The organism is Bacillota bacterium (genome assembly GCA_030019365.1).
Taxonomy (GTDB): Bacteria; Bacillota; Sulfobacillia; order JACIYH01; family JACIYH01; genus JACIYH01.
Genome location: JASEFA010000014.1, coordinates 1 through 57,671, shown reverse-complemented (window position 1 = coordinate 57,671; position 57,671 = coordinate 1). Strand labels below are relative to the sequence as shown.

Below are 57,671 nucleotides of genomic sequence, written 5' to 3'. Positions count from 1 at the left end.
AGGGCAAGGCTGCCAATGGGGGCGAGGACAGCACCGGCAGACACCCGCAATCGCGCATCCAGGGCTGCAGATACCAGGCGAGGCAGAGACCGACGGAATCGCTGGTGGTAAGCACGGCACCGCCAGCGGTAGCGGCGGGCAGGCAGATACCGGCAACCAGCGCCCAACCCACCAGAAACTCGGCCGTGCCGAATATCCACGTGAGCAGAGGCCGTACTTCTGGATTCACAAATGGATACGAGACCCTGAGGACTGCTTGAAACCCGGGCATATCGACCAACTTTCCCGTCCCCGACCACATGACAGCAACCCAGCCGCCGCGAAGAATGTCTAGCACCAGACCCTGAAGGCCCACCGCTGCGTGCCGACGTTCGCTTACCCGTGTCGAGCGCACCATGTCAGCCCACAACCTGGGTGAAGGCGTGGGAGACCGGACGTCGAAAACACAAGACTGGTCGGTTGGCAGCCGACCAGCTTGCATGAAGCGCCTTGCTAATTGTCTGCGTATTTCTGGGAGTACTCTGGCCAAGTCAGTCCCGTCACTCTTCAAGGGTCTTTCCCTGCAAGGAGTACCCCGGAATCCCTGGTGCAAAGCTCCCCTGCTTGTCCGTGTAAGTCAGCCACGCTCCCACGACCTTCCCTTCCTGGTCAAGCAGAGCAACTCCCCAGAGAAGATACTCGCGAATCTCCTTCAGCCGCTCGCCCTGCGAGTCCTCGACCCGGAACCGCACCGTCTTCACCCTGGCCCCCGCAAGCGGGCTGAAGTCGAGTCCGGCATCCTTAGAGAGATCCACATAGACACGCCATGGGAAGCCGGGGCAAACCTTGAACTCGGCGGGTAGTATATCCTCACCCTCCACCGGTTCTCCCAGGACAATCCACCCGAACTGAGCAAAGAGGTCCTTCACCGCATTTGCCTTGGGCGCGCCGCAAGCCTCGACCCCAACGATCACTCCCGCGGCTAACATGAGAATGACCAGCCTTGCCCTCATCCCCTGCCATCTCCCGCCTTCAGAGACGTGCAGTACCTTGTTGAGGTGTCCCGGATGGAACGTCCGGGAAATATAGATTAGTCACTCAACGTGCGTCTTGGCCCGGCTCCGGTAGAAGTAAAGCCCGCAGCCCGCCAAGACCGTCCCCAGGAGGGAAGGCATCACCCACGGGGAAGTTGCCGGCCGCTTCTCCGGGGTCAGCCCCGAATGGCCAGGGCCGCCACCAGGCACGCCGCCATCCTTGAGCATCTCCGTGGCCACTTGCTTGAGCATCTCCAGCGCCTGAGGCCCCGTATGAACTTTGAAATTGGGGATGCCCCCGACAGGCGCAGCGTTTATTGCTACGACCAACTCCTGGTTCGGCAGCTTGACGTACAGGAACTCCGCTGCGCCCAGCACCACCAGCCTGGCGTCCGGACGGGCCGTCTCGGGTAGCGATGCCAGACCACGGGCGAGATTTGATCCCGACCCGCCAAAGCGGTACCTGACATAGCTATCGCCGCTTTTTAAGGTGAGGCGGGTCACAGCCCGTCCGTTGGCCATAACCATATACTCCACCATGTTGGCGTCGTTCATCGCGCTCTCGAGCGTGGGTACGCCATTCGCGAGTTTGCCCACATCGAACACGCACACTGGAAGCGACTCGCCAAGGCTTGCGTCTTGGAGCTCATAGCTGCTCTTGAAATTGAACTTCTCCCCTTGTAGATCTGAAGAGCCTGTTCAGCCACGTTACGAGCACTGTCGGACGCGCCAGCCGCAAATGCCGAGCCGGACATGCAGAACATAACCAACAGAAGCGCAAAAACCAACTGGAAGCAACGGAACGCGATGAGGAAGTGCGGGTGTCCGTGGGGCCGGATCCCGCGCTGGATGCCGCTTCGGGAGTGGATGGAGCGGAAGGTCTTGACCAAGCGGGGGGCGCGAGATTTACAAACGGAGCTGGCGAAGCCGGTGTTCGGGCAAATCAAAGTGGCGCGGGGTTGTGACCGGTTCATGCCGAGGCGCTATCTTGCCTGCCGGAGCGAATGGCGGCTGATCTGCGCCGCGCACAACAACCTGCTCAAGCTCTGGCGGCACCTTGTGGCGCGATGGGCTGGGGCGAAGAGGTTACTCTGCCCCCGCAGAGGCAGACGACCTTGGCTGCGTGACCAGGGTGACGGAGGGAACGGACAATAAAGCCGTCCACGAGAACTCGGCGGTGACCTTGTGGAGCCAGCCCCCCGCTCTCGCCCCGCTGTGGTTGCGTGCTGGCAGGTTCGCACGACAGGCTGTATACATCCCTCCTAATATCTTCCGTATTTCTCCACAGCGTCTATCAGAGCCCTAATGTTCTCCACGGAAGTCTCTCGTGGGGCTATTGCGGTCCCCGACGCCAGAATGAAGCCTCCCCCTGGCTTTACCTCTTCAAGTAGGTTCTTAACATACTCATCTATCTTCTCGGGGGTGCCGCTTATCAGCAGGCCCATCGGTATCCCGCCCATTACACAGGTATGTCCCTTAAGAATCTTCTTTGCCTTTCTCACGTCCGTCTTCTCGAAGTACGCTATACCCCAGCCCGCAGGCAGCTCGAGAATTGTCTCCAGATGCGCGTCATGGTAACCCTCGAAGAACACGAACGACTTCATGCCTTCATTGCCCAGCTCAGCAATAATCCTTTTCAGGTGGGGCCAGTAGAACTCATTGTAGAGATCGGGTGAGAGGTACTCATTAAGGTGCAGTGGGATAAAAGCGAGCTTGGCTCCCGCAGGCTTAAGCGCCAACGCCACTTTGAGAATAGGCTCTACCAGCGCTTCACAGGCTTGCTTAACCTTATCAGGGTATCTGCGAAGGTCAAGCAACACATTTGTAACATCCCTCAGAAAGTCGCCTATAAAGTCTAGCGGCGAGTAGGCAAAAGCCATTACTGCAGGAGGGTATCCTAACTCTGCCAGGTCTGCGGCTAAGGCTTGCCCGAAGGCTGCGAGCTTGCTGAGTTCCATCCCAAGCCTTGCCATGGTTGCCATTGTCTGGCGAGACCCCGGTTTCTCCAGGTTACGACATACCCTTGGAAGTACGGTCTCGGCTACAAATCTTACTGGATCCTCGATTAAGTCCTCATATTCGCCAGGCTGCATCCATTCTCCACCAATGAACTGTGGCGAGCTGTCTTCAGCAAGCTCTCTGCCGGGGAATCTCGCGTATTTATCACCTAAAACGTCGTGGAGTGGACCGGATACGAATGATATACTTGGAGATATGTCGGGATAATCCGAGAAGGCAATGCTGAGTGGAAGCTCTCCAACTCCGGTGATGCCCGCAAACGACATATCGCATGGAAAGTCCTGGAGGAACTTCACAGTAGCCTCACGCGATTTCTCGTAGTCATAACAATATTCGTGTTGTGTAATGCCAGAGTATGCTGGTACCATATCACCCATTACGCCGGCCAGAGGTACCCTATCAGGTTCTTTTAACTCGATGACTCTCTCGATACGTTCAAGGCGTTCTTTGGATAGTTCCGAAGCGGTCTTTATGGTCATAAAACCCTCACCCCTTACTCCTTTATTCCTATTAGTTCCTTGCATAGCCTTACACCTTTCGCTGCATCGTCTGCCCAGGCATCTGCTCCGCTGTACTGCTTGACCGATTCGTCCGCTCTTCCACCGCCGATAATCACTTTAACCCCATGTCTCAGCCCAGCGTCTTTCAGTGCATCAATGGTTTTCTTCATGGATCCGACACTTGCCGTTACCAGGCCGGACATACCGACGATATCGGGATTGCGGGTTCTGACGGCTTCGACAAACCGCTCACAAGGGACATCGATACCAAGGTCGATTAGTTCGAAACCGGACGCCTCAGCGAGCACCTTGAAAATGTTCTTGCCTATGTCGTGGACGTCTCCTTGGACGGTGCCCAGTACAATAGTGCCTACCCGTCTAACCTCCTCTTTCTCCAGCTTGGGTAGGGTCAACTCCATGATCTTCTTAAGTACCTCGGCGGCGAAGACAAGCTCCGACAGGAAGTACTCTCGCTTCTCGAACTTCTCTCCGACAGCAGCCATGGCATCCTTGCATAGCTCCAAGACCTTAAGAGGATCCTTACCACCCTCCAGCATTTCCATCGTTATCCTCAGCGCCTCTTGTTCGTTCATATCCACCATACTCTTAACCAGATCTTCAACCATCTCTAAATCCCCCCTGGTATCTTCCGTGCGGCCTCTCGCAAACTCCTTAGGCTGTCAGAGGCCAACTTGCCGATTTGCCCTGACCGGTTTCACGCCTCCTGCCCGTCCTCAGCCCCCTCTACTCCCACAGCGCCCGACCCGCCCGCTACCGGCCCGAAATCCTCCGCTCCCTCGCACTCATGGCCCACTAGCGCATCTTCAGCATCACCCGGCGGGCCCAGATCCTGCGCACCACCGACATCCCCCTCCTTCTAGGCGACCCCGAGCGGGTACGCCTTTCAGGGCGACCCATTACGGCCCCTCGGTTCCATACTTGTCTAGTCGTATCTATATATACGCCACCCCGCCCGGAAATCCTGCAGACCACCCCGGCGCAACGATCCCCGCGCAGTCTCCCTCATCCACCAGGCGGGCAAAGAGCCCCCAGGAACTCTGCCACCGGCGGCCGGGACGCTGGGGGCAGCGGTACACCCAACCGCCGAGCCGGCGTGTGCACAGCCGGAAAAACCGCCGTCAGGAAAAGCTGAGGCAGGAAAGGAATAACTCCTGGTACCCGGGCAGGGTCATCAGTTCCAGGTAACCGGCGGACTGCGCCACCCGGGAGGCCTCCCGGCGCTCACTCTCGGAGACAAGAGCCAGGTACGCTCCCATGCCCGCCGCATTCCCCACCGGCTCAAACCTCTCCCGGGGCAACCGCGGAAACATGCCCACGGCCATGGCACTCTCGGGATCTATGGCCACCCCGAACGCCCCCGCTAGATAAACCGTCTCTACTTCCTCCACCCGGGTGCCCGTGGTCCGCAACAGGCCCTCGATCCCGGAACGAACCGCCGCCTTGGCCAGCTGAAGCTCCCGGATGTCCCGCTGGGTGAGAGGTGCCCCGCCCAGCCGGAACTGGAGCCCGTCAGGACCCTCCTCCACCCCCGGGGCACCGGCCCGCAGCCGGCCGCCAGCATCCATGACCTCGGCACGCAGGAGCACGGCCAAGAGGTCGATGAGCCCGGCCCCGCAGAACCCGGCCGCATCCCCACCCCCCACCACCGTGTACCTGATCTCCTCCCCCTCCAGCCACACCCGGTCGATAGCACCCGCCAGCGCCCGCATCCCCCGGGAAACATGACCCCCCTCGAACGCAGGACCGGACGCACAGGAGCAACAGGTCACCCCGCCCTCCCTCACCAGCGCAATCTCCGTGTTGGTCCCCACGTCTATGGCCAGCGCCACCCCCCGGTGCTCCAGAAGCCGCGTGGCAAGGATCACCCCCACGTGGTCACCACCCACGTAACCCGCTACGCAGGGCATGAGGTGCACGTACGCCCCCGCCGCAAAACCGAAACCCAGCTCCCTCGCCTTCACGTCCACGGGACCGGTCAGGGCCGGCACATAGGGCGCGCGCACCAGCTGCCCCACCGGCAGGCCCAGGAGCAGGTGGTGCATGGCCGTGTTGCCGCATACCACCGCTTCGTAAATGTCAGCCGTCTCGCATCCGGCCCGGCGGCAGAGCTCCCCGGCCAGACCGTTCAGCCCCTCCCCCACCGCACCCCGGATGCGGCGGTAGTTATCCGCCGACACGGAGGCATAGCCCAGCCGCGATACCACGTCCTCGCCGTAAGCTATCTGGGGATTGAGGACGGCCCCCGACTCCATGATCTCACCGCTGTCCAGGTCGACCAGGTACGCCGCCACCTTCGTCGTCCCCAGGTCGACGGCCAGACCCCAAAGAGGCGCACGCCGGGGCTGCACGGCGATGACCTCATCACCGCGGACCACCGCCCACCCCCCAAAACCCCAGCGCCCGAGATCGTCCGACAGTGACCGCAATACTTCCAGGTCATACCGCAGCCCGGCACCCACCGCCGCGGCCACCCTGTCCGCATCGCCCGCACGCTCGCCCACCGCAGGAGGCTCAACCCTGAACTCCACCTGCCTCACCGCAGGCTCGGGCCGCAGCCCTCCCGGCCCCACTACTCCCCCCACCTGCAGCCGGTCCCCACCCCGGACGCGGTCAAGCTCCATCCGGACGTCCCCCAGCACCCTCGCCCGACAGGCCAGCCGGTACCCCACAGCACCCTGCCGCGCCAGAAGCTCCAGCTCCTGCTCATCGGCACCCGATACGGCCCCACTCACAACCCGCACCAGGCACCGACCACACCTGCCCTGACCCCCACAGGTGGCAACCACACCCCAGTCACCCAGCTCACGACCGAGCAACTGGACCGCCTCAAGCACCGTCGCTCCCCCTGCCACCTGCACCCGCCGGCCAAGGGGCTGAAATTCAACCACCGGCATAGCAGCCCGCCTCCCCCGCCCGGCCCTCAGGCGCACCCGGAGCAGTCACCGCCCGATATGCCACAAGGAGGCATCCCACCGCGCGCGCCAGGCCCTGCCAGGGCCCGCCAACAACGGCCCACACGAAAAGGTCACGGCCCGCCCGATAACCAACTTCCTCAAGCCACGTCCGTCCCGTCAATTCGAGTCGGGCAGTCGCCAACCCATGGTCACCCTCCCCCGCCAGCCGTCCCAGGACGATCTTGACAACCCAACGGACTGCGTAAGAGCCGACCCAACCACCCCTTCAACCTTCCGCCAGCCGGCCCTCGCGATATGCGCGCAGGTACCGCGCACAGTACTCGTCCCGGCCCAGCACCGCCTCCGCCGCCCTAAGGAGCGCCATCAACCTGGTATCCAGCGGGTCAAGGATCACCGCATCAAGACCGGCAGTCATCGTGGCTACCAGGAAGGCCTGGTTCAGCAGGCGACGCTGGGGGAGCCCGAAAGAAACGTTGCTCAGGCCGCAGATCGTGTGCACCCCCGGGTATTTCTCCCGCAGGATGCGGATCGCCTCCACCACCGCGACACCCGCCCGAGAATCCGTGCTCACCGGGCGCACCAGGGGATCCACGTAGATGTCCTCAGCAGGAACCCCTGCCTCCAGCAAGTCCTCGACCAGCCGGCTGCCCTTTTGCACCGCTTCCTCAGCCGAAGACGGCATCCCGGAATCATCCAGGCAAAGCGCCACCACCCCGCACCCGTACCGCTTGACCAGCGGAAGCGTTGCACGAAAGCGTTCCCGTTCGCCAGTGATAGAATTCAAAAGCGCCTTGCCCTGGTGCACCTCAAGGGCAGCTGCCATGGCCGCCGGGTTGGGGCTATCCACACAGAGTGGAACCGCAACCGCCGCCTGGATGGTGGTCACCAGCCAGCGTAGCGCCTCCGGCTCCTCCGCAAGTAACGTCCCCGCGTTCACGTCGATGAAGTCAGCCCCGGCCTCGCGTTGCTGGACCGCCTCCCGCACCACGGCCTCGCCGTCCCGCAGGCAAACGAGCGCAGCCACGCCTTTTCTGCTGGTATTGATCCTTTCTCCCACGATCAGCAAACGCCTCCACCTCCCGCCGCTCCGCGCCGACCGGCCCCTGTACTGCCCGCTCGATGACACCGAGATTGATGCACCCGCCCCGGGGGTTCAGCGATACACGCCGTACTCTTTGCCGGCCTCGATCATCGCCCGGAAGCTCTCCGGCTCGGCGTCGTCCACCACCCCGCCGGTGGCGAGGATGAAACCGCCATCTTGAGCTACCTTCTCGATCAGGTCCCTGACGTACCGCCTGACCTCCTCCGGAGTCCCCGCTTTGAGCATGGTGACGGGTACGTTCCCGGCAAAGCAAGCGACCCCGCCGAGCATCTCCTTAACCCTGACCATGTCGGTCTGATCAAACATCCAGACTATCCGGCCGGGGGGCAGATCCCGATCGGCCAGGAAGTCCAGCCGCTGGTTGTAGCTGCCCTCCACGAAGACCCAGGGTACCAACCCTTCGTCAATAAGACCGAGGAGCACTGCCTTGAGGGTCGGCCAGTAGAACCTGGAGAAGTTCTCCCGGGAAAGGAAGCCATCGGCCCCTTTGTGCAGAGGGATGAACACCATCGGATTCCCGCTCATGGCGGCAGTGCGCACGCCCAACTCCACCATCACCGGTACCAGCCTCTCCAATGCCTCCAGCAGCTTGCCGGGGCGCCTGTAGATATCAAGCATAATGCCCCGCGTTCCCCGCAGCGTGTCACCAAGGGTGTCAAACGGGGCCTTGCTGAAACCGCCCAGTACCGACGGCACCCCAAGCGTACCCATGATCTCGGCGTCAACGGCACCGGCCGCCTGCACCCATTCCACGGCCGCCCGACCGGCCTCCAGCAGCACTTCAAATGACCGCTGCACTTGGGGCATGCCGATCGGTACCATGAAGGCACCCGTAAACGGCATCTCAACCACATCAGTGAACGGCGGCAGAAGTCCCCATGCTTCCAGAGCACCGAAGACCCGTGGGAGATAGACACGCATCCAGTAAGCCGAGGGGTCTCGAATCAGTGCGTCGTATTCATCTTCGCGCATGTACTCGGCTTCGACGCACTGGTAAGGGGTGTCGGGTGGAGTCCCGCGCCCCGGCCACCTGTAAAGCCGGTAGTCAAGTATCTCGAACACCTTCCCCGGCGTCGCCAGCATACAACTGGCCAGGGAATCGGGCAGAAAGTCTTGGTGATACTTCTTCCAGGCGGCACCCAGCTTCTGGTAGTCGTACATAGCCTCCTGGGCCGTAATGCCCGCGTACTTTGCCGGGAAAAACCCGATATTCGGGCACACAGGGATGCGGTCAGGCTTCTTCAACTCCACGACATCTTTGATCCGCTGAACGCGCTGCTTGAAGCTCTTCTCCACCTCCGGATTCGCGAAGCGCACATTCGGAGGAGAAATCCATGCCTTAAACCGCTCCTCGTACTTCTCATGCGCCGACAGCTTCTGCCAGCTCTCAGGGAACACTGTGCTCACCTCCCCACCCAGGCGCGGGCCAGAGAGACAGCCTCCATGGCGTCCCTGCCCCAGGCATCCGCCCCGGTGTACACCCTGATCTGGTCGTTGGTCGCCGCCCCACCGATCATGACCTTGACGCGATCTCTCAGACCAGCATCCTCCAAAACCCGGACGGTTTCCTTCATGGGGTCATAAGCAAGGGTTAACAAGCAGCTCATCCCGACCACCTGAGGCTCGAACTGCCTCACCGCTTCCACAAAACGCTCGGGCAGCACGTCCACACCCAGGTCAATTACCTCAAATCCATTCGCGTCCAGCAAGAAGGAGACTATGCTCTTGCCAATGTCGTGTATATCCCCTTTCACCGTGCCGATTACAACCCTGCCCAGACGTTTCTCCCGTGCCGATGCCTCGGCGGCAACCCGCGCCTTCACCATGCCGGATATCTGGGCGAGAATCTCCCCCGCCAGCATGAGTTCGGGGAGGAAGTACTCCCCCTTCTCAAATCGTTGCCCGACGGCCTCCACACCTTCCCGACAAGCGTCAAGAAGCTCAAGTGGATTGCCCCCGGCGTCCAACAGAGCCTGGGCGAGCTCGACGGCCTCCTTTTCCCGCATCCCTACGATAGCCTCGACAAGCGCCCTCACGGACCCGTCCAATCGATATCCCCCCTTCAGGCGCCCCGGAGCGGACGCGCCTTTCAAGGCGACCCATTACCGCCCTGGGTTCCATACTCGTCTATACATTACTCCGCCCCACCCCGAAGTCCTGCATGCCGAGCAGCTTCAACTTCAGCCACCTCCACTGCTCCGCCCGTGCCCGGGCGAGCTCGCTGCTTCTTCCTCGGGGCCGCCTGTCTCCAGGCGGCCCCAGAATGCCAGTTCACTGCTGTCCCCGGGCGGCGCCCGATTGCACCTGGTCGACAGCACGCTCCACCGGTCCCCGCCCCGCCTTCGAGACTACCTCCAGCAGCCGATCGACGGTCGCCCGGGTGAACACGCCTTGACAGGATCACCACCTTCCCTGCGGGCAGGACCACATCAGTGCTGGACTTCCTCGGCCAGGCCCGTTGCAATGGACCCGTGTCCAGTACGGGGTGTCGATATTGAAGCAGCAACGAGAAGCAACCGGACAAACAAGGAACGGCTGGGAGGCGCTTGCCCGCGAGCGCATAGACCGGGGTTCTTTCGTGCCCCCGTACTACCAGCTAGCCCAGATCATCGAACGTCACGTCAGGAGCGGAGATCGAGCCGGGGGACTTGCTACCACCGGAGTCCGAACTCGCCCGCATGTTCAGCCACCCTCAACAACCAGGAGTTTGTGTTACAGGAGTTCGACACCATATACCACCGAAGCAACATCCCGCATGGGTTCAAGAACAGCGGAAAGGGCGAATGCGTCTACATCACGGTGGTGACGCCGCCCACATTCTGAAACCGGTGGCCACCTACACCGTGGGTTCGAAGCGCGCAATGGCTGTTTCCTGCTGCCGGAAAACCTCAGACGCGGTGAGCAAGCCAGAACCGACGTCTAGGGTTTGGACGAGCAATCGTTCAGCCGCTTCCTCCATCGTGGTCCCGCTAACGATGATTCCACTCACATCCACGTCGATGTTGTCCTGCATTGCCGCGACGGTCTGCGGGTTACCGCACACCTTGACGGTGGGGCAAAGTACGTCACCGATCACGTTGCCTACACCCGTAGCAAAGAGAATCAATGTAGCGCCTCCCGCCGAAAGGCCGGTCATCGACTCGCAAGCAGGAGCCGGGGTATCCATGATGTACAGACCGCGCCCCGTTGGACGTTGGGCATATTCCAGGACATCTTGAATCGGGCGCGTGCCTCCTTTGGCTATCGCCCCCAACGACTTCTCCTCAATGGTCGTCAGCCCTCCCCGGATGTTGTCGGGGACGGGGTTCGCTCCGCGAATATCCACCCCGCGCCGGAGCGCCTCTTCTTCAATTCGTCTGACCGCCTCGAGGATCTTCCGGGCCACTGCCGGGGTTGATGCACGTTGCGCAAGCAAGTGCTCGGCACCCATGAACTCGGATGTTTCGGACAGCAACACGGTACCCCCGTGGTCAACCACGTGGTCGCTGATCATTCCGATGCACGGATTCGCGGCAATTCCCGAGGTCGTATCCGAGCCACCACACTCCACGCCGACCACCAGGTGTTCCACGCCGACTCGTTCCCGATGGAGCCGCGATGCCTCTTTCACCAGTTTTGCCGCCAAACGGGCACCCTCGGCTACGGCGCTGATGCTGCCCCCGCTTTCCTGGACGGTGACGACTTCGACCAGCTTGCCTGTTTCACCAATGCCCGAAGCAATGCGCCAGGTGGCCACGGGCTCAAGCCCCACCACCAAAACACCGGCCACATTGGGGTTACTGCCCAAACCGACCAGTGCCCTCGTGGTAATGTCCGCATCCCGCCCAAACTGACCCCTGCCATACCACACGGTGATGGGCACCGTATGGGCTACGAGCTGGGATATGGCCCTGACAACCGGATTGACATTGTCCATGCAGGCCAATACAACAATATGATTCCGCGTTCCCACGCGCCCGTCTTCGCGCACATACCCCCAGAATGCGTTACCCCCTTGCATCAGTCGCCCCTCCGTCGTGACGCTGGGCCAGATCTCCCCGGCCCCTGCAACTTTCCACGTTGTGTACGTGCACATGTTGCCCCACCAAGACATCTTGGGTCACCCGGCCGACCACCTGGCCGTACTTCACCACCGGCGATCCCTTCGGCAGGGATCTAACGGCAAACTTGTGCCCAAAAGGAACGTCCTGCGCGACAGTAACCGTGCCCAACTCGAGCTGGACTTCCTCACCAGGGTGGAGCTCTTTCAAAGCCGTGGCCACATTGTCTTCAGAATGAAGAACAATCGCTTTCCGCACCACTTCCAACCCCCCGTTCTTCTCCGCGCAGGAACGGCGCCAGGTCACTCAGTACCGGAAACATCTCTCTCACCCTTCGAACATCTTGGACATCAACATCGCTGCACAGCACTTGCTCGGTATCCCCTGCCTCCCCTATGATTTGTCCCCAGGGGTCGGCCACCATGGAGTGGCCAAAGAAGCTGTTGGTACCCTCGACTCCCGTGCGGTTGCACGCCACAACAGCAACCTGGTCCTCGATCGCCCTGGCCTGAACCAGAGTACGCCAGTGGTGCAGCCGCGGATTGGGCCATTGAGCGGGCATGAATATGATCTCCGCGCCCGCAACCGCCAGCCTGCGTGCGACCTCAGGGAACCGTAAATCGTAGCAGATCATAACTCCGCAGCAGATCCCGTCCAATGAGAAGGTGGGCATCGCCTCACCAGCCGCGAACCAGCGCTTCTCGTCCATGCCCTGGAATAGGTGGACCTTTGCATACCGTGCCACGACGTATCCCGCTCGGTCAAACACATAACACACATTGAAAATGCGGCCGTCACGGAGTTCGGCAATCGATCCACCCACGATGTTGACCCTGTATTGCCGCGCCAGCTCACCGAGAAAGCGCATGGTCTCCCGCCCGTGGCTGTCGGCAAGGCTCGCGAGCCTTTCGCCCGCGTACGACGTATTCCAGAGCTCTGGAAGTACGACCACATCCGCTTCGGAGGCCGCCGCTTGCCCCATAAGCGCTACAACCTTGTCCCGGTTGCAGTCGGGGCATCCTACCTTTGGGCTGAATTGCAGTAGCGCTATCCGCATTGCGAGACTACTTCCTCCCCGCGTTCACATTTCACCCGGACTCAGGGCGAAGCCGTGGCGAGCCGCACGCGCCTCCAGCCTGCGCCAGACCTCAACCGGCACCGGAATACCCTCTCGCTGTCTGCGTTCCCTTGTCCGCAGCTCAAGCTCGCCGGGCAGCAACACCTCAGCGTGCCCCGGGGCAACCGGACAGGCTTTGACATAGTCCAAGTACTGGCGCAAGTGCCTGTAGAAACCCGCAACAGCCGCGAACGACTCGATGGCCACCGCCCCAATAAGATGGGAGAAGGACTGTCGCTTCCCGCGTTCGACCGGAAACACACGCCCCAACTCCCTGCCGAATGGCGAGCCACTGAGCACTGCCGTTAGGACCTCGACGATTACTGCCAACCCTGACCCCTTGTGCCCGCCGAAAGGCATCAGAGAGCCGGCAAGTGCCTCCCCGGGATCGGTGGTCGCCCTGCCGTCAGGGCCCAACGCCCAGCCGGCGGGAATGCGCTCCCCCTTGTTGAACAGATCCATGATCTTCCCCCGCGCTGCCACGCTCATGGATATGTCCAGAATGATGGCTGGCTCTCCATCCAGAGGTACGGCCACCGCAAGTGGGTTGTTGCCAATGTGGTTTCCCATACCGCCCCAGGGAGCCATAACGGCAGAAGCGTTGGAAAGCGCGATTCCGATCATGTCGTGTTCACACGCCAGACCAGCATAATAGGCCAGGCTACCGAGGTGATTGCTATTCTTGACCAACACCAGACTGGCGCCGTGTTGCCTGGCTACTTCAATCGCCGTGCCCATTGCCTGCCGACCGACCACCTGTCCAAACCCGTTGTTGCCGTCCGCAACCATGACCACCCCTCGACTACTCACCACCAAGCAATCACCGTGGGGGTCAATGTTGCCCACCGATACGTGCTCCAGGTAGGTCTCCAGCCTGAGCACCCCGTGGCTCTCAACGCCTCTGAGGTCCGAGTCAACCAATGCGTCTGCGACAAGCGCCGCCTTATCCCGCGGCACCCCATTCGCCTCCAACAACCTGGCACAGGCTGCACGCAGCGCGCCAGCACTAACCAGCACATACTCCATCGGGCTCCGCTCCCTCGACTGGCCTTGGCGCGGAGCAACCTCCGCGCCAAGGCTTATTCTGGCTCATCACAGATAGTAGCGAACTTCGAAGGTCGTACAGCCTTCCGGCGCATAGTACGGGCCGTGCAGCATGCCCGGCGGCCGGCACGCATAGCTACCCTGCTCGAAGACGCTCTCACCCTGGATGAGCTTTCCCTCCAGGATGTACACCTCCTCCCAGAAGTCGTGCGCTAGCACCTGGGTCGTCCGGGCCCCCGGTTCGAACCTCAACAGCCTGGTTAAGGCACCCGTCTCAGGATCGTTAGCAAGGACCTTCTCCTTCACTCCCGGAGGGTACCCTTCGGCCGCCCTCCACTCCGCATCCGCCAGCAACGAGAACTCTATCTCTGGCTTGGGCACGCTCGTACACCCCTTTGACTACTTCCTTATCCCAACCCGCTCTGCAATCGCCAGCGCGCTCTTGTACTCCTGCTCTACGAACTGCTTGAAATCATCCGGTCCCTTGTAGATCACGACCGCATCCATGCTCTCGATCTTCTCGACAAAAGAGGGGTCCTGCACAACCTTCTGAATGCCTTCAGCCCACTTCTTCACCACATAATCTGGAAGGCCCGGAGGACCGGAAATCCCGTTCCAGCCCAGCTGGTCGTACGCTGGAAACCCTGCTTCCCTGGCAGTGGGAACGTTGGGGACTGACTTGCCTCTGGTGTCCGTAGTCACAGCAAGGGCCTTCAATTTACCCGCGTTGATCAGTGACACAGCCTCAGGCAGGTTTTGGGACGCAAGCTGGACATGCCCCCCGGCGACGGCCGCCAGGGTCGGCGCTCCGCCCTGGAATACCACCATCTCCACCGATTTGGGGTCGATCCCTGTAGCATCGAATAGCTTGACCAACCCAAAGACAGCCGGGGCCCCTGCCGAGCCCACGCCCGCCTTGAACTTCGAGGGATCCTTCTTGATAGCATCAAGCAATTCTGCCACCGAACTGTAGGGCAGATCCGGCGAAATGGTCAGGACCAGAGCATTGGCCATCACGAGGGAGACAGGCGTCATCTGATCCCACTTATAGGGGCACTGGGTGCTGGTCGCCGCCGCCAGGGTGCACGTGATCGAGTGGGTCAGCATGGTGTATCCGTCCGGCTTCGCCTGCACGACATCCAGAGTGCCGACGGTGCCCCCTCCCCCAGGCTTGTTAACCACGTTGATAGGAACACCCCATTCCTTCGAAAGGCGCTCTGCCAACAGGCGGGCCGTCATATCCGACGAGCCACCCGGCGGGAACGCCACGATAAGGTCAATCGGTTTGGTGGGATACTTCGGAGATTCCGGTTCTCTACTGGCCGTGCCGCCGCACCCCGCCGTTACTCCAAGCAGGATGGCTACGAGCAACACGGCTGCCGCAATCCGTAATTTCATCAGTCACTCCCCCTTGAACGTTAATCCTTGCCATGAGATGCCCCGAGAATGACTTCGACCGCTTACCCACCTCCTATCCGACGTCTTCTCCGCCCGCCTCGATAGCGCCGGCCAGCCTCCCTTCCTTGGCCCTGCTGTACAGCGAAACACCAAACGAGGCAAGGGCGAGAAGCAGAATCGCCAAGCTCAGGGGCCTTGTGAAAATCATCAGGCTTCCCCCCGAGATCTTGAGGGCCTGCCTGAGGGAAGTCTCCAACGCTTCGGACAACACCAAGGCGATCACCAGGGGCACTGCGGGAACGTCCCATTTCTTCATCAGGAAGCCAACTACCCCAAACACAACCATCATCCACACATCGAACACGTTGTTTCGTACGCCATACGTCCCGATCACACAAACTCCAAGGATCCCGGCTGACAGGATCGGATACGGTACCTGAGTGAGTTTGGCCCACAGACCCACCAGCGGCAAGTTGAGGACTAGGAGCATCACGTTGCCGATGTACATGCTTGCGATGACCGGCCAGGCAAAGTCGGCATGCTGCTCAAAGAGCAGCGGCCCGGGTTGCAGTCCGTAAATCATGAGCCCGCCCAGCAGGACGGCGAGAGCCGGCGTAGTAGGAATGCCCAGTGTGAACAGCGGCACCAGACCTCCACTGGTCGCCGAATTGTTGGCTCCTTCCGCTGCCGCAACTCCTTCTATAGCGCCATGGCCAAACCGACTCGGGTCCCGCGCAAACTTCTTCTCTATGTCATAGGTGAGGAAGGAAGCCACGGCAGGGGTAACCCCGGGAAGCAGGCCTAACAAGAACCCCACGATGGTGCTCCTCCCCATCGCGCCCGTGCAGTCCCTGAGATCCTTGCGCGTGGGCAAAAGCCCCTTTAGTTTGCCCTCATATATGCTCCTCGTCTGCTCCTGCACATTTACGAAGATCTCTGCTATCGCGAAGAGACCCACGATCACGCTTATGAAGTCGATCCCACCCAGCAAGGTCGGACTACCCAGGGTGAAGCGCGGCACCCCGGTCATGGGATCCAGGCCTACCATACCCACCAGAAGCCCCGCGAGCCCCGACAGCAAGCCCTTTTGCAGAGACTTGCCAGCCAGGCTGATCACCATGCTTAATCCCAACACCATGAGCGCGAATCGTTCGGCAGGACCGAACGTCAAAGCAGCATCCGCAAGCGGTGGCGCCAACAGTACAAGTCCGAACAGGCTCAGCGTTCCCGCGACAAACGAAGACACCGCCGCCATACCCAGGGCGGGACCTGCCCTTCCCTGCCGGGCCATGGCGTAGCCGTCTGCGGCGGTGATGACACTCGCTGCTTCCCCAGGAGTATTGATCAGAATCGCGGTAGTGGAGCCCCCATACATAGCCCCGTAGTATATCCCGGCAAGGGCAATGATGGCGGTCGCCGGGGGAAGCCCGGACAGCACCGGCAGCAGGATGGCAATGGTTGCCGTAGATCCAAGCCCGGGAAGCACCCCCACCAGCGTACCCACCAGGGAGCCTATGGCGCAGTACAGCAGATTAATGGGAGACAGGGCTACCGAAAAACCGTGCCACAAGTGACCAAGTGCTTCCATGGCTCGTTACCTCTCCTATGCCCAAAAGGGTCTAGGCAGCGGCATCTTCATCCAGGCTGAAAAGCACAGATGCAACAGTAGCGAGATGATGCCACCATAAAGAAGCGCCGCCGGCCACCCGTACCGACGCCAGGCCCTGATCGTGCCGGTGCAAAGGATCCAGGTGCTGAGAAGAAACCCCACTATCTGAAGCAAAAAGACGTAGGCCACCACGAGGCACATGAGATAGAGAGTTGTACGCGGAGCCGCGGAGGAGACCGTGGTCGTCAGCTGCCCCCGCACGAGCCCTCCCACGAGCAGGCTAACGCCCGTGATCAACAGGGCCCCACCGATTAGCAGTGGCATGAAACCTTCCTGCGGCACACCCCTCGCGAAGACTGGAAGGCTCCAGGCTTGCGCAAGGCCAAACGCGCCCAGGGTTATCCCGATCAATCCGGTAGTGACCGCTTCGTTGCGGACAACCACCCTTTCACCTCCCATGGCACGCCACGAACTTCACCCGGTAGGAGTACCTGATCTCCCTTCGCAGGACAGGGTCCTCGAGGCCAATCGCATACGACTCTCCGCACACGAGAGCGCCGCCAAAAACCGGAACAGTGCCCGAAAACAACACGACCCCGTCCGTGCGGTCCCCGAGGCGCTTGCTCAGCACCTCCATCCACGCACGAACGTCAAGTAACTCGGCCACCGATGACTCCTGGTAGAGCCGAGGCTCGCTCTCGCCAGATTCGTGTACCCACGATCTGATAACCAGCTCATCCCAGTGGTTCTCCACGGCGGCGTATTCCCAGAGCACCGGCGCAAGGACCTTTGCACACACCTGCTTTGACACACGTATATCCTGCTTTTCCAGCTCCCGATCAGTATGGTCGCTGCCCACCCCCACCAAGATCTCGTCTCCGTCAAAAACAATCACATACTCCACTTCCCCAGACGTGTTGTGCCCTAGCACCTCGACCACACCGCCAGTCGTGAGAAGCGAAGCCGGGAGGGCGTTGAGTGTGGGGGTTTCCATGGGAGGACTGACCCCGATTCTCCTCAGTTCCTCAATGTGGGCCTGAACTGCCCTCTCATCCCTGCCGGCAAACCCCCCGTACAGGAACCGCGACACGCGGATCTGACGTGCTCGGAAAGAACCATCGGTACCGTGAACCAGCACACCAAGGTTTCTCAGCGTAACGACCTCCTTCGCAGCAATCGATTGAGCGGAGGGGACGGTGAAGCCAGAGCACCGCGCCCCTCCGCCCACCTGACTCATTCAGTGAAGAAGAGAGGTGAGTTCCCGAATGTCGTCTATCTCCTCCAACCGGCCGACGAGACTGACGATGCTTTCCGCTTTGGAACGAGGAATGAACCGGGTGGACGCATCGAAGAACTTGGCACACACTTCGTCGTAGGTCATGGGATTCCGGGGATCACCCTTGGGGTGGAACCTGGTCTCGACGAGCTTGCGCCCATCCTTGAGCTTGATGGTCACCCGGGACGGCGTATAGGCATCCCTCCTGGAGAGGCGGTCGAAATCTTCGATGGCCTCCACCTTCACCTTCTTCGCGAACTCGCTAACCCCAGGGCTCCGCCAGTTCTCGCCCTCGAAGTGTTCCAAGCGGACGGTGCCGTGCTCCATCGCGATCGCCAGGTTGTAGGGAATACTCATCTGGGCAGAGAAGCTGGTCGACGGGTCGTACTTTTCGCTCGTGTCGCCCCCATACGCAATGGAATACGGGACGAACATGGTACGAATCTTGACGTCGACCTCCTCGACGTCCTCGGCCTTGATATTGTGCCGCTTAACCAGCGCCAGGAAGGCTTCGATCGCGGTTTCATTCCCATACATCACAGGGAAATACTTGATAGAAGCCCACATCACGTCGAAGCGTTTTCCCAAGTCCTCTGTCACCTTGCTGGCGTCATAGTCCCCCGAGTACGCATGAAGGAACCCCTTGTGCCCCTCGATGATGCTGCGAGGTCCCTTAAAGCCATGCTGGGCGAGCATCGCCGCCGTAATGCCTTGCTGGGAGGCCTTGCCGAAGTGGAAGCGCTTCGTGTCCGACCCATCTTGGAGGAATTCTATGGTTCCGCCCGGGTAGCTCCCGGCAATGCCCAGGGCGGAGGCAACCCTGGCTGGGTCGAGCCCGAGTTGCTTTCCCGTCTGAGCCGCTGATGCCAGGACCCCGCAGACCGCCTGGCCCTGAAACCCCCGGTTGGTCAAGGCCCTTTCTCCCGAGGGCGCGCTGAAACACGCCTCCGCTAACCTGGTGGTAATGTCGTAGCCGATGACGATCGACGTGATCACGTCCTTGCCGCCCTGCCCCAGCATCTCGGCCACCGGTATGGCGGTCCAAACCGAAGCAGAGGAGTGAAGCGGACCCAGTGCGTACTGGTCATCGAAGTCATTGCTGTGGGCAAAGGTGCCGTTCACGAACGCTGCCAGGGTGGCCGACGTACGCCCGCCAAACCGCACGATCGTGGCCTGCGGCTCGCCTCCCTGTTGCTTAACAAACTGGTAGACCGCTTGCGCCCAAGGCATCGACGAGCCGTATATGGTGACACCGATCGTGTCCAGAACCATAAGCTTCACCTTCTCGCTCACCTCAGGCGGCAAGTGCTCGAAGCTCAGTTTTGCCACGTATCCTGCTAACTCGTCCGCCAGATACCCTTTCTCTTGCTGCTGCAACTCTATTCCCTCCCCCAAGATCTAACCAAGGACAGCTGTGTGTACTACGCCATCCTGCCTCAGCGCTGCCAGCGTGCGCATCAAGTGGTCTTCGACCGCTGCCCTTAGACCTGCCTCGTCGGCTTCCTCCAGACACCTGACGATATACCGGTGTTCCTCCACCACCTCCCGAGCACGACCCGCCGAGGACAGAACGGCCTGAATGCCAAGCCTCATCTGCTGGTCGCGCAAGTCCTCGTAGAGCTTGAGAAGCCGTCGGTTGCCCGCTGCAGCCACAAAGACGCGATGAAACTCCCGGTCGACACCAATGAACAGAGCAGGGTCGAACCCGGCCTCCAGCTGAACCTCCTGCTCTTTTAGCAGTTGGTGTAGGCGCGGTAGAGCGTCCTGCCGGCCTGCCAGCACCTTGCCGGCGGCGAACACCTCCACCAGCAGACGCAACTCGAGGACCTCCTCTACGTCCCTGACGGCCATCGGGGGGACTATGGCACCCTTTTGAGGCACCAACTGGACCAGTCCCTCGGCCTGCAAAAGCAGCAGCGCCTCCCGCACGGGAGTCCGGCTCAGCCCGATCCGCCTGGCAAGCTCGGCTTCTGTCAAGAATTCACCCGGCTTGTAAACGAAGTTGAGAATCCCCTGCTTTATCGACTCGTAGGCTCGGTGTTTCGCCGTGATCCTGGGACCGGAACTCATGTCCGACCACCGTCCGTGCGCGGGTGTATACAACCTGTTCATCAGTTGTATACGACGCTGACCGAAGAAATCCTTCTTCGCAATCGCAACCTCCCGTAGCCGGGCTTGAACACCCGAGGCCAGGCCGTACCGGCGGGCCGCGGGCTCTGCCGTGGCAAAGCTGGATAGCCGGGTAACGGACCAGCCCCCGTCTATGACGAACGTTGACCCCGCCAGGCCGCGGCATCCCAGGGACAGGCGGAAGGCCTTTCGATCTCGGGTGAGCCGTTGTCATCCTTCCGCATACCTGCCATCAGCAGGCCGAGGCGGTGAACATCGGCTTCCTCTCTGGGAAGTACAGCCAGCACCTCTCCTCCGTACATCACCGCCACGCGGTCACTCAGGCTGAGGATTTCGTCCAAATCATGGGAGATCAGCAATACCCCTGTGCCCCTGGCCTTTGCTTCCAGAAGCCGGCGGTGGACGAACCCGGTAGCCCGGATGTCGAGGCCCCGAGTGGGATACGCGGCTACCAGAGCGAGCGGATTGCCCGACAACTCCCTGGCGAGGATAAGGCGCTGGAGGTTTCCGCCCGAAAGATGGGCGACGGGAGTGTCAACATCGGGAGTCCTGATTTCGTACGACCGCACCAGTTCACAAGCATGTCCCCTGATGGCCTTTGGCCGCAGGAGCAGCCACCGCGCGTAAGGGGGCCGGTGATGGTCCTTGAGTACCACGTTCTCGGCAACCGTAAGCGAAGGTATAGTCCCGACCGTGATACGGTCCTCCGGCACGTATGCCAGGCCGCCCTCTATGCGCGCGGCCGGAGGCGTCCTGGTGACATCCCGACCGTTCACCAGGACGCAACCACCGACAACCTTCCGTAGACCTGCAGCGACTTCAGCCAGCTCTTTCTGGCCGTTCCCCGATACTCCGGCTATGCCCAGGATTTCGCCCGCATTCACCTGCAGGGACACGCCCCGCAGTGCCGGGACCCCCTTATCACCGTTGGACCAAACCCTCCGCAGTTCCAGCACCGGCGCCCCGCCCGTCCCCCGGGGAACCCCGGACGGCTGAGTCATTTCCGCGCCCACCATCATCCTCGCCAGCAACTGCGCGTCGGCCTGCGAAGTCGGCAGCGTACCCACTACCCGGCCGCCTCGCAAGACCGTGACGCGGTCGCTGACGGTCATGACCTCCCCAAGCTTGTGGGTAATGAGTATGATGGCGCGGCCCGAGTCCGCCATGCCCCTCAACACCGTCATCAGCTCCGTCGACTCCTGCGGGCTCAGCACCGCTGTCGGTTCATCCAGCACCAGCACGCTTGTACCCCGGTAGAGCAGCTTCAGAATTTCCACCCGCTGCTGCTCTCCTACGCTAAGCTGCCACACCAACGCCCGGGGGTCGACCGGCAGGTGGTATGCCTGTGACAACTGCCGCAATTGCTGCGCAGCCGCACGCAGATCCAGCAGAGGGCCACGGCCCGAAGGCAACCCCAACACCACGTTCTCGGCCACCGTCAGGCTGGGCACCAGCGTGAAGTGCTGGTGAACCATACCGATGCCAAGAGCAATGGCATCACGAGGACAGGATATCCGAACCGGCCGCCCGTTGACCAGAATCTGACCCGCGTCCGGGCGGTAGAGGCCGTACAGTATCTTCATCAGCGTGCTCTTCCCGGCACCGTTTTCACCCAGTATGGCCAGGACCTCACCGGCCCGCACTTCGATGCCGACCCCGTCGTTGGCCACCACACCCGGGAAGCGCTTTACTATGCCCCGCATTTCCAGGCTCTTTACGGCCTCTGTCACCGTCCCGGAGCGCCCATCCCTGCCCAAGCACGCTCACCTCCCCTGCTCCCGGGGGAGTTCGATCTTGAGGGTACCGTCGGCAATCTTGCGGCGCGTTTCCTCGACCAGATCCTTTACCTGCTGGGGCACCTTACCCACCAATTCAGGATTGTACCTGAGCTCGAGGGTCCCATCCGCAAAGGAGGCGGTCATGTGTTCTCCTCCCACCACGCCCTGCTTTCTCAGGTCTATCATCCTCTTCACGATTTTCTCCCACCGGTACACCTGGGAAGCCACCACCGTCTTGGGGGCCAGGCGGCTCTGATCCATCTCGGTAGACAACCACAGTACCCCCGGTCGCTCGGCCGCAGCCCGGATTGCTCCCACCGCCTGCTGGGAAGAGCCTGTCAGTACATCAGCTCCCGCATCCATCTGCACCTTGGCCAGATCGCCGGCGCCCACCACATCGTTGAAAGAGCCCGTGTAAGCCACATTCACCTTGATTCCCGGCCGCACGCTGGCCACACCCTGACGGAAACCCCAGTTATACTTCACGGTGTGACCGGCCTCCACGGGTCCCACGATCCCCACGACACCGGCCTTGCTCAGCAGGCCGGCCAGCATGCCCAGGAGATAGCCCCCTTCCTGAGCTTCTACGTCGTAGGCGAAGACGTTGTCACCCGCCTCAAATCCGGCTCCGTAGGCGAACGTGGTCTTCGGGAAGTCAGGGGCAATCTCCAGCACTACTTGCTGGAACTGCGCCCCGTGGGCAATCACGATGTCATATCCCTGCTCGGCATACTGGCGGATGGCTGCCCCACCCTCAACCGGGGTCCCCAGGCGCTCGCTGATGGCAATCTCCAGGTGGTTTTCCCCCATCTCCTTCTGCACTGCCTTGAGGGCCTCGTACATGGACTGGCTCCAGGCCATATCGTCCACCGTGCTGGGGAGCACCAGAGCAATCCTGATCTTGGACGAAGGCTCTGCCCCTCCTCCTGCTCCCCGGCAGCCAACCAACCCGAGCGCGACGATCAGCAACAGGGCCAGGGCATTATGGAGTTTTCGGTTCGCTGCCATCGTACCTTGCCTCCTCAGCACACCACATGACGGATCATCGATTCAGTAGGCCCCCCTCCGGAACGGCTTGCCCAGCGCCGCCGGGGCCCAGACCCGTCGACTGACCATGGCCAGCGCGGCAATGGTCATAACATAGGGCAGTATTACGACGAATTCATAGGGGAATCTGATCCCGAGGACCTGAACCCAGAGCTGGAAAGCGCTCACCGTACTGAACAAGAGGGAACCTGCCAGCACTCCCCACGGGTTCCAGCGCGCAAAGTAAACGAGTGCAACCGCGATAAAGCCCCGTCCTGCCGTGATGTTGTCGGCATACATGTTGGCCTGGCCCAGGGTCAGGGCCGCGCCGGCGAGGCCGGCAAGTGCGCTGCCCAGGACCACGCACTGGTATCTGATCACGTTAACATTCACACCCAGTGAATCGGCAGCCTCCGGCGTCATCCCCACCGCTTTGACCTTCAAGCCCCAGGTCGTCTGATACAAAACGAAGGCAGAGACCGGCACCAGTAACAGCGCCGCGTAAACCATCCAGTTGTGCTGAAACAGTACCGGTCCCAGTACAGGCACGTCACTCACTACCGGGACGTGCCAGGAAGCGAAGCCCTTCACGCCGGTGATGAAACCGACATACCGCCGGAACAGGAGCCCCGACAACCCCCAGCCGAGCAGGTACATTCCGATCCCGCTTATGCCCTGCTCCGCACGCAAGGTCACGCTGACCAGGGCCATCAGCAATCCCATCAGCACACCTATGGCCACGCTGAATATCGTCCCCAGTAACGCGGAACCCGTGGTCCACGTAACCAGGAAACCGCTGAAGGCTCCCAGCATCATGATGCCTTCCACGCCCAGGTTGTACACACCCGAGCGCTGGCTGAACATCTCCCCGAGGGCGGCGAAAAGAAAGGGGGCGGCCAGTCGGACCCCGGTAGCCACAATGCCCACAACGACACCTTGACGCAGCAGCTCTTCCATGCCCTACCTGGCAGCCTCCTTCAAGCGGCGGGACGGACGTATGCGCGCAAGGCGAGCGGCCAGAGCGAGCAGCCGCTCAGGGTGGCTGACGAGGAAGTCCGTGCTCACCACGGACAGGATCACGAGGCCCTCGATGGCCATCACGATGGCTGCAGGAATGGCGACTGCCCGCTGCATCATGTCGGCTCCCAGGACGAGCATACCGAAGAACAGAGCGGCGGGAAGGCAGCCCAAGGGGTGCAGGCGGCCAAGAAGCGCCACCACGATACCACTGAACCCGTACCCGGCGGAGATCCCGTCGAGCAGGCGATGGTGAACGCCCACGACCTCCACGACGCCGGCGAATCCCCCAAACGCACCCGCCAGAGCCATGGCCAGAACCAGGTAGTGCCCCACGTTTATGCCCGCATAGCGGGCCGCCTCAGGCCCGGCTCCCACCGCTCTCAACCGGTAGCCGACCACGGTCCGCCACAGAAGAACGAAGACCAGGACCGCAGCGACGATCGCCAGCAAGAAGCCCACGTGCGCCCTGCTGCCGGAAATCAGGCGAGGAAGCCATACCTGCCGCGGCAAGAGGGCCGTCTGAGGATATCCCGCACCGTATGCGGTCTGCGCGGGATCCATCAGGGGCCCGCGGATCAAGAACGTTGACAGGTGCAGGGCGATCTGGTTGAGCATGATCGTGCTGAGGATTTCGTTGACAGCCAGCCGGGCCTTCAACCACCCGGCCAGGGCACCCCACCCAGCTCCGGCGGCAGCACCAACCAGAAACACAAGGGGCGACAGCATCCACCCGGGCCACTGGGGAATGGCCAGCGCCACCGCAGTCCCGGCCACTGCCCCGGCTATGATCTGTCCTTCTGCGCCGATGTTCAATACGCTGGCACGAAACGACACCACGATACCCAGGCTGACCAGAAGCAGGGGCGTAGCTCGCACCAGCAACTCAGTGGCCCCGTATCGCCCGCCCAGCGGACCCAAGAACATGGCCCGGTAGGCTTTCACCGGATCGGCACCCACCATGAGCAACAACAAGGCCCCCACGGCGAGGGCGCCCACCACCGCCAGCACCAGGGCCAACAGCTGTAACCCCACTGCAACCAGCTTGCTTGAACTGCTCATGCTGATACCCCGGTACTCACCTGCCCGCAGCGCACTGGCCTACGAACCGGCCAGTGCCTCTAGAATTTTAACACACTTCCGGTACGAAAGGGAAACAACATGGGTACCTTTTGTCTATAAACGCGATACTGCTCGCCGAAGGTAGCCGCCAGCTCTCGTTCCTCTATCAGACACAGGCGGCAGTACGCCCAGGTCAGTATCGGCCACATCACCAGAATGGGCAGAGTGGGCCACTGCAGCAGCATCCCGAAGGTCATCACGATCAACCCCAGGTACTGAGGATGCCTCACCCACCCGTAGATTCCCCGGGTCACCAGCTCGCCCTGAGCCCGATAGATGGCCGTCCACCCCCAGACGACCAACAACATGCCCGCCAGCAGTAGCGTGAGGCCGAGGTTACCGAGCATCGGGTAGAGTCGCGTCAGTCCATAGCGGTAGATGGGCGGCAGCACTCCCGGTTCCGGCGCCCTTCCCAGGCCCCAGCTAAGGATATACGCGCTCAGGGGAAACCCGTACATTTCCAGGAAGAGGGAAACGATGAAGCCCATGTAGATCCCCTTGACCTGAGTCGCGTTCGCTCTCTTACGAAAAGGCAGCAGGAGGAGGAAGAGGGCGAAAGCGACCACGTTCCACAAGGCCAAACCCCATCTTCCGTACTCTGCCACACCGATACCCCCCGGCGCCCCTGTATCCGCGTCCAAGGGGGGGCAGCAAGCATCGCTGCTGCCCCCCCTTGGCATCCTACCTCAGGAACAGGACGGCCATCAACATGGTGATGACCAGGGCGACCGGCATGTAAGGCAGGTTGTTCCTGATGATGCGCATGATGTCGGTCTGGAACCCATGCGCGGTCGCCGCCACGTTGATCTGTGCCGGACTTATCATCGCGCCCTGGGCGACGGCGATGCCCACGAAACCGAACGCCCATACGGGAACACCCGCCTGGGCCAGCACCGGTATGATCAGGGCATCGATGGCCACGGTATAGGCTGCAGAGGGCACCGCGATGAGAAAGGCGATGATCAGGGCCGCTACTACCAGCAGACCGGCGGGAGCAGCTCCGGCAAGGGAGGCCAGCGTCTTGAACGTCCCGATCTCACCCAGGAGGTTGATGAAGCCCAGGAAGAGCCCCACCAGGAACAGGTATCGGAGAATGGTGACCGAGCCGTCCACCAGCATCTCGCACATCCTGTTCGGATTCACGCGGGCAGTGATCGCGGCGGTAATGAGCACAAACAGCGGGGTGGTAACGGTGGTGAACAGGTTTACTCCCAGCGCTCTGTTGAGAGGCGGACCGATCAAGATAAGGAGCAGCAACAGCAGGAACGGCAGCGCCCGACGCGCAACGGCGCCCAGAGCTTCCCCATCGCCGTCCGTTGTCGCACCAGCCTGTCCCGCGGATTCCCCGTTCCCGCCCGGCTTGATTTTGCGGGCCGCCGCATAGCGGCTAACACCATACCACGCCAGGAGAGCACCGATCACCCAGAAAGCAATGGTGAAGGGACGCATGAACTCGGCGTACTCGCCCGGCTGGATGTTCATAGCCTTGGAGATATAGGCACTCTCCGCCGAAGCAGGTGAGGTCGCCCAGGACGCCCCCGACACGATGGAGAGGCCGGCCACCACATGGGGCACAAACCCGACCACGCTGTATATCAGCGGAGCGGTAACCAGGGTGTTGGCAGCCCCGCAGCCAGCCACGTACACCGCTGCCGCCTGCACCAGGACCATGGCCGCAGCCACCAGACCGAGCCGTCCCTTGAACGTACGCTGGATCAGCTTCATACAGGCCTGGGTGGCGCCGAGCTTCGCCAAGACCATCGCCGTGGCAGCGAAGATAGCCACCGAGACTATGCTCAGCATTTGCGAGAGCCCGCCCAGGTAGAGATGGGTTATCTTCCCCAGGTCAAGGCCTCCGACAATGGCCGCCAGCACCCCGCCCGCCAACCCCGCCACCAGGATGTGGAACCTGAAGGGGGGAAGCAGCAGTACGAGGATCAGCAGCAAGGGTAGCACTGTGAGCAACGCGTGCATTCCCGTCACTCCTCCCTTACCTATGACTCTATCCGGCGCGGACGATCGCCGCCACCGGTCCGCCGCCGTCGGGACCCTGGTGTTCAGCGCCGCCGGACACGTAGACCATGGGATCTCCCACGATGGACGCGATCACGGCGTTAACCACGGCCCGGGCGTGGCGGGTGTGGTTGATGTCCGAGTCGTCCAGCATGACATGCCTGCGGCCGCGCACCGTCCCACTGGTACTGGCCTCAGCCTTCGCGAAGACGTTAACCACCCTCGCCAGGTCGCCCCGGGACGGGCAACAGTCGAACTTCAGGCCCGCGCTCCGCAACGCTTCCTTCACAGCATCGGCATCAATGGCATCTCTCATCACCGCGTGTCCGATCAACAGGTCGCTGGCCGAGTCCGCCGAGTTGCCCAGCAGGATGATCTCGCACTTCTTGAGCTCCACGCCCGCCGAAGTCGAGGCCACACCCGAGTACAGGCTGAAGTCCCTGCAGATAGCTTCGTCGCCAAGACGTGCCCCGTCCACCTCGCCGAGTGCTAGGGCAACACCCAGCGCGGAGGCTCCCCGGGAATACCCCATCGACTTGTAGGTGTCATGCACCACCACCTCTTTGCCCCTGCGCTCCGCCTCCTGGATGCGGTCTGCCGTCAGCAGCGGGCACTTGATTTGCACGAAGTGGACATCGGCCGGATCGTGGATTTCGGCGTCCCCCATGGCGGTCCTGACCGCGCGCGCCACTTCCCGCACCTGGACCATGGTACCGATTTCCTCGGGCACAAAATCCCGCGTGAACGCAGTCCCCGCCGCCAGACGCTTTCCCTTCGCGGGCGCGGCCGGCACCTCGCGGCGCGCGAACACGGTGAGGTGAGGACTCATCACACCTTCCGTCCCACCCGACATGATGAACGCTACCCTGCGAGTCACCTCCTCGGGCGAAACACCCATTCTCTCCGCCAGGAGCAACGCGCACGCCAGGGTGGCAAAACCGCGGGTGAAGTCGTTCACGCAGCCGTTTCCCTCGGTCTTGCCCAGAACACAGATGATATCCTCTGCCTTCAGCGTCCCTTCGTCCAGGAGCCGCGCCAGCCCGGAGACATCATCCGGCGAGCCGGTCGCGATCCTGAACACCTCGATCTTCTGCACCGTGACAACCTCCTCTCGCCAGGTACGCGGAAAGCCCTTACCCGGCCCGCTCCTCCTCAACCAGGGCAAGCAGCGCTTGAGCATGGCACTCCACGGGTGCTCGTGTAAGCCCCGCACCTACCTGCCCCACTCCCGGCTCCTTGTGAGCGATGCCGGTGTTGATGACAGGAGCAATCCCAGTTTCCACCACCTTCCTCACATCGATTCCCGTGGGGGTTCCCCCAAAGCCCAGGGCAGGGATGGTCAGGGTCTGGTTGCGGCCGAACGTGATCTCCGCCATTTCCCGCGTGAAGCCCAGGGCATCCTCGGGGGTGCCACCCACGAACTGGACGATGGCGGGGGCGGCCGCCATGGCAAAGCCCCCCAGGCCCGCCGTTTCCGTGATGCTGCTGTCCCCCAGATCGGGACTGGCGTCCTCGGCGGTGAAGCCAACGAAGTACAACCCCTCCACCCGCGGGGCAGGAACCGTAAACCACCGGTCGCGGGTCCCGCTGACCCGTATCCCGAAGTCAGTGCCGTTCCGGGCCATCGCCGTTACCAGCGTACAGTGTGGTATGCCATGGGCGGCATCCATGGTGGCCTTGCACGCAGCCATCGACAGGTTCAAGAAAAAGTGATCGTTCCGCCTGAGGAATTCCCCCACCTCGGCAACCGCCGCACCGCCAAGCCCCGCGCGGCCCAGATGCGGTAGCAACTCCCGCACCAGGAGCGAAGTGGCCGCCACGTTCCGGTTGTGGCATTCATCTCCCATGTGAAGCGCCCTGGCCATGATCTGTTTCAGGTCAATACCCCCGCTCGCCCTCACGGCCGCCCGCAGCGCCGGCGCGAGCACGTCCCCCATCCAACGGAGCCGCACCAGGACCTCTTCCGAGTAAGCTCCGAAACGCAGCACCTTGCCCAGACCTTCGTTGAGAGTGGCAAATGCCCGGTTGCCGTGGGTCCGATTCTCCACCACCACAACCGGCATGGACCTGGACACGACGCCGGCCATGGGCCCCACCGCACCGTGATGGTGGCAGGGCTCCAGCCGCACCCGTCCGGTCGCCACCAGACGTTCGGCTTCCTTCGCGGAACGGGCCATGCCCTCGAACAGCAACGCCCCTATAACTGCCCCCCTGACGGGGCCGCATGCCCGCTCCCAGTCGAGAGGCGGGCCGGCATGCAGAACCACGTCTTCTCTTAACGCGGGGATGACCGCGTCGGCCTGCGTCACCTCCGTCCAGACGGGTTGGGCAGAGCAGATCCGCCCGAAGGCCTCCTGGTTGGCCTCCTCGACGGCATCAAAGTGCCCGTCCAGGACGGCCAGAGCGGCACCCAGTTCCGTTTTCCCTCCCGCCGGAGGACGCCAGTCAAGGTGTACGTGCGGTACGCGCAAGGCCTCCAGGGTCTCGGCGAACCCCTCGAGGCCAATGTTCACCACTCTCAGCTCCTGCCGAAAGAGACCCGCTACTCGCGACAACAACCGTACCCTCCTCTACCGCCGGCCACGCGCTATCCGGCATATCAGCCCCGCCATGCGCGCAGCAAGGGCATTACTGGGTTGCAGGATGACCCCTGCGCTACGCAGCGTCGCCTCCTGTTCATCCAGGCCCTGGGGATCAGCAGGGGTACCGCACACGGAGGCCACCACACTGAGGTAACGTCCCTCCGCCGCGGCCCGTTCCTTGGCCCTGGTTATGGCCGCGGCCAGCGCGCCCGCAGGATCAGGGTGCGCTCCGTAGCCCAGCACCACGTCCAGCAGGACGACGGCCACCTCCGGATCGGCTGCCTCCCGCTCCAACCGGGCTACCCGGAGGGCGGGATCGATCATAGGATGGGGTCTGCCCCGCGTGAACTGATCGTCGCCGAGATCTACCACCGTATCGGCAACGCCTGTCCAGGCGTCGGGCAGGCGCAGCCGAGGGTCGAGCGGGACATTGGAGTACACCGTACCTATCAACTCGCGAAGTATGAGCATCGCCTCGTCGCACAGGGTGCCTCCGGAGTAAAGGCCGCGCAGGTAACGCTGGACCCCGGCCATACGCTCGGCCTCGCGCCGCGCAACAGCCTCGCCTTCCTCATCCCAGCCCTCGTCGCCCCGCACCACCGTTTCCCCTCGATCCAGCACCACGGCCAGGCGTGCAGCTTCCGCCAGCGTCGTGGCTGCGTACGCGCCCGCCTCTTCGATCGGGCGGCGATCACCGCCGAGGAATACCACCACGACGGGCTTCGAGCATCCGCGGACCGCGGCCAGCACGGCCCTCGCCGTTTCGCCTGCGGGTGGCTTGGAGACCAGGACGATCACACGGGTTTCCTCATCGGCTTCCAGTGCCGCCAGACCCTGGAGCATGGTGATGCCGCCCACACGGGCGGATAGGTCGCGCCCCCCGGTACCAATGGCCTGCGACACCCCCGATCCGAGCCTTTCAACTAGCACGGAAACCTGCTGAATCCCGGTCCCCGCCGCCCCCACGATCCCGATGGAACCTCGCCTCACGGCATTGGCAAACGCCAGGGGCACACCGTTCAGGATCGCCGTTCCGCAGTCGGGTCCCATGAGGAGAAGCCCCTTCTCCCGGGCCAGGATCTTCAGCCGCAACTCATCTTCCACGGTCACATTGTCGCTGAAGACCATGGCGTGGAGGCCCCTGCGCAGGGCCCTGGCAGCCTCGGCAGCCGCATAAACCCCCGGCACTGAAATCAGGGCCAGATTCGCCCCGGGCAGGATTCCCAGAGCCGAGTCCAGGGTCCTGGGGGCGGCGCGCCTCGCGGGTGTAGAGCCCGGCGCTTCACCCTTGAGCAGCTCTCGGGCCCGCGTAATGGCCGCCTCCGCAGACGCCTCCTCGTCAGCCTCGACCGCGATCAGCAGGTCGGTGGCGCCCAGCCCGTCGAGCCCTTCCACGAGCAGCCCGGCTTCCCTCACCGTCTGCTTATTGGCCTCCGTCGCCATGATGGCCACTGCCTGCCTGACTCCGGTCAAGCCCGTGAGCACAGAGGAAATCTTCATGAGCGTCACAGAGTCGAAGTAGGTCTGGCTCACCACCACGGATCGCACTACCAACCGTGGATCACCTCCGCCGTTCCGCATCCGACCGACACCCGTCGCAGGCGGCCATTCCTGCCTGGGCTCCCGCCAGCAACCCGGCCATGAAATCGTTTCCGGAAGAGCCGCCCAAACGCAACACCCCCCGGCTAGCTTCGTCCACCTCTCCCCATCCCAGGAGAGCTCGCAACAGGCGCTCGATTGGTTCTGAAACCATTCCTCGGGCGGCAAACCGCAAGAAGGCCGCCGCCACTACAGTCGTGGACCGCCCCAGGCTCATCACCACCGGCTCCCAGACGTCCTGCGAGCCGGCCGCATCCCGGCCTGCCGCCCGGGAGGCCAGTTGGACACCCAGCATAAACCCTGCCAGCAGGTCATCTCCCGAGGGGGTGAGCCCCGGCCCCAGCCCCACCAGGGAGGACGCCCCTGCCGTCAGTAACGCCGGGCTCCCCTGCAGAACCCCCTGCCTGAGCAACGCCAGACCCTTCCTGGCCGCTCCCAGCATCAAACCCGTAAATGATTCCCCCTCCATCTCCCCAGGCACCCCATCACCGGCGAAGGTGAGCAACCAGCCCGGCTTGTCTCTGCGGCCTTCCCGGCGAAAGAGCTCTGCCGCCGCGCTCAGCCGGGTCCGCACCGCCCCCACGCACCCCTCCGGCCTTCCGGAACACGCCTGCCACGAGGAAACCCACCGCGGCGCGCCCGTAAGGTCCGCATACAGGCCCCCTACCTCAAGACTTCCGTCTCCCACCGCACACCGGTCCCCGGGCCTGAGCAAAGAGGAGAGTGGCTTCCTGGGGTGCAACTCGACCAGGATGGTGAAGGGTCCATTGCCCACGGAAGGAACGGCCGCACACAGAAGCCGGTTTCCGGGGAACTCCATATAGCTGGTCTTTTCGAACACGGCCAATACCCGGCCCTCCTGGCGCGGCCCGCTCACCAGGTTGTCGGCGTAAGCAGATACGGAAGTGCCCCTGAGGTACGACCCGGTCATGGGCAGCCCGCCCCACGGGGGACCACGCAGGTCCCTGCCTGCCCGCGGAGAGCCTCTCGAGCCCTGTGCAGCGACGCGATCACGGCCCGCCGGTTGCAGCCCCGCCCGGAGGCAACAAAGCGAATCGCTGCCTCTACCTTGGGACCCATGCTCCCGGCCCGGAAATGGCCCTCGCGCTGATACCTGAGCATGTCCGACACCGCTACCTGGCCCACCAGGTTCCTCTGGTCAGGGGCACCATAGTTCAGCGCCACCGCCTCCACGTCGGTCAGAATGAGGAGGGCATCAGCCCCGACAACCTCGGCCAGCCGCTGGGCCGCCAGATCCTTGTCGATGACGGCTTCCACGCCCGCCAGCTGCCCGTCTGCTTCACAGGCGACCGGGATACCGCCCCCCCCGGATGCAATCACCACCACGCCTGCGTCGACCAACTGCCGGATGGTCCGGGCTTCTACTATTTCCAGCGGGTCCGGGGAGGGTACAACACGTCGCCATCCCCTTCCGCTGTCCTCTCGCATTCCATAACCCTTGGACGCCATCAACTCCAGGGCCCTGATCTGCCCGTAAAACGGCCCGATCGGCTTGGTGGGATTCCGGAAAGCAGGATCCGTGGCGCTCACGATGGTCATGGAAACCAGGGCCACCACCTCCTGGCCAATCCCGTGGGCACGCAGCTCGTTGCGCAGCGACCTGGCAAGCATGTAGCCAAGCAGTCCCTGACTCTCCGCACCACATGCATCCAGCGGTAGCGGCGGCACTACACCTGCGCCCTCCTCGTTTTGCAGCAGGATATTGCCCACCTGAGGCCCGTTCCCATGAGTTACCACCACCCGATACCCATCCTCGAGAACCGAGCGGATGGCCTGGGCGGTCACGTCCACATTCGCCAACTGCTCTTCGATGGTCCCCTTCTGCCCTCGCTGCAACACGGCATTCCCGCCCAGAGCGATAACCACAGTTTCCACGCGTTCGCGCCCTCCAGAACGACGGCAACCACACTCGTGCCTCTGTTCTACTTCAGAGAATTCTTCTGCACGAGCGGGAGACCTTCGTATAATCTTGACGAATCAAACGCCCCTCAGATGGCAAGGGAACACAAAGGGGGCTGGCTCAGGCCGCCCCCCACGCCTGCCAGGTCAGCCGCGCTATTTGCAGTTCAAGGCGAAAGCAGCCTCCTGATCTTCAGTCCAAGCTGCAGATTCAACCGTACGTCGGCGTTGCCCAGATCGGTGCCCAGAATCTGTTCAGCCCGCTTGAGCCGGTAACGCAGCGTGTTGTAGTGGACATACAGCTTCTCCGTCGTCTGCTGCAGGTTGCCGTTGCACGCGAGAAACGCCTCCAGGGTGGCAACGAGATCACTCCCGTTCTCCTCGTCATATTTCACAAGCTTCCCCACCGTGTCCTGATAGAAGGCGGTCAGCTCCCCTCGATCAGAGAAGCGGGCCAGGAGACGATAAGCCCCCAGTTCGTTGAAGTGCAGCGCGCAGTTGCCCCCCCAAACTCGCCGGGCCACCTCGATGGCGCGCTTCGCCTCCCGGTAGCTGTGCTTCAGGTGCCCGGGGTTGGGGTACAGCCGTCCGATCCCGACCGAAAGCGTCGCATCCGGCAGCACCGCCCTCGCCACCCGCAGGATAGATTCCGCCAGCCTCTTGGTCGCCTCAACCGAGGCGGCCGGCGAGTCTGAGTGATGGAGCAGCAGGACACCCCCACCCTTGCCAACCACTATCGCGTCATCCGCCCCCGAGCGGAGTACTGACTCCACGACCTGCAGGGCTAGCCGTTCCAGCCTTCGCAGGCGCAACTCTCCGTTCTCCTGCCCGCTGACATACTGCTCTTCAAGGCCGTCTACCATCACCAGGAGGACGGCGTAGCTGCGGGCCAAATCCCATCCGAACACCCGACCCCGGGCCACCATGGTCTCTACCGATTCGTAATCACCCATGAGCACACGGTTCAAGAACTCGTCACGGAACCGCTTTTCGATCTCGGCCACGGCCTGTTCCTTCATCATGGCCAAAGCGGTGACGGTGGCAGCGTGCTGAACTGCCACGATGTCTACCTCCTGAAGGGAGCGTTCGATCTCCCAAACCGACAGATAACCGTACACCTGTCCCGAACTACGGATTGGCTGAAGGAGCTGGTTAACCACCAGGCCCCCCAGCAGCGTCTCCTTGCGAAAATGGGAATGGGGAAGGCCGGGTACGTGCTCATGCCTGAACCCTTCCAAAGCGCCCCGGAAATCGGCCTCCGTCATACCCGTAACGCCTTCGGGGATGGCGCAGGCCAGAACTCCGAAGTCCTGGTCCTCTACGGTTACCGGGGCCCGAACGATTTCCGCCAGGGTCACGGCGACCTCCTGGAAGCCCCCACCGGCAAGGGCCACCGCTGTGAATCGGGAGTGAGTTTCTTCGGACCGCTTGAGCAGGTATGCCTGCCGATTCAGGATCTCGCTCAGCAGGGGGTGAAGGATGTCATTGAAGGAAGCGTCTGGAGGGAGTTCGATGAGCGGGAAAGCGGCCGCGTCCGCAGCCGCGATCATTACGTCGGGGATACTGGACAGGTACCGGGCCGGTTTCAGGCCCAACCCCGCCAGCCCCTTTTCGGCAAGCTGGGGCACCAGCCTGGCCTGCGCTTCCGGGTCATCCTTGATGGGGTAGGCCGTGGTGAGGAGAAGCGCACCCGGCCTCACCCAGTTGATTATGTCCGGCACCTCCATCACGTTTACCGACGTGATCTCCCTGTCCAGGCCATCCGATCCTGCCACCAGGCGAGCGCGGCGCAGGGACTCCATCATCAAGGCGTCGCGCACCGTGACCGGCACGCTCAACATCCCCCTTCGCCCTAACCGAACCGCGCATCCGGGGTGCGCAGGCGGCATGCCCGGCTCCACACGAAAACGCAAAGTCAACCCCGTGCGGTTCGCCGCAATAATTCTACCACACATTCAGCAAGGTCCCGGCCCATGTGACGACCGATGAACGTGGAGTCCTGCCTGCAGCTTTCGGACAGGCCGCAAGCGCGAGGCGAGCTAGACTTACCTGCCGGGAATACTACGCAGGGGAGGCTGACCCTGGAACCCATGCTAGCCTGTGTGGTGCGCATGATGCGGAGGCTTGCCGGCTGCAGATCGCGCCGGGCCCTGCCGCGGGCCAGGGGCGGGCAGGCCACCGGGGAAAGGGTCAGACGGGGCCAGCCTGCGCCCCGGGTGCACGCCGGAAAGATGAGTACGCGACCGGATAGAATTCCCGCGTCTCTTGCCGATGTCGAGCGGTGGCTGCGCGAAAACCTGGGCTCGCCGCCGGACCTGGTTATCCGGACTCTGCCGGGTGGCTCGGGCGGGGGTGGGGCCGTGCTGATTACCTATCTTGCTTCACTGGTCCCCAAGGAGCTGGTGGCGACGGCGGTGGTCAAGCCCTTGCTGGCCGGCGGGACGGGTGAGGACGCCAGGCCGCGCGGCCTCGTGGGGCGGGGTGGCAAGCTACCCCTCCTGCCCGTGGGGACCGGGGACGTACGCGAGGCGTCCGACGGGGCGGAGGTCCTGGAAGAGATCTGCCGCGGGCGCACGGCGGTATTTGCCGAGGGCGCAGGCACGGCCCTCCTGGCCGACACCAGCGGCCCGCGCGGCCGGGCAGTGGAAGAGCCGACGCTGGAAGGAACGCTGAGGGGCCCACACGACGGTTTTACCGAGAACCTCGACAACAATCTGGCTCAAATCCGCCGCCGGCTGGCCCACCCGAGCCTCAGGATTGCGCTCCTGCGGGTCGGCGACCTGTCGCGGACCAGGGTGGCCGTGACTTACCTGGACGGGTTGGCTAGACCGGACATCGTGGGCGAGGTCATGACGCGGCTCGGTAAGATCACGCTGGACGGCGTCGTCGACACCGCGTACCTGGAGGAGCACATGGTAGGGACCAGGCTGGCCGTGTTCCCGCTGGCACTGGTAACGGAGCGGCCCGACCGGGTGGTGGGGAACCTCCTGGAGGGGCGGCTGGCGGTCCTGGCCGACGGTACGCCCGCAGCTCTGGTCCTGCCGGTTACGGTCAGCATCATGCTGCAGAGCGCCGACGACTACTACCTGCCCCCACCCGTGGCATCGCTGGCGCGGATCCTGAGATTCACGGGACTGCTGATGACCGTTCTGCTGCCCGCGCTGTACGTTGCCCTGACCGCCTTCCACCACGAGCTCATCCCCACCACGTTTTTCTTCCGGGTGGCGGCGGGGCGGGAGGGGATCCCGGTCAGCACGCTGGGAGAAGCGCTGCTCATGGGGGTGGCGTTTGAGCTTCTGCGGGAAGCTGGATCCAGGCTGCCCAGGCAGGTGGGGCAGGCGGTGAGCGTGGTGGGTGCCATTGTCGTGGGTGAAGCGGCCATCCGGGCGTCCATCATCAGCCCCCTGATGCTCATCGTGCTTTCCGTTACCGCCATCACCTCGTTTCTGGTGCCGTTTTACACCGGCGGAGCCTCGCTGTGGGTACCGCGGTTTGCCTTCACCCTGCTGGCCGGGATGTTCGGGCTGATCGGCATAGGCTGGGGTATGATGGTAGGCCTGTACTACCTGAGCCCCTTGCGCCCCCTGGACACTCCCTACCTGGCTCCCATCGGTCCCGTCATCGCCAGTGACCTGAAGGACTTTCTCACCAGGGTTTCCTGGAGGGGGATGGCGCGCCGCCCCAGCGAGCCTGGAGCCAGGAGGCGGTTTCGGAAGCCGCCGCCCGGGAGAGGAAGGCCGCGACGTGGGCGGTAGCGGACGGATCTCGCCGGGCCAGGCTGCCTCATTGCTGTTCGTACTGGTGTGGCCGACTTACCTGCTGATGGGACCCAGCCTGGTGGCCGAGGCGGCGGAGCAGGACGCCTGGCTGGCCAACCTGTTAGGGGGCATGGAGGGGCTGGCGGTGCTCCTGCTCCTCCTGGGGCTGGTCGGGCTCGCCCCCGGAAAGGATCTGGTCCAGGCCGCGGAGGAAGCGCTGGGGAGGGTTGGGGGTAAGGTCGCAGGGTGCTCCATCCTCCTGGTAATCTCATTTGCAACCTACACCACGCTGCGTTCCAGCACGGTCTTCATCAAGGAGGTCTTCCTGCCGGTGACGCCCCAGTGGTCGATTGGAGCACTGGTGGCAACGCAGGGGATACTCGGTGCCCTGTACGGCCTGGAGGCGGTGTCGAGGTCAGCGGGTATCACGCTTGTCTTGCTGTTTGGGGCGCTCGGGCCCAGCGCGGTGCTCATGTTCTCCCAGTTCGACCCCCGCCTGCTCTTCCCCGTCCTGGCCCGGGGGTTTGCTCCCGTCCTCCGCGGAGCCTCCCAGTCGGCCTCCTTTCTGGGCGAGCTGGTGGTCCTGGGTATGCTGCTCCCTGCCCTACGGGGCAAGCGATGCTCGGCGCCCCTGCTCGCCGGCCTGGGTGCGGCCTGGGTCGTCACGGGAGGATTGATGGCCGTGACCCAGGGCATCCTGGGCTGGTACGGGATCTCCCGGCAGCCCCTTTCTCTCCTGGAATCCCTGCGGGTGGTGCGGGCACCTCCGCTGCTGGAGCGGATCGAGGTGGCGGTGGCCAGCACGTGGGTACTGGTGTCGTTCTGCAAGGTAGCTGTCCTGTTCATCGCCCAGGCCCTGGCGACCGCGCGGGTGCTCGGGCTCTCGGACTACCGGCCGCTGGTGCCCGTCCTGGCGGTAGCGGCCACCGTGGTCGCCCTCAACTTCCCGTCGCGGCAGGTGGTATACAGCCGCGTGCTGGTCTGGGGTGCCGCTGCTGCAGGCTTCCTGGCGTTACTGGTGCCCGCGGTGCTGGTCCTGGCCCTGGGCCGGCGCCACCTGGCGAACCGTCGCCGCGCGCGTCCACGGAGGTGAAAGAGTTGAGGCGCCACCCCCGGCTCGTGCTCCTCCTACAGTGCCTGGCCGCCTGCCTCTTCCTTGCGGGCTGCTGGGATGCCGAGGACCCCGAGCGCACCGCTCACGTGGTAGCCATCGGCATGGATGCGGGTGCCGGCGGGATGCTGCGCTTCACCTTCCAGGTGCCGGTCCCCGCTGCCCTGGCCGGCGGTGGAGGCGCCGCAGGGGGCGCGGGGGGTGGCGGAGGCGGGGCAGCGGGACAGGTGCCGCGGGTGTGGGTGGAGACGGTAGAGGCGGGCACCGTCAGCGATGCGCTGCGGTCGCTGGGCGACCGGTTGCCCCGCGCGCCGGCCCTGTCCCACCTTCAGGTGGTCGTGATTTCGGAGCGCGTTGCGCGGCAGAAGTCCATGGGACCCCTGTGGGACTTCCTGACCCGGGACGTGCAGGCGCGCCGGGCGGCGCAGCTCGTGGTGTGCCGCGGTAGCGCAGAGGAGGTCCTCCGGTTTCAGCCCAGGCTGGCCGACATCCCGGCGACCGGCCTGGTCGCCCTGCTCGAGCACGCCGCCGACACCGGCAGTACCATATCCACCCCGGTCGGCCGGTTCGGGATCGCTGTGCACACCGAGGGTATCCAGGGTGTTGCCGCCATGGTGGAACTGGCTCCCCCGGAAAGCAAGCTCGCGCCCGGAGGCGAGCCTTCGGGCCCGGAACGGACCACAGGCCAGGGGGGCGACACGGCCCGCGGCGCTGTACCCGCGACCCCGGACTTGCGCGCCGCAGGGCTGGCCGTTTTCCGGGGAGACCGCATGGTAACCACCCTCAGCGAGCGTGAATCCCGTGCCCTCTCGTTCGTGCTCCGCCGGGCCCGGCGGCCCCTCATCCGGGCGGTTGCGCCAGATTCGGGTGCGCCGGTGACAGCGCGGGTGCTGTCTTACCGCCCGGAGGTGAAACTGGTCCCGGGGCCTGCGGGCTGGACGGGTCTGGTGCGCCTGCGCGTTGCCTGCGAGTTGAGGGAGGAACTCACTCCTACCTACTTCCTGGAGCCGTCCCGGGCCAGGCAGCTTGAGACTGCTCTGGCTGAAAGCCTGGCTGCCGACCTGCGGAGTGTGCTCCGGCACACCCAGGAGGTGGGGGCAGACGTATTCGGGTTTGGCTGGTGGCTGTACCGCGAGCGGCCCCGGGAGTGGTTCGCGGTACGCGAGAGCTGGCACGAGGTCTACAGCCACCTCCCGGTCGACGTGCGCGTGGAGGTGGTGTTGCGGTGGGAGGGGCTCACCACCAAGTCTCCCATGCGTCCGGGGACCCCCGGGGGCGACCGCTGATGGAAGTACGCCCCGGACCTGCTCCAGCGGGGTCGTCTGGGTAGTGGTGCGGCTCTCCGGTGCACCCGGGATGGGTCCAGGCTGTGCCAGACATGACCCACCGCGTGCACGAAATAGGGCCCGTACCCCGCCTGCTCTAGGCAATCTCAGCCGCTCGCCTGAGAGATTCGATCTCGCCCGGCTCTTTCACCCCGCGCACGTCCCAAGGATACCGAATGGTGCCTCGTGGCCGAAAAGCCTGCGCTTGAAGTCCTCAAACTCGAGGTACTGGCCGGAGGCTGCTACTTGCTTAACCAGTTCGGGGTCCACCATGACATCATCCAGGCGCGCCGGGCCGGGCGTGTCAGATCGGGCCCGATAAGCTCGGGATGCTAGAGGGCCGAGTGCTGGGTGTCGCGCTCGGCCGCCTTCGTCCATTCGCCCGGTTCCTTCCCCCCCGCCTGCACCGATTCCACTATGGCCCTGCAAGCTAGCGCCACCGCTTCCCGATGTCGGGGAGGCAGCGTGTCCCAATCGTACGGCTGGCCCAGCACTTCACGGTATACCTCCCACCACTGCTTGGCAATCAGATCGTGCGAGGTTTGCACGCTCTCACCCCTGAGATGAGGTTCGCCGCGACGCCCCCTGCCTCCTGCATGTTCTTACGGTAGGCTCCATACTTATGCGAGGGATCACTTCCGACGGGCCCAGTGCTATATACGTACGTCACACGGGCCGGAGCAGGAGCCGGGGAGCGGTCGAAAGACCCGCTCGCAGACGGCCTTGACCGCCTGCCTCCCCACAAACGCGGAGGTTCTGGCGAATACTTATATCAGGACCCCCCATCAAGGGCAAATCCGGCGAAAGCCGGGGGCGCAAAGCTATGGGGCCTAAGGCACAATGCTATGGTAGCCCGGCTGCTGGGGAAGCAGAGTTCCCGGCTTGCCGGCTGCCCGGAAGGAGGTGTGGCGAGCCGGGATTCGTGTTGTGTGCTTCCGGTAGCGGTAACACCATGACTCGATAAGGAGGAGTTCAGTATGAAGAAATCACTTAAGGCAGTTGCGGTGCTGGGCCTGGCCCTACTTTTCCTGGTAGGGGTGGTGGGTGCTGCCCTGGCGGCGGGCGAAGAGACAACGCCTTCGGCTACCCCCGACCAGTCTGCGCCTGCCCCGGCAGGCGGTGACGCGTCACCTGGTCAGGGTGCGGCAGCTCCGACCAAGCACCAGGCCCAGGAGCACGAACGCAACAAAGGGAATGAGTTCCGCCTGCGGCTGGAGGAGCGCCTGCGTGCGGAAGTGGAGGAGGAAGAGGAGAAAGAGGTTGAGGAAGGGCACGAGGGCCTGGCCAATCGGATAGCGAAACTGGAGGCCGAGCTGGCGAAGAGCCCTGGCGACACCAACCTTCTCTGGAAGCTGGCGGTGGCTTACCGCGCAGCCGGGGAGTACGACAAGGCCATCGGCGTGCTGAAGGAGCTGGAGAAGCTCTCCCCGCAGGGCGCGAAGGTGGCGGTCATGCTGGCCCTGTGCCTGCGGGCCAAGGGTGACTCCGAAGCTGCCCTAACGGAGCTGGAGGAGCTGGGTGCGACCGTGCCGGGCACCGTGTATGCCTACCGGGCTATCCTGAGAGAGGAGCTGGGCGATCTGGACAAGGCCGCCGAGGAGATGGAGGGCGCCGTCTCGGGCAGCCCGGCCGAAAAGGAGCTGTACGAGAAGCTGGGCGAGCTGTACGAGAAAGCCGGCAAGGGTGAGGACGTGAAGGTGTTCCTCAAGGGGAAGAAGGTTGCCTTTGACGTGCAGCCGATGATCGTCCAGAACCGCACCATGGTGCCCGTGCGGGCCATAGCGGAGGCGCTGGGTGCCGAGGTCAAGTGGGACGGCGAGACCCGGACGGTCATCGTGCTGAAGGCTGGCAAGGTGGTGCTGATTCCGATTGGCTCCCTCAAGGCCCGCGTTGACGGCACGCAGGTGGCTCTGGACGTACCGGCGATGATTGTGGGGAACCGGACCCTGATCCCGCTGCGGTTCGTCTCCGAGAGCCTGGGAGCGCTGGTGGACTGGTTCGGGACCGGCCAGGTGGTGGCGATCAACTGAGCTTGTGCCCGCTCCGAGCAGGGGCCCCGGGGCACTGCGTCCCGGGGCCCCTGGAATTTCGTATGGTGCCTCAGGCTGTCCGGCGACTTGCCGGTGTGCGATGAACGCACGCTGTACACGCACACGCGCGCGGCGTGCGTGCCCGCGCGTGGCGCCCCTTTGTGTCAACTAACTTCGTGGCGGCAACAGGTCCCGATAGATCGAGAGAACCTCCTCCTGGTAAAGGCAACCGTACTCTCGCAAGCCAGCCGCAAAACCGGCCACCAGGGGGTCGGCGCTCTCCAGGTAGGATTCCGGCACCTCCTCTCTCCGCACAGCCGTGACCTGTGGCTTCCCCGGTGAGGGACACCCCCCGACCGCCGTGACCTGTGGCTTCCCCGGTGAGGGAAACCGCAGCCTCGCCTCTCTCGCCCGGGAGTAATCGTCAACGGCAGCATAGGGGCAAGCGTGGGGGTGGGGAACCACCTGGAGGTCCGGCAAATGAGAAGGCCAGTGCTGTCGCAGGTAGCGCAGGATGCGCAGGCCTCCCATGTCCCAGTCCACCCACAGCAAGGCCGCCTGCAGAGCCGGAGCCTTTAGCTTGGTCAGGAACTGGAAGAACGCCGATTGGGGCATGCCTCCCAGATAAGCCACGAGGTAGCCCTCGCGGCCGAGGCCGTCCCGCGCGGCGGCGGCCAGCGGAGCCGCATTCTCTACCATAAGCAGGGTGTGGGCGGGGGTGTGCAGGTGGGGGATGCGCTTGAGATCGTACGTGGAAAGGCAGGCCACTTCCCCCCACAGCGGATCGCTCCCGTCGGGAACCAGCACCCCGCAGAACATGAGGGAGTACAGAGTGTCGGCGGTTACTCCTGCCTCCTCGAGTTCACACCCCAACTCGTATCGTACCGCTGCCGCGATCAGCGGCCGCACATCTTCCAGAGCCTTCACCGAGTCGACCTGGCCGGGGAAGAGACGCGAAGCTGCCTCTCTGAAATCCAGGGTTTCCCATTCCGGCAGGCTGCCCAGAAGAGCAAGAAAGGCCAGGACTTTCTCATACCGCCTGGCCCGCTCGGCCGGGTGCCAGGCGAGGCCCTCCTCCGGCCCGGGACCGGTCCGCAGGACGGGGATATCGCCTCGAGCCAGCGCTTCCGCCTGCCGACGCAACACCATCCCCACCTGGGGACGACGGCAGGAGGACAACCACGACTCTATCTGCCGAAGCAACAGGCCCCTCGCATCCGGCTCCAGGGATCCAAACCGTGACTCCACTGCCTGGCGACCGGCCGGAGTGAGGCGTATGATTGACCTCTTCACGTCTCCCACGGGGGTAAGGGTTTGCTCGATCGTCACCCACCCCAGCCGTACCAGGTCCAGCAGCACCTCGGATCCCTGGCCGGAGTCAAGGTGTCCGCGGAGGCGACCGCGCAGCGTCTTTTCCGAAGTGTAGTCCTGCCCTTGCCGGGCCAGAACCCACAGCACGCGCATGGCCCGAGTCACCACCTCGTCGGCCGCCCGGGTCGCACCCGGGCCGGCAACACTGGCGGTGAAGGTTGCCGTGGCACCGGCGGCATCGGTGGTGGGGGCGGCGACCAGACACCGGCGGTGGGGCCGTACTCCCCGGCGCGCCGGAACGTACTCGGTACGTGCGCACACGCCATCCCGTATCTCTTCGGCGGTGAAGCCCGTGCCCAATGGCAACCCCCCCTGCTCAGGCAGGCCTTGTGGTCAAGCCGCGGCTGCTCAACCCAAGGGCCGATGTGTCAGCCGCCGAAATGCTTTTGTGTAAGAACCCTGCTCCTGGGACTTCTGCACGGCAAGAGCATAGTGGGCGGCTTCCAGGTGGCTCCTGGTCAAACGGTGCGATATGAGGAAATACTTGCCTCCCAGCTCCTGGCGGAGAAGGTTAGAGAGGCGGATCACATTCCCCGCGTCAAGGGATTCGTCGATCTCGTCGAACACATAGAAAGGGCGCTGATACTCTGCCACGATGGAAAGTAGCAGCAGAGCCCCGATGATGGCCATCTCGCCCCCTGAGCGGCCCTTCACCGGCTTGGGTTCGACCGCCGGGTTAACCGACACATACACGTTGAGGTCGAACACAGTACCCCCCACGTGCTGCAGATTCAGATAGCCGGTGAAACCGAATTTCTCAAGGTAACGGCTGAAGCGAGTGTTGAAACGGCCAAAAGCACTGTCCAGCACGCCTTGAAAGGCCCGGCGGGCCTCTTCTTCCCGCATGGTGGCTTCCAGGAAAGCGCTCTGTACCTCCGACAGGGTACGGTCGGCGGCCTCGAACTGATCCAGAGCCGCAGCGTAGTCTTCTTCTGCGGTAGGAACCACATCTTCCGCCAGCCGCCGGCACTCCGTTTCTTTCCTCTCTATCTCCGCCAGGAGGAGGCCTATCTCCGGCTCGCTCAAGGGGGTCAGTTCCCCAAGAACGCGGCGGGCCTCCTGGCACACGGCCGTCACGTCGATCCCCGCCTCGAACCGCTCGGGTAGCTGTGGCGCCCCCGGCGGCCGGGGCGCCTCGGGCAGGATGGCGGCAGCGAAAGCGGCCAGAGCCTCCCGCGCTTCGGCCAACGCCAGTTCCCAGGCCCGTGCCACGTTGTCGCGCTCCTGCTGCGCTTCACACAGGTCGCGGCGCAGGATCTCCCGGCGGTGGGACACGTCCCTCGCCTCCGATTCCAGACACCGCCCCGTCCGTTCCCACCAGGCCTGCTCCGCCTGATACCGCCTGCTGAGCTCCAGCGCCGTTTGAGCTTTGTCCCGCGCCCGGTTCACCCGCCAGTGTGCTTCCTGCAGAGCCCTTTCCAGGTCGGGCAGTTCCCGCGCCCGCGCCACCTCCTGCCAGAGAGCGGTCAGGCGCTCGATCTCTCGGTGGACCTCCTCCTCTTCCCGAATCAGGTTCTCCGTGCGGTCGGCGAGCATGCCGATCGCTTCCCGCAAGGAAGAAACCCGCCGCTCGAGAGCCCCTACCAGAGCCCGGGCAGAGTCCTCCTCTTCCCGGGACCGCCGCAGATCCGCCTCCAGTTGCCGCCGCCTGGACATGCTCCGGTTCACGCCATCCAACTCGGAGGCCAGGGCCCGGCACCTCTCTTCGGTCACCTGCAGCTCCTCCCGCAGCCGCCGGCACGTCTCCTCCAGGGACGCCAGCCGTTCGCGGTATGCCTCCGGCCCGATGAAGAAGTCCTCGGGTCGGGCGTAAGTGCGACCGAACATGTCGTAGCGGAAACCATCCGGGGTGTAAGCTACGGCTGCCCGACCGGTACGGCCGCTATGGCCGGTCCGGGCGACAGCAGCCCTGGCCGTGGCGTGATCGGGGGCAAATACCACCGCCCGCAACATTCGCTCTATCAACGGCACCAGGCAGGGCGGACAGTCCTGGGTGATCTGCACCCCGGACAGCACGGAAGGCAGCGCCAGATCCCCGGGATCGGGAAAGCTATCCACGAGGAGATGGCGGTACTCCACCAGAACCCGCCCATCTTCCACGACCACCGCCTGGCGCAAGGGGCCGAGAGCCCCTTCTACAGCCTCCCGCTCCGCGGGATCGAGGTAGAGCGGAAGGCCAGGGCCGGTACCCGGCTCGGGGAACCGCAGAACCTCACCCAGTACGCAGGCGGCCAGGCCCTGGGCACGATAGTGGTCTCGTACCCGTATTGCCTCTTCCGGAGTAGCCACCTGCCGTTCCCGCAGTGCGGTCAGGGCCGACTCCGCGCGCTGCAGGTCCGCGCGTAGAGCAGCGCAGGCCTCTTCTTCCGCCTGGAGGCGCGGGCGCAGTGCCGCCTGCCGCCGCTCGAATTCCTCCAGGGCGGGGAGGCCCTGGAGTTCCCGCCCTGCCGACTCCCCCTCTTCTCGAGCTCGCCGGCACCGCTCCTGCACAGCCCCCAGTTGCCGCTCCGCCTCGCCCGCCTCTCCCTGGAGGCGTTCCCTTTCCGTGTGCAGCCGTTCGCGCTCCTGCCCCAGCTCTTGAGCCCTGGCCCGAGCCGCCTCCAGGCGCCGCTGCAACTCCTCCGGGGTCAGGCCTTCCCCCAGGGCGGCACGGATACGACGGATCTCTCCCGCCAACCGCTCCGCCTCTGCCTCGGCCAGGCCGCGCTCCTCGTTGGCCAGCCGGCGTGCTTCCTCCTGCTCCCGCACCAACTGCGGGTAACGACGGCGTTCCTCGGCCGCCCATGCCTTTCCTTCCTCCAGGGCCGCCTGCCGCTCTGCCAGCTGGGCGTCTTCCTCACGCCAGGCCGCCATCCTGCCCTCCAGCTCGCGCAGGCGCCCCCGGGTTTCCTCCTCCAGGAAAGCTACCCGCCGCACCACCTCATCGCGGTGGCGCATCCTCAGTTCCCCGATCTCTGCCTCCAGGGCCCGCACCCGGCGCAATCGCTGCACCAGCACTTCCTTCAGGGCCAGTGCCTCTTTGGCCCGCTCCTGCTCGATGGCCGCCTGGCGGAGCTCCCGTTCTACTTGCTCCCGGTTGCGGATAGCCTCTTCCCACTGGTCTTCCAGCTGGTTGACTCCCAGCAAGTCCTTGATCTCAAGATAGCGCTGGCGCGGCTTCAGCTTCAGAAGCCCCGTGGCCCGCCCCTGTTCCACGAACATGAGCTGATCGTGGCGTTTGAAGGCGAAATGGCTCAGGTGGGCCAGATACTGTTCACCAGAGGCGAAGTTGGTCCGCTGCCCGTCGCTGACCAGGTAGAACTGGGTGAAAGGCCTGTTGTTCCGGTATCCGAATTCCAGTCCCAAAACGACCTCTGCCGGCCACTCCGGGAAGTGGAAGTTGTCGCGGGGATTGAGGACCGTCAGCTCCGAACGGGCTCGCCGGTTCAGGACCGGCAGGTGCTCGGGCAAAAACTGCTCGTGGAAGTCGTCCCCCAGGTCTCCGCAATGCGCTTGCAGCACTCGGGCGATGGTCGATTTCCCGGAACCGTTGGGACCGAAGATGAGGACCTCCTTTTCGTCGGGCTCACCCAGGTCGATGAGGTGGTCACGGAAGCTGCGCACGTTCACCAGGCGCAACCAGCGCGGAATCACAGGCCATCCCCCTCGACAAGACCCCCGGCAGGCTCCTCAGCAAAAACCTCGGCAGGCTCCTCGAGAAGACCCCCGCCAGGCTCCTCAGCAAGTCCCTGGGCAGGCTCCTCCGTTGGGCGGAAGAATTCCCCCAGGCCCCGCAAGCCTTCCTCCCCGCGAGATCCCACCACATACCTGAGGGCAGCCCGCCCCAGGGCGGTCGTACGGTAAGACCCTCCCCGGACGGCGCTTCCGCGGGAGCCCCCGCGGGCGCGTTCTATCCACCCCTTCCTCTCCAGCACGGTCAGATAGCGGCGCACCGTGCGTCCGGGATCCCGGAAACTCGCCCCCACCACGCTGGTGAGCACCGGGAACGGGATGGGCTCGGCGTACTCCAGCTCCCACCACCAGGTGAGTACTGCCAGGACCACCAGAACCGCCATCATGGGAGCCCAACCGGAGGCATACAGGGAGGCGGCCGGTACCACGGCCACCACGTGCTTGCCGTCGCGCGCCAGGTGAAAGAACCGGTCCATGCCGGTGGTAACCATGTACCGCTCGAGCCCCTCGAGGGATTCCTCCTGCACCACCCGCAACACGCGGTTCACGGTGGGAGGGCTCCCTGCGCCCGTGCCCCGCAGTATCAGGCGCAGGGCCCGGTCATAACGGGGATGGGGCGCGGCGAAGTCGAACAGGCTCACCGGTGGAGGCGGACTATCCTGCTCCTCAGGCAGGCCGAAGAAGGCACGCACCTCTGCCGGTCGATACTCACGCCCCTGGCTGCGCGCCACCACTCCTTTGAGGAACCGGGGCCCCAGGGAACCGACCCCCACGCGGGTGGGCCAATAGGCGGATCCCGCCGCGCCCGCCGCCTCTTCCACCCAGCACAGCCGCATCAGTTCTTCCAGTGCCCTTCTCACCAGACGGGAGGCCGAGCGGTGGCCCGTGGCAAACTCCTCCACCAGCTTTTGATGGGGGATGGGGACCCTGTACTCGCCCGTCCACTTCCATATGTACAGGAAAACGGCCAGGGCGTGGCTGCTCACCTGGGGTTCGTCGGGGTCGATCTCCCTCGTCTGCACGGCAAAAACCACATGCCGGCCGTCAGTGAGGATGCGCCCGAGCCGGCCCAGGGCACCACGCTCGACGTAGGGCAGGAACAGGTCCAGGTCCTCCTCCCCCAGCAGGCGCAGCAGCGCCCCCCGGCTGAGGGGACGTCCAGAGGAGTTTCCCGCCAGCACTGCCCGCACTCCTCTGTCTATGCGCTCGCTGGGAGCAGTCACCTCGCCCTGTCCTCCCCGGCTACCGCACGATCATGGGCGGCAGCCACTTCCCGCCGCCCCTCTGCCCCCGCGTGATCCCGGTAGGCCCAGGCATCGGTAGATACCTTCACCCGATGCCGCTCGTACGCTTCACCCGTAGGAGAGAAGTCGGCCCAGTGACGGGTGTACACCTCGGCCAGCGCCGCCGCCAGCAACAGCTTGTCCTCCCAGCGGGTATGGCGGTGCATCAGGTTCGACTCCAGGTCCCGTCCCTCTTCCGGGATCCACTCCAGCACCCTGTCCACAAAGGGCTGCAGCCCGGGATCAAAGGCCTCCTCCAGCTCGTCCAGCGCTCCCTCCTCGGTAGCCGTAGGCCCGCTCTCGGCGACCACATCTCCCTCGGAGAAAGGCGCGCGCCCGGTCACTTCCAGGATGGAGTCCAGTAACCCGGGCCAGTCGGGAGGCGCGGGCAGGTGTACGGGCAGCAAGAGATCCCCTGCTTCCCGCGCCACCGCCAGCAGTTCGCCGTTGGAAAAAGCCTCCACCAACCACCGATAGAAGCGGGCCTTGCTGATGGGGCTGCTCTCCGCCCGTGCCTTGCCCGCCACGCTGGAAACCACGCCGGCCAGGGAATCGTACAGCACCGTGAACGCTTCCGCCCGCGCCATCTCGATGCGTTCCATGGCCTGCAGGCCCAGCTCTGCCCCCTCTGCCTGGCGCTGGCGGATGGCATCCGCCAGCAGGTCGTACCTGTCCAGGATCGAGCGCACCTTCTCGGTGGCGATCCCCTGCACGATGAACTCGTCCCGGTGGCGCTTGAGTTCTTCGTAGCCTCTGACCAGGTAGGCGAGAGCCCGCTGCACGGCGTTGGTTCGGTATCCCAGGCGATCGTAGGCCTCTTCCAGCTCCAGTTCTCGCTGGCTGAGGTACATGGTGCGCTCCAGCTCGCTGGCCCGGTGGTACGAGAACCAATCCTGCAAGACCTTGTGCAGCGATCCCAACAGGCGCAGCCCTTTGCTCGTCAGCTGGATGGACCAGTCCCGGGTGAGGAGGCTCAGGCGGACCCCCGTCATCACCACTCCTCCGTCCGCCGCCGGCTCCCGCCCATAGGCCTCGGCGAACCGCCGGCCCAATCCCTGGGGACTGGAAACCCCCCGCCCGGTGGCGAATTCTTCTTCCTGCACGATGAGCAACATGCGGATGGCGTCGGCCAGTTTCAGGGGCTCTTTCCCGTCACCGCTCACGCTGAAGATGAAATTGGCCAGGTCGGCGGCGTCGGCCATCACCCGGTCCAACTGCTCGGGTGTGGCCTGAGTGAACACATCAACAACCACGCGCTCGCCCGTCCGCCCCGCTTCGTCGTGGACAGTTATGCCCTCCTCGCGGTGAGTTATGTCCTCGTTGCTGAGAGTCATGTCCTCCCTCGCCCGGAGTCCTGGCAACTGTTGTAACCATGCGGTTCCGCTCTCGATTATACCAGAGCACGAGGCACGTCCTCATCCATCAGGAAACGAATCAGGCAGGCATACCGCGGCACCCTGGCGTGGGCGCCGCAGTCCCTGGGGCCATCGTGGCGTGGGCGCCCGGGTTGGGGCAGGAACTGCGCCGTGGGCGCCCCGATCCGGCCCGGCATCGGGGCGCGGGCGCCCGCTTTGGGGCGGGGATTGCGGCGTGGGCAGGATCGAGTTTGATTGCGAGGAAGGCGAGATCTGCATCCTGATTGACGGCGAGAAGCTCGAACCCACGAGGGCTTCTGGTTCCGCATGGAGTTTTACGAAGGATGAGCGCCGCGGCGCCGGCGCCACCGGTACACCAGCCCTGCGCTGCGGCTACCACCATGACGCCCAAACCCACTTCCCCGCGGCCTCCCGGGCTCCGCTGCCGACGAATAGCAGTTGTCCCACATGGCCCTCGACCGACGAGTAGTGAAGCCCGAGTTGAACACCGACCTTGAAATGAAGCGGGTCCGCGGGGGACATTTTTCACCACGGACCCTTCCGCGCTTTCAGACCCCGCCTCCCGGCAGCAGCCCTCGCCTTTGGCTAGCGGGCTCGTCCTGCCGCCGTGCCGGGCGCACAACGGCGGCGCCCCCCGCAGAACGGGGGCGCCGCAGCCAAACGCCTGTCCAGGACACCGCCGGGCCCGAGACCCCACATCTGTGCGAGACAGCGGATTGCCTGGAGCCCAACTTGAACAGCGGAAGGCCGTTTTCGGCCCCTCGACAGGCCGAAAACTTAGCAATGGCGCCATTCCTTCCCGCCGGAATCGAAAAACCGTAGTGAAAGCATTTTACGGTGAAGTATTGATCTGTCGGGTGCTTCCCGGATAGCCGGGATGGGCCCAAGCTGTGCCAGACACCGCAACGCAACTCACGTGATGGCTATCAACTCGCGTGTACACGTGGTCAGGATCTCCTTGCCCGAGGGGGCCACCAGGACGTCGTCCTCGATTCGCACCCCGCCCCAGCCCCGAATATAGATCCCCGGTTCCACCGTGAACACGTTACCCACCACCAATTCATCCGTGCTGTCCTCGTCCAGGAGAGGCCCGCCTGCCAGGCCGTGACCCAGCGCGTGCACGAAATAGGGCCCGTACCCCGCCTGCTCTATTGCCCGCGCAGCCTCCAGGTGCACGTCCCGAGCAGAACGACCCGCAGAAACCAGCCCCAGGGCGGCTTCCTGCGCGGCCAGCACCGCAGCGTACACCCGCCGTTGCTCCGAAGACGGATTTCCCACGACGATGGTCCGGGTGCAGTCGGCGGGGTATCCCTGCCACACCGGCCCGAAATCTATGGTCACCAGGTCACCTTCCCGGACCCTTCGCTCAGTCGGTGCACCGTGGCAGTATGCCGAACGCGGTCCTGACACCACTATGGTGCGGAACCAGAAACCGTCTGCACCTTTGCTGAGCATCGCGTGTTCAAGGTGGGCCGCAATCTCCTTTTCAGACATGCCCGGGCGAATAGCCTCGAGCAGATCCCCGAAGGCTTCCGAGGCAATCTCAGCCGCTCGCCTGAGAGATTCGATCTCGCCCGGGTCTTTCACCCCGCGCAGGTCGTTCATCCCCTGGCCTGCGTCGACGATCTCCACGCCCGCCTGGGTGACACTCTCGAAAGCAAGCACCGTCAGGCTTTGCCGCGCTGCAACCAGCTGCCTGATCCCTCTCTCCTGCAGCACCTGCACCACCTCGGGCCACGGTTGCAGGCCTTTCCTGCGAATACACGTGCACCACGGCACGTCATCAAGCGCCTGGGCGAGATCGACTCCATGCGGGAAGACAGTAACCCCGGCCCCGTCAACCAGGGCAGGTGAAGAGCCGGTGAATCCGCAAACATATCTGACATCCCCGGGGTCTGTCAGTAACCAGCCCTGCCCACCTAGCACCTGCATCTTCTCCCGAACCCTGGTCACGCGCCCGTCGAAATCGGCGACCATCACCCATCATCCTCCTGCCAGTAACTTTCTCTGCGGGTCAAACCGGTCGCGGAGCCACTCGCCCACAATGTTAAAGCACACGACGGTCACCATAATTGCAAGGCCGGGAAAAAGGCTCAGCCACGGAGCCGTTATGATGTACCTGAAACCTTCACTTACCATGCCACCCCAGGTGGGAAGGGGCGGGCGGACCCCGAAACCAAGGAAGCTGAGAGAGGCTTCCACCAGAATGGCCTCTGCTATCCCGGTAGTGGCCAGCACGATCACAGAACCAAGGACGTTGGGGAGGAGATGGCGTCTGGCCACACGCCAGTGAGAGGCACCTGCAGCACTGGCCGCCTCCACGAAATTCGCCTGGCGCAGCGAGAGGACCTCGCCCCTAACCACCCGGGCGGTCGTAGGCCAGTCCACCAGCCCTATCGCCAGGAAGATAATGGTCAGGCTCGGCCCACGCGTGGCCACGATAGCCATGATCAGCAGTAAACTGGGGAACGACATAATGATATCCGTGAAGCGCATAACCAGGTTGTCCAGCGTTCCGCCCACGTACCCGCACACCAGGCCGATCGCCGTTCCGATACTGGCGCTAGTGGCCACCGCAAACATTCCCACAGTTAGCGAGACGCGGGTACCATAGATGATGCGACTCAATACATCTCGCCCCAGGAGGTCGGTACCCAGAGGGAACTGCATTGAGGGTGGACGCGGCATCCCGGTTTCCGTCAGACCCGCCTCCATTATCAGTGTCGGGTCGTACGGGGCAACCTGGCCGGCGAAGATGGCGAGCGCGGCCAGCAAGACGATACCGGCGGCGGCAGCAACGGTGACCGGGTCCACAAGCTTCCACACCTTGCGCACGACGTCAAGTCCTCCAACACAGCTATCGGTACGACACGCGGGGATCCAACACTGCATACAACACGTCGACAAGCAAATTGAACAGGACAATCACGGAAGCACTGAACAACACGACCCCCTGCACAAGCGGGAAGTCGTACGATCCCATGGCGTCTACCAGCAACTTGCCCAGGCCGGGCCAGGCGAACACGTTCTCGATGACCACCGCCCCTCCTAGCAGGTAGGCAAGGAGGAGTCCGGAGTACGTGAGAACTGGGTTGATGGCGTTTCTGAGCGCATGGCGGTAAATGACCGTGCGCTCGCCTAGTCCCTTTGCCCTCGCGGTACGTACATAGTCAGCACGAACCACGTCGAGCATGCTGGAACGCGTCAGCCGGGCCAGCACGGCGGTAGGCCGCAGGCCCAGCACCAGGACAGGCAGGACCAGGTGGGCAACGGTACCGGTACCCCCGATGGGAAGCCACCGCGCACGAAAGGCCAAATAGTATAACGAAACTACCCCCACCCAGAAGGCCGGCGCAGAGACACCCGCGGTGGAAAGGGCAATTACCAGGCGGTCGAAAGCCCTGCTCCGAGAGGTCGCGGCAAGCACCCCCAGCGGGACCGCGACCAGCAGCGCTATGAGAACTGATGCGGCTGCCAGGAGAGCGGTGTTGGGCACGCGCTGAAGTATCAGGGTAGAAATGGGTACGCGGAGCCGGAAGGACCTGCCTAAGTCTCCGCGCAATGCTTTGGTGAGATAGTCCACATACTGGACCAGGACAGGCCGGTCGAGCCCCATCTGGTGGCGCAGTTGCGCCAGGCCTTCCGCTGTCGCCACATGCCCTCCGATCAATATCCGTGCCGGGTCCCCCGGGATGATGTACATGAGAAAAAAGGTGATCGTGATGACGCCCCACACGGTCACGGGAACCCAAAGAAGGCGTCGTGCCACGTAGGTAGACAATCCAATACCTCCAGCGATTTTCTTGAGGGTGAGAGCCCCATCCGGGGCGGAGCTCTCACCCCCTCTGAGTTACTTCTCCAGCCACGTCCTGGCGCGGGAAAGGTAGCCGTACACGTGCAGCTGAGCATCAGCACCCCGAACCCCTGGGTTGACAGCCCAGAAAGCGGTCGTGTGGTAGATGAAGGCCCAGGGGGCCTCGTCGACCACTATCTGCGCCGCCTCCTTGTACATGGCTTCTCGACGGGCCTGATCCATGATGTGCCTCGCCTGGCTGGTCAACTCGTCCACCCGGGGGTTCTTGTAAAAGCAAGGGTTGTTGATCCCCCAGTTGGCTGAGTTAAACAAGCTGTACATGAACGTGTCGGGGTCGGCGTAGTCGGCAGTCCAGCCCCACCAGAACAGGCCAGCGTCTCCCCTGGACACGGCATCGAAGAATGCACCTGTCTGCATGAGCCGTATTTGGACCTTGATGCCCACCTCCGCAAGCTGGCTCGCGATGAACTCGGCAAAGCGTTTCTCGGAGTCGCGGGAGAGGGTCCAAAGCTCGCACTCAAGTCCCTTACTGTAGCCTGCGTCTGCCAGAAGCTGCTTTGCACGCTCCGGATCGTACCCTATGGCCTTGATCTGAGGATCGTACCCCAGCAGCCCTGGCGGTATAGGTCCCAGGGCAGGTCGGGCGCGCCCCCCGGAGAACAGGACCTGTACCACTTTTTCACGGTTAATCGCATACGCGATGGCCCTGCGCACCCGCACATCGTCAAAGGGCTTTTTCCTGACATTCATGGCCAGCCCGAACACGTCAGGGCGACTCTGCTCGAGGATCTGGTACTTCCCACTTGAGACCACACGCTGGAAGACCGAATCTGGAATAGGGTACATCTCGTGGATCTGCCCGGCTTCAAACTGCATGGCCAGAGTGGCGGAATCGGGGATGATACGGTACACCAAGCTGTCCAGGTACGGAAGACCCTTCTCAAAGTAATCAGGATTCTTGACCAGCTTGATGTACTCTCCCTCTTTCCACTCCTCGAACTTGAAGGGACCGGTGCCAACGGGGTGACGAGCGAAGTTATCCCCATATTGCTCCGCTGCCTCGCGTGGCACCACGTACCCGAAGTTCATGGCTAGAAAATACGGGAAGATGGCCAAGGGCTCCTTGAGAGTGATCTGCACAGTGTGGGGATCACCGACTTGAATCCCTGAGACTTCCTTAGCCTTCCCCTGGTTGAACTCCTGCGCCCCCACGACGTCCGCAAACGCAAAGGCGCCGTCCGACTTGGTCTTGGGGTTCAGCACCCGCTCTATGCTGTACTTCACATCATCCGCAACGAGTTCGCGCCCGTTATGGAATTTGACCCCCTGGCGCAGTTTGAACGTGTACGTCTTGCCGTCCGGACTAACCGACCAGTCCTCTGCCAGGTCGCCCTCCAACTGCTTGCCGTCTGCCGTATAACGGAGTAGTCCGTTGAAAATGTTCCTCATCGGCCCCTGGTTGCCCCAGGTCGCTGGGTCCAGCGACCAGGCATCTTCCAGCCCAATTACATACTCCCCGCCTGAGCGGGGGCCACCCGTTTGCGGGCTCGCGGGCTCGGGACCTTTTCTGGCACAAGAGGAAAGCAGTAACGCCACCACCAGCACCGATATCAACACCCAGCCTCGCCGCAACATGGGTTCACCTCCTAGTCAGTACGACCCATTGGGTTGTCAGGCCTATTCGACGGTCTTCCCGCTGCTCCTGCCACCACCGGCATGACTCATTACGCCTCGATCTCGCCCCTCTTACCTCCCTTCGCTGTGTTCTCACGACTGCAAGTGCACCCGCAGTCTCTCCCGGGCTGCCAGTAGCGCGTCGGTCAGGCGGTTCCTCTCCATAAGGGCAGGACCCAGCGAGAGGAGTGCTTCCTCCCCCGCCGCATCCCCCACCGCCCGCAGGTGGGAGAGGCCCGGAAGGCGCTGCGTGTAGCGCGGGTCTGCGTAACGGTCCTGGTGGTATCTGCCCCCCACCGTACCGAGGACCGGCAGGAGGATGCGGCTCAGGTCCCGCGCCAGGCGGTTGTGTTCCCGGTAGAGCCACTCCCGGCCGCGGGAAGCCTCCCGGGCCACCCTGCGCGCCCTGCGGTAGAGCACCGCCACCTCGCCGAGCACCCGCCTGGCATCCGCCAGCGCCTCCGCCAGAACCGCCACGGCTTCCTCCCCCGGCAGCCCGCGCATTGGGACACGTGCCGACTGAACCACAATGCGGTCGATCACCCGGGCTGCAGATCTCAGCATCGGCGCGAAATCCATCGGCCACGCGGTCGACCGGAGCAGCCCGTCAAGGTAATGGACGATCACCCGGGCCTGGGCCAGAAACGCTTCGGGCGAAAACTTGTCCAGGGTGTCCTCTCCGGTGTGACTCCACCAGAAGAAGGGGACCTCGCCCTCGGGTTCGCCGTCGGGGAAGCACAGCAGCCCCGGCACCCCGGCCATGAGGAAGGACTGGTCCGCCGTGCGCCCCGGGGACAGGTAGCGGGCCGGCGCACCGATGGTGGCATGAACAAGGCGCTGGAAGGCCTCCAACTCGGGGCTGCTCGCCGCCAGGAAGCGCCGCGTCCCGCGCACTCCCGGGGAATCGACGTTGACCTGGGCGACGCAATGGTCTCGCAGCAGGTCCCAGTTGCGCGCCACGAAGTAACTGGAACCCGTGGCCTCTGCAATCTCGTGGCCGTCCCAGAACGCCAACACCACCGATCGGCGCATGTTCCCTCCACACCGCCCCAGCAACCTCGCCAGTTCCAGCATGAGAGCATTTCCGGAGGCATTGTCGGTGACCCCGGGACACCAGGCGTCCAGGTGGCCATGAACAAGTACGAAGTCATCCCCTTCCGGCCCCGGGGCCACGATGCGTACGGTCACCTCCTCCAGGGGCATCCAGCCGGTGGTGGCGGTGGCGCTCACCCTCACCGGCAGGGCGCCGCCGTTCTCGCTGATCATCACACGCAGGCGACGGGCATCGTCGTGGGACACGCACAGCGCGACAATGTCCGGGATTTCCCGCAGCGTCTCGGGCCCGGGCAATCCCCACACGCCCTTCATGGCCCGGAACGTCACCACGTCCGGGACCGGGGCAGGCCAGGTCGCCAGGACGAGCGCGGCAGCACCGCGGGCCGCCGCCAGCCGGGCTCGTTCCGGTGTTGCGGAACCGTGGGCTTCCACCAGCAGGGCCTTACCTCGCACGTCCCGCCCCCGGTAGTCGCCATCCTCCCCCGCCCCGCCATCGACCAGATCGACCCAGGTTGCCTCGCCCTCCCCCAGTTCGCGGGTGAAGGCCACGCTTACTGCCTTGATCCGCGACGGAGCCTTTCCGCCCACCTCCAGGGCCGCCGGTCCAGGTATGGAGGTGTACGCGCGGAAACGCCGCCGGAGAGGCTCCAGCCCGTATTCCCGCAGTTCGCCACACACGTAAGCTGCGGCCCGCTCCATATCGGCCGTGCCAGATATGCGGCCCGAAGCGTGCCCGGTGAACCAGGCGACATGGCGCTGCACGCGTCCGAGGTCGATCCCCTCGAGCAGATACGAGGCCAATGATCCCCGCTCCCCGCTGCCCTTGCCCGTGGCTTCTCCCTCCCTCTCCGGGACGGGGATGCCTTTCCCCGCGTCCAACACGCTCGCGCCGGGTTGCCGCCCTCGCCGGCACCGGCGGGCTCCAGCCCTCTCGAAAACCTCAGCCTCAGCCTTCGGCTTTGATCTGCCGGTAGCTCGAAAGCAGGTGCTCGTACATGAGCCGACGTGCACCCTCGGGGTCTCTGCGCTTCACCGCTTCCAGCACCGCCCGGTGCTCCTCAAGCCAGGGTTCAAGCGGCATCTCGAGCAGGGCCCTGGGAAATGCCTCATCATGGACGCGGCTCAAGAGCTTGATCTGCTCGCTGAGCTGTTTGCACGCGAACTCGTTTCCGCACGCCTGCGCAAGGGCGAGGTGAAACGGGAAATCGTCCGCCTCGCCGCGCGGTGCCCGCCCCATCCGATCCAGCACTTCTTCCATGCGGGCAATGTGTTCCGGCCCTGCCCGCTCCGCCGCCCAGGCAGCCACGGCCGGCTCCATGACCAGCCTGGTCTCGTATATCTCTTCCAGCGTTGTCCTCTGGATGGCCACGTAGTGGTCGGGTTCCGGACCCCGCAGGTACCGGCCCCTCCCCTGGTGGGACACCAGCAGGCCCTTCGCCTCCAGGATGCGCAGCGCTTCCCGCAGCACGGCACGGCTGATACCCAACTGCTCCTGGAGAACCTTCTCGGAAGGCAATCTGTCCCCGGGCTTCACCACCCCGGCATTGATGAGTTGCAGCAGCCTCTCCTCCACCTGCTTGTACAGGCGGATCGAGTGGATGGGCTCCAGACCGGGGAGCCCCTGCCAGTCCACGCTTCCACCACCTTCCTGCCGGTCAGAAACCGCTTCCTCAAAGCCGGCGCCAGGCTAGCCAGCGGATGGGCAGAGAGCTGGTTAGACGAGAAGCAGATGTCCGACAAGCTGCTGGCTGGTTACCCTACGTATTCGCGCCCGACCTCTGGATTCCTGCTCAGACTGCTCGCCAACTAGCTCAGGGTCAGCCGAGAGCGGCGGAATCCGCAAACATCACCAAGGAGGTGACAACTGTCAGGCCCAGCAAGACCCTCGATCTCACGAGATACCTTTGTCAGAGGTCAAGAAATTCACCCGGGGGTGCTTCAAATAATTCACCCACCCCGG

48 protein-coding genes and 1 riboswitch (1 of these 49 running past the window's edge) are annotated in these 57,671 nt (G+C 63.7%); of the genes, 5 read left to right on the top strand and 43 right to left on the bottom strand.

Features of this window, described 5'->3' with window-relative positions; all coding sequences use genetic code 11:
• The 32 genes from QME70_13485 to QME70_13330 all read right to left on the bottom strand — a co-directional run.
• Window positions 1-229, bottom strand: part of the annotated coding region (locus QME70_13485; protein MDI6895580.1) for a hypothetical protein (this coding region is incomplete at its 3' end). The annotated region extends 49 nt beyond the left edge of the window; 229 of its 278 annotated nt are in view.
• A gap of 310 nt (window positions 230-539) precedes the next feature.
• Window positions 540-992, bottom strand: coding sequence for a DUF4830 domain-containing protein (locus tag QME70_13480; GenBank protein ID MDI6895579.1), 453 nt, complete (start codon window positions 990-992; stop codon window positions 540-542).
• Window positions 993-1,073: 81 nt separating this feature from the next.
• Window positions 1,074-1,625, bottom strand: a complete 552-nt coding sequence (locus QME70_13475; GenBank protein ID MDI6895578.1) for a hypothetical protein — start codon at window positions 1,623-1,625, stop codon at window positions 1,074-1,076.
• 650 nt (window positions 1,626-2,275) lie between these two features.
• Window positions 2,276-3,511, bottom strand: a complete 1,236-nt coding sequence (locus tag QME70_13470; protein ID MDI6895577.1) for a uroporphyrinogen decarboxylase family protein — start codon at window positions 3,509-3,511, stop codon at window positions 2,276-2,278.
• A gap of 14 nt (window positions 3,512-3,525) precedes the next feature.
• Window positions 3,526-4,158 carry a cobalamin-dependent protein gene (locus tag QME70_13465; GenBank protein ID MDI6895576.1) on the bottom strand — a complete coding sequence of 211 codons (633 nt, stop codon included), beginning with the start codon at window positions 4,156-4,158 and terminating at the stop codon, window positions 3,526-3,528.
• 513 nt (window positions 4,159-4,671) lie between these two features.
• Window positions 4,672-6,447 carry an ASKHA domain-containing protein gene (locus QME70_13460; protein ID MDI6895575.1) on the bottom strand — a complete coding sequence of 592 codons (1,776 nt, stop codon included), beginning with the start codon at window positions 6,445-6,447 and terminating at the stop codon, window positions 4,672-4,674.
• 286 nt (window positions 6,448-6,733) lie between these two features.
• Window positions 6,734-7,534, bottom strand: a complete 801-nt coding sequence (locus QME70_13455; protein ID MDI6895574.1) for a methyltetrahydrofolate cobalamin methyltransferase — start codon at window positions 7,532-7,534, stop codon at window positions 6,734-6,736.
• A gap of 87 nt (window positions 7,535-7,621) precedes the next feature.
• Window positions 7,622-8,968 (bottom strand): uroporphyrinogen decarboxylase family protein, encoded by a 1,347-nt coding sequence (locus QME70_13450; GenBank protein MDI6895573.1) that lies wholly within the window; start codon window positions 8,966-8,968, stop codon window positions 7,622-7,624.
• Between the two features lie 5 nt (window positions 8,969-8,973).
• The gene (locus tag QME70_13445) at window positions 8,974-9,618 is read right to left on the bottom strand and encodes a cobalamin-dependent protein (GenBank protein ID MDI6895572.1); all 645 of its coding nucleotides are present in this window, start codon (window positions 9,616-9,618) and stop codon (window positions 8,974-8,976) included.
• 788 nt (window positions 9,619-10,406) lie between these two features.
• Window positions 10,407-11,570 carry a UxaA family hydrolase gene (locus tag QME70_13440; protein ID MDI6895571.1) on the bottom strand — a complete coding sequence of 388 codons (1,164 nt, stop codon included), beginning with the start codon at window positions 11,568-11,570 and terminating at the stop codon, window positions 10,407-10,409.
• Window positions 11,557-11,871 (bottom strand): UxaA family hydrolase, encoded by a 315-nt coding sequence (locus tag QME70_13435; GenBank protein MDI6895570.1) that lies wholly within the window; start codon window positions 11,869-11,871, stop codon window positions 11,557-11,559. Before QME70_13435 ends, QME70_13440 begins: the two co-directional genes overlap by 14 nt.
• A complete protein-coding gene (locus QME70_13430) occupies window positions 11,840-12,667 on the bottom strand; it encodes a carbon-nitrogen family hydrolase (protein ID MDI6895569.1) in 828 nt (275 codons plus the stop codon). Before QME70_13430 ends, QME70_13435 begins: the two co-directional genes overlap by 32 nt.
• Window positions 12,668-12,691: 24 nt before the next feature.
• Window positions 12,692-13,753 (bottom strand): Ldh family oxidoreductase, encoded by a 1,062-nt coding sequence (locus QME70_13425; GenBank protein MDI6895568.1) that lies wholly within the window; start codon window positions 13,751-13,753, stop codon window positions 12,692-12,694.
• Between the two features lie 66 nt (window positions 13,754-13,819).
• Window positions 13,820-14,152: a cupin domain-containing protein gene (locus tag QME70_13420; protein ID MDI6895567.1), complete on the bottom strand. Its 333-nt coding sequence runs from the start codon at window positions 14,150-14,152 to the stop codon at window positions 13,820-13,822.
• A gap of 18 nt (window positions 14,153-14,170) precedes the next feature.
• On the bottom strand, window positions 14,171-15,169 hold the full coding sequence (locus QME70_13415) for a tripartite tricarboxylate transporter substrate binding protein (GenBank protein ID MDI6895566.1): 999 nt from the start codon (window positions 15,167-15,169) through the stop codon (window positions 14,171-14,173).
• Window positions 15,170-15,242: 73 nt separating this feature from the next.
• Window positions 15,243-16,757 carry a tripartite tricarboxylate transporter permease gene (locus QME70_13410; GenBank protein ID MDI6895565.1) on the bottom strand — a complete coding sequence of 505 codons (1,515 nt, stop codon included), beginning with the start codon at window positions 16,755-16,757 and terminating at the stop codon, window positions 15,243-15,245.
• A gap of 15 nt (window positions 16,758-16,772) precedes the next feature.
• The gene (locus QME70_13405) at window positions 16,773-17,222 is read right to left on the bottom strand and encodes a tripartite tricarboxylate transporter TctB family protein (GenBank protein ID MDI6895564.1); all 450 of its coding nucleotides are present in this window, start codon (window positions 17,220-17,222) and stop codon (window positions 16,773-16,775) included.
• Window positions 17,223-17,226: 4 nt separating this feature from the next.
• The gene (locus QME70_13400; GenBank protein ID MDI6895563.1) at window positions 17,227-17,868 is read right to left on the bottom strand and encodes a DUF2848 family protein; all 642 of its coding nucleotides are present in this window, start codon (window positions 17,866-17,868) and stop codon (window positions 17,227-17,229) included.
• 147 nt (window positions 17,869-18,015) lie between these two features.
• Window positions 18,016-19,431, bottom strand: coding sequence for an MmgE/PrpD family protein (locus QME70_13395; GenBank protein ID MDI6895562.1), 1,416 nt, complete (start codon window positions 19,429-19,431; stop codon window positions 18,016-18,018).
• 21 nt (window positions 19,432-19,452) lie between these two features.
• Window positions 19,453-20,124, bottom strand: coding sequence for a GntR family transcriptional regulator (locus tag QME70_13390; GenBank protein ID MDI6895561.1), 672 nt, complete (start codon window positions 20,122-20,124; stop codon window positions 19,453-19,455).
• 191 nt (window positions 20,125-20,315) lie between these two features.
• Complete coding sequence (locus QME70_13385) at window positions 20,316-21,887, bottom strand: ABC transporter ATP-binding protein (protein MDI6895560.1); 1,572 nt, start codon at window positions 21,885-21,887, stop codon at window positions 20,316-20,318.
• 60 nt (window positions 21,888-21,947) lie between these two features.
• Window positions 21,948-22,970, bottom strand: coding sequence for a BMP family protein (locus QME70_13380; GenBank protein ID MDI6895559.1), 1,023 nt, complete (start codon window positions 22,968-22,970; stop codon window positions 21,948-21,950).
• A gap of 42 nt (window positions 22,971-23,012) precedes the next feature.
• Complete coding sequence (locus QME70_13375) at window positions 23,013-23,945, bottom strand: ABC transporter permease (GenBank protein ID MDI6895558.1); 933 nt, start codon at window positions 23,943-23,945, stop codon at window positions 23,013-23,015.
• Window positions 23,946-23,948: 3 nt separating this feature from the next.
• Complete coding sequence (locus QME70_13370) at window positions 23,949-25,067, bottom strand: ABC transporter permease (GenBank protein ID MDI6895557.1); 1,119 nt, start codon at window positions 25,065-25,067, stop codon at window positions 23,949-23,951.
• A 59-nt stretch (window positions 25,068-25,126) separates the two neighbouring features.
• Entirely contained in the window at window positions 25,127-25,732 is a 606-nt protein-coding gene (locus tag QME70_13365; protein ID MDI6895556.1) for an isoprenylcysteine carboxylmethyltransferase family protein, read from the bottom strand.
• Window positions 25,733-25,808: 76 nt separating this feature from the next.
• Window positions 25,809-27,101, bottom strand: a complete 1,293-nt coding sequence (locus QME70_13360; GenBank protein ID MDI6895555.1) for a hypothetical protein — start codon at window positions 27,099-27,101, stop codon at window positions 25,809-25,811.
• Window positions 27,102-27,129: 28 nt separating this feature from the next.
• Entirely contained in the window at window positions 27,130-28,236 is a 1,107-nt protein-coding gene (locus QME70_13355) for a ring-opening amidohydrolase (GenBank protein MDI6895554.1), read from the bottom strand.
• 37 nt (window positions 28,237-28,273) lie between these two features.
• On the bottom strand, window positions 28,274-29,695 hold the full coding sequence (locus tag QME70_13350) for a DUF1116 domain-containing protein (GenBank protein ID MDI6895553.1): 1,422 nt from the start codon (window positions 29,693-29,695) through the stop codon (window positions 28,274-28,276).
• Window positions 29,696-29,710: 15 nt separating this feature from the next.
• Window positions 29,711-31,270, bottom strand: a complete 1,560-nt coding sequence (fdrA, locus tag QME70_13345) for an acyl-CoA synthetase FdrA (GenBank protein ID MDI6895552.1) — start codon at window positions 31,268-31,270, stop codon at window positions 29,711-29,713.
• Between the two features lie 13 nt (window positions 31,271-31,283).
• Window positions 31,284-32,252, bottom strand: coding sequence for a DUF2877 domain-containing protein (locus QME70_13340; protein MDI6895551.1), 969 nt, complete (start codon window positions 32,250-32,252; stop codon window positions 31,284-31,286).
• Window positions 32,249-33,217: a carbamate kinase gene (gene arcC, locus QME70_13335; protein MDI6895550.1), complete on the bottom strand. Its 969-nt coding sequence runs from the start codon at window positions 33,215-33,217 to the stop codon at window positions 32,249-32,251. The genes QME70_13340 and arcC overlap by 4 nt, the downstream gene beginning before the upstream one ends.
• A 191-nt stretch (window positions 33,218-33,408) precedes the next feature.
• On the bottom strand, window positions 33,409-35,073 hold the full coding sequence (locus QME70_13330) for a PucR family transcriptional regulator ligand-binding domain-containing protein (GenBank protein MDI6895549.1): 1,665 nt from the start codon (window positions 35,071-35,073) through the stop codon (window positions 33,409-33,411).
• A gap of 399 nt (window positions 35,074-35,472) precedes the next feature.
• Between QME70_13330 and QME70_13325 the strand changes: the two genes are divergently transcribed.
• The 3 genes from QME70_13325 to QME70_13315 are packed head-to-tail and all read left to right on the top strand — an operon-like array spanning window position 35,473 to window position 39,396.
• Complete coding sequence (locus QME70_13325; protein MDI6895548.1) at window positions 35,473-36,996, top strand: spore germination protein; 1,524 nt, start codon at window positions 35,473-35,475, stop codon at window positions 36,994-36,996.
• Window positions 36,986-38,092: a GerAB/ArcD/ProY family transporter gene (locus tag QME70_13320; protein ID MDI6895547.1), complete on the top strand. Its 1,107-nt coding sequence runs from the start codon at window positions 36,986-36,988 to the stop codon at window positions 38,090-38,092. The genes QME70_13325 and QME70_13320 overlap by 11 nt, the downstream gene beginning before the upstream one ends.
• A gap of 5 nt (window positions 38,093-38,097) precedes the next feature.
• Complete coding sequence (locus tag QME70_13315) at window positions 38,098-39,396, top strand: Ger(x)C family spore germination protein (GenBank protein ID MDI6895546.1); 1,299 nt, start codon at window positions 38,098-38,100, stop codon at window positions 39,394-39,396.
• A 371-nt stretch (window positions 39,397-39,767) separates the two neighbouring features.
• On the opposite strand, the gene QME70_13310 is transcribed toward QME70_13315, so the two are convergent.
• On the bottom strand, window positions 39,768-39,983 hold the full coding sequence (locus tag QME70_13310; GenBank protein ID MDI6895545.1) for a hypothetical protein: 216 nt from the start codon (window positions 39,981-39,983) through the stop codon (window positions 39,768-39,770).
• Between the two features lie 232 nt (window positions 39,984-40,215).
• A riboswitch (cyclic di-GMP riboswitch) is annotated at window positions 40,216-40,300 on the top strand.
• A gap of 112 nt (window positions 40,301-40,412) precedes the next feature.
• On the opposite strand from QME70_13310, the gene QME70_13305 reads away from it, so the two are divergent.
• The gene (locus tag QME70_13305; protein MDI6895544.1) at window positions 40,413-41,465 is read left to right on the top strand and encodes a stalk domain-containing protein; all 1,053 of its coding nucleotides are present in this window, start codon (window positions 40,413-40,415) and stop codon (window positions 41,463-41,465) included.
• 168 nt (window positions 41,466-41,633) lie between these two features.
• Here QME70_13305 and QME70_13300 read toward each other — a convergent pair whose 3' ends face one another.
• From QME70_13300 to QME70_13285, 4 genes are read right to left on the bottom strand one after another with little or no spacing between them, the layout of a single operon-like run.
• A complete protein-coding gene (locus QME70_13300) occupies window positions 41,634-43,136 on the bottom strand; it encodes a DUF2399 domain-containing protein (GenBank protein ID MDI6895543.1) in 1,503 nt (500 codons plus the stop codon).
• Window positions 43,137-43,184: 48 nt separating this feature from the next.
• Complete coding sequence (locus QME70_13295) at window positions 43,185-46,469, bottom strand: hypothetical protein (protein MDI6895542.1); 3,285 nt, start codon at window positions 46,467-46,469, stop codon at window positions 43,185-43,187.
• Entirely contained in the window at window positions 46,466-47,731 is a 1,266-nt protein-coding gene (locus tag QME70_13290) for a hypothetical protein (protein MDI6895541.1), read from the bottom strand. Before QME70_13290 ends, QME70_13295 begins: the two co-directional genes overlap by 4 nt.
• Window positions 47,728-49,125 (bottom strand): hypothetical protein, encoded by a 1,398-nt coding sequence (locus tag QME70_13285; GenBank protein ID MDI6895540.1) that lies wholly within the window; start codon window positions 49,123-49,125, stop codon window positions 47,728-47,730. Before QME70_13285 ends, QME70_13290 begins: the two co-directional genes overlap by 4 nt.
• Window positions 49,126-49,381: 256 nt before the next feature.
• Between QME70_13285 and QME70_13280 the strand changes: the two genes are divergently transcribed.
• The gene (locus QME70_13280) at window positions 49,382-49,636 is read left to right on the top strand and encodes a hypothetical protein (protein MDI6895539.1); all 255 of its coding nucleotides are present in this window, start codon (window positions 49,382-49,384) and stop codon (window positions 49,634-49,636) included.
• A 443-nt stretch (window positions 49,637-50,079) separates the two neighbouring features.
• Here QME70_13280 and QME70_13275 read toward each other — a convergent pair whose 3' ends face one another.
• From QME70_13275 to QME70_13250, 6 genes are all read right to left on the bottom strand, one after another.
• On the bottom strand, window positions 50,080-51,144 hold the full coding sequence (locus tag QME70_13275) for a Xaa-Pro peptidase family protein (protein ID MDI6895538.1): 1,065 nt from the start codon (window positions 51,142-51,144) through the stop codon (window positions 50,080-50,082).
• 6 nt (window positions 51,145-51,150) lie between these two features.
• Window positions 51,151-52,002 carry an ABC transporter permease gene (locus QME70_13270; GenBank protein MDI6895537.1) on the bottom strand — a complete coding sequence of 284 codons (852 nt, stop codon included), beginning with the start codon at window positions 52,000-52,002 and terminating at the stop codon, window positions 51,151-51,153.
• Window positions 52,003-52,024: 22 nt separating this feature from the next.
• A complete protein-coding gene (locus QME70_13265) occupies window positions 52,025-52,948 on the bottom strand; it encodes an ABC transporter permease (protein MDI6895536.1) in 924 nt (307 codons plus the stop codon).
• Between the two features lie 69 nt (window positions 52,949-53,017).
• Window positions 53,018-54,586, bottom strand: a complete 1,569-nt coding sequence (locus tag QME70_13260) for an ABC transporter substrate-binding protein (protein ID MDI6895535.1) — start codon at window positions 54,584-54,586, stop codon at window positions 53,018-53,020.
• A gap of 162 nt (window positions 54,587-54,748) precedes the next feature.
• Window positions 54,749-56,590 carry a M28 family peptidase gene (locus QME70_13255; protein ID MDI6895534.1) on the bottom strand — a complete coding sequence of 614 codons (1,842 nt, stop codon included), beginning with the start codon at window positions 56,588-56,590 and terminating at the stop codon, window positions 54,749-54,751.
• A gap of 67 nt (window positions 56,591-56,657) precedes the next feature.
• Window positions 56,658-57,344, bottom strand: coding sequence for a FadR/GntR family transcriptional regulator (locus QME70_13250; protein ID MDI6895533.1), 687 nt, complete (start codon window positions 57,342-57,344; stop codon window positions 56,658-56,660).
• Window positions 57,345-57,671: the final 327 nt, after the last annotated feature.

Excerpts from the sequence above, each read along its gene's own strand:
- QME70_13465 (MDI6895576.1), bottom strand. The coding sequence starts at position 4,158 with ATGGTTGAAGATCTGGTTAAGAGTATGGTGGATATGAACGAACAAGAG.
- QME70_13305 (MDI6895544.1), top strand. The coding sequence starts at position 40,413 with ATGAAGAAATCACTTAAGGCAGTTGCGGTGCTGGGCCTGGCCCTACTT.
- QME70_13430 (MDI6895569.1), bottom strand. The coding sequence starts at position 12,667 with ATGCGGATAGCGCTACTGCAATTCAGCCCAAAGGTAGGATGCCCCGAC.
- QME70_13385 (MDI6895560.1), bottom strand. The coding sequence starts at position 21,887 with ATGCGGGGCATAGTAAAGCGCTTCCCGGGTGTGGTGGCCAACGACGGG.
- QME70_13470 (MDI6895577.1), bottom strand. The coding sequence starts at position 3,511 with ATGACCATAAAGACCGCTTCGGAACTATCCAAAGAACGCCTTGAACGT.
- QME70_13370 (MDI6895557.1), bottom strand. The coding sequence starts at position 25,067 with ATGAGCAGTTCAAGCAAGCTGGTTGCAGTGGGGTTACAGCTGTTGGCC.
- QME70_13325 (MDI6895548.1), top strand. The coding sequence starts at position 35,473 with ATGAGTACGCGACCGGATAGAATTCCCGCGTCTCTTGCCGATGTCGAG.
- QME70_13425 (MDI6895568.1), bottom strand. The coding sequence starts at position 13,753 with ATGGAGTATGTGCTGGTTAGTGCTGGCGCGCTGCGTGCAGCCTGTGCC.
- QME70_13480 (MDI6895579.1), bottom strand. The coding sequence starts at position 992 with ATGAGGGCAAGGCTGGTCATTCTCATGTTAGCCGCGGGAGTGATCGTT.
- QME70_13285 (MDI6895540.1), bottom strand. The coding sequence starts at position 49,125 with ATGACTCTCAGCAACGAGGACATAACTCACCGCGAGGAGGGCATAACT.
- QME70_13440 (MDI6895571.1), bottom strand. The coding sequence starts at position 11,570 with ATGCAAGGGGGTAACGCATTCTGGGGGTATGTGCGCGAAGACGGGCGC.
- QME70_13410 (MDI6895565.1), bottom strand. The coding sequence starts at position 16,757 with ATGGAAGCACTTGGTCACTTGTGGCACGGTTTTTCGGTAGCCCTGTCT.
- QME70_13415 (MDI6895566.1), bottom strand. The coding sequence starts at position 15,169 with ATGAAATTACGGATTGCGGCAGCCGTGTTGCTCGTAGCCATCCTGCTT.
- QME70_13360 (MDI6895555.1), bottom strand. The coding sequence starts at position 27,101 with ATGCACGCGTTGCTCACAGTGCTACCCTTGCTGCTGATCCTCGTACTG.
- QME70_13375 (MDI6895558.1), bottom strand. The coding sequence starts at position 23,945 with ATGGAAGAGCTGCTGCGTCAAGGTGTCGTTGTGGGCATTGTGGCTACC.
- QME70_13380 (MDI6895559.1), bottom strand. The coding sequence starts at position 22,970 with ATGGCAGCGAACCGAAAACTCCATAATGCCCTGGCCCTGTTGCTGATC.
- QME70_13340 (MDI6895551.1), bottom strand. The coding sequence starts at position 32,252 with ATGACCGGGTCGTACCTCAGGGGCACTTCCGTATCTGCTTACGCCGAC.
- QME70_13460 (MDI6895575.1), bottom strand. The coding sequence starts at position 6,447 with ATGCCGGTGGTTGAATTTCAGCCCCTTGGCCGGCGGGTGCAGGTGGCA.
- QME70_13275 (MDI6895538.1), bottom strand. The coding sequence starts at position 51,144 with ATGGTCGCCGATTTCGACGGGCGCGTGACCAGGGTTCGGGAGAAGATG.
- QME70_13390 (MDI6895561.1), bottom strand. The coding sequence starts at position 20,124 with ATGAGTTCCGGTCCCAGGATCACGGCGAAACACCGAGCCTACGAGTCG.